General features: G+C 49.3%; 51 protein-coding genes. 31 read left to right on the plus strand and 20 right to left on the minus strand.

All coding sequences use genetic code 11. The annotated features are described in order from the left end of the window. The coding region (locus NXS08_RS00005) for an LPXTG cell wall anchor domain-containing protein (protein ID WP_259135983.1) at positions 1 to 785 on the plus strand (785 nt) is incomplete at its 5' end. A 159-nt stretch (positions 786 to 944) separates the two neighbouring features. On the opposite strand, the gene NXS08_RS00010 is transcribed toward NXS08_RS00005, so the two are convergent. Then, a complete protein-coding gene (locus NXS08_RS00010; protein WP_259135984.1) occupies positions 945 to 1,616 on the minus strand; it encodes a TrkA family potassium uptake protein in 672 nt (223 codons plus the stop codon). Between the two features lie 39 nt (positions 1,617 to 1,655). Continuing rightward, positions 1,656 to 3,095 (minus strand): TrkH family potassium uptake protein, encoded by a 1,440-nt coding sequence (locus tag NXS08_RS00015; RefSeq protein ID WP_259135985.1) that lies wholly within the window; start codon positions 3,093 to 3,095, stop codon positions 1,656 to 1,658. Positions 3,096 to 3,350: 255 nt separating this feature from the next. Between NXS08_RS00015 and NXS08_RS00020 the strand changes: the two genes are divergently transcribed. Beyond that, positions 3,351 to 3,449 carry a 30S ribosomal protein bS22 gene (locus NXS08_RS00020; protein ID WP_003792170.1) on the plus strand — a complete coding sequence of 33 codons (99 nt, stop codon included), beginning with the start codon at positions 3,351 to 3,353 and terminating at the stop codon, positions 3,447 to 3,449. A gap of 82 nt (positions 3,450 to 3,531) precedes the next feature. Here NXS08_RS00020 and NXS08_RS00025 read toward each other — a convergent pair whose 3' ends face one another. Genes NXS08_RS00025 through NXS08_RS00040 form a run of 4 tightly spaced genes read right to left on the minus strand, consistent with a single transcriptional unit; the run spans position 3,532 to position 6,928 of the window. Then, positions 3,532 to 4,197, minus strand: coding sequence for a histidine phosphatase family protein (locus tag NXS08_RS00025; RefSeq protein WP_259135986.1), 666 nt, complete (start codon positions 4,195 to 4,197; stop codon positions 3,532 to 3,534). Continuing rightward, positions 4,163 to 4,669 (minus strand): PLD nuclease N-terminal domain-containing protein, encoded by a 507-nt coding sequence (locus NXS08_RS00030; RefSeq protein WP_259135988.1) that lies wholly within the window; start codon positions 4,667 to 4,669, stop codon positions 4,163 to 4,165. The genes NXS08_RS00025 and NXS08_RS00030 overlap by 35 nt, the downstream gene beginning before the upstream one ends. 40 nt (positions 4,670 to 4,709) lie before the next feature. Beyond that, a complete protein-coding gene (locus NXS08_RS00035; RefSeq protein ID WP_259135989.1) occupies positions 4,710 to 5,618 on the minus strand; it encodes a 1,4-dihydroxy-2-naphthoate polyprenyltransferase in 909 nt (302 codons plus the stop codon). Then, complete coding sequence (locus NXS08_RS00040; protein ID WP_259135991.1) at positions 5,615 to 6,928, minus strand: AMP-binding protein; 1,314 nt, start codon at positions 6,926 to 6,928, stop codon at positions 5,615 to 5,617. The genes NXS08_RS00035 and NXS08_RS00040 overlap by 4 nt, the downstream gene beginning before the upstream one ends. Positions 6,929 to 7,218: 290 nt before the next feature. Between NXS08_RS00040 and NXS08_RS00045 the strand changes: the two genes are divergently transcribed. Both NXS08_RS00045 and NXS08_RS00050 read left to right on the plus strand, forming a co-directional pair. Further along, entirely contained in the window at positions 7,219 to 8,715 is a 1,497-nt protein-coding gene (locus NXS08_RS00045; protein WP_259135992.1) for a L,D-transpeptidase family protein, read from the plus strand. Between the two features lie 49 nt (positions 8,716 to 8,764). Continuing rightward, entirely contained in the window at positions 8,765 to 9,745 is a 981-nt protein-coding gene (locus NXS08_RS00050) for a 1,4-dihydroxy-2-naphthoyl-CoA synthase (RefSeq protein ID WP_259135993.1), read from the plus strand. Positions 9,746 to 9,822: 77 nt separating this feature from the next. Here the strand turns inward: NXS08_RS00050 and NXS08_RS00055 are convergent, their stop codons facing one another. Then, a complete protein-coding gene (locus NXS08_RS00055; RefSeq protein ID WP_259135994.1) occupies positions 9,823 to 10,593 on the minus strand; it encodes an MIP/aquaporin family protein in 771 nt (256 codons plus the stop codon). A gap of 318 nt (positions 10,594 to 10,911) precedes the next feature. Here NXS08_RS00055 and NXS08_RS00060 point away from each other — a divergent pair, with 318 nt between their 5' ends. Continuing rightward, positions 10,912 to 13,155, plus strand: a complete 2,244-nt coding sequence (locus NXS08_RS00060; RefSeq protein WP_259135996.1) for a beta-galactosidase — start codon at positions 10,912 to 10,914, stop codon at positions 13,153 to 13,155. Here the strand turns inward: NXS08_RS00060 and NXS08_RS00065 are convergent. Further along, positions 13,102 to 13,452, minus strand: a complete 351-nt coding sequence (locus NXS08_RS00065) for a hypothetical protein (protein WP_259135997.1) — start codon at positions 13,450 to 13,452, stop codon at positions 13,102 to 13,104. The genes NXS08_RS00060 and NXS08_RS00065 overlap by 54 nt on opposite strands. A gap of 40 nt (positions 13,453 to 13,492) precedes the next feature. On the opposite strand from NXS08_RS00065, the gene NXS08_RS00070 reads away from it, so the two are divergent. From NXS08_RS00070 to NXS08_RS00080, 3 genes are all read left to right on the plus strand, one after another. Beyond that, positions 13,493 to 14,548 carry an o-succinylbenzoate synthase gene (locus NXS08_RS00070; protein ID WP_259135998.1) on the plus strand — a complete coding sequence of 352 codons (1,056 nt, stop codon included), beginning with the start codon at positions 13,493 to 13,495 and terminating at the stop codon, positions 14,546 to 14,548. 22 nt (positions 14,549 to 14,570) lie between these two features. After that, a complete protein-coding gene (gene menD, locus NXS08_RS00075) occupies positions 14,571 to 16,427 on the plus strand; it encodes a 2-succinyl-5-enolpyruvyl-6-hydroxy-3-cyclohexene-1-carboxylic-acid synthase (protein WP_259136000.1) in 1,857 nt (618 codons plus the stop codon). Positions 16,428 to 16,530: 103 nt separating this feature from the next. Next, the gene (locus NXS08_RS00080; protein ID WP_259136002.1) at positions 16,531 to 17,841 is read left to right on the plus strand and encodes a S1C family serine protease; all 1,311 of its coding nucleotides are present in this window, start codon (positions 16,531 to 16,533) and stop codon (positions 17,839 to 17,841) included. Positions 17,842 to 17,974: 133 nt separating this feature from the next. Here NXS08_RS00080 and NXS08_RS00085 read toward each other — a convergent pair whose 3' ends face one another. Next, positions 17,975 to 19,330, minus strand: a complete 1,356-nt coding sequence (locus NXS08_RS00085) for a nicotinate phosphoribosyltransferase (RefSeq protein WP_259136004.1) — start codon at positions 19,328 to 19,330, stop codon at positions 17,975 to 17,977. 70 nt (positions 19,331 to 19,400) lie between these two features. Here NXS08_RS00085 and clpS point away from each other — a divergent pair, with 70 nt between their 5' ends. The 4 genes from clpS to NXS08_RS00105 are packed head-to-tail and all read left to right on the plus strand — an operon-like array spanning position 19,401 to position 21,971. Next, positions 19,401 to 19,691, plus strand: coding sequence for an ATP-dependent Clp protease adapter ClpS (gene clpS / locus NXS08_RS00090; protein ID WP_259137318.1), 291 nt, complete (start codon positions 19,401 to 19,403; stop codon positions 19,689 to 19,691). Positions 19,692 to 19,710: 19 nt separating this feature from the next. Further along, a complete protein-coding gene (locus NXS08_RS00095; RefSeq protein WP_259136005.1) occupies positions 19,711 to 20,340 on the plus strand; it encodes a DUF2017 domain-containing protein in 630 nt (209 codons plus the stop codon). 18 nt (positions 20,341 to 20,358) lie between these two features. Further along, entirely contained in the window at positions 20,359 to 21,177 is an 819-nt protein-coding gene (gene murI, locus NXS08_RS00100; protein WP_259136007.1) for a glutamate racemase, read from the plus strand. Continuing rightward, positions 21,174 to 21,971: an MBL fold metallo-hydrolase gene (locus NXS08_RS00105; protein WP_259136008.1), complete on the plus strand. Its 798-nt coding sequence runs from the start codon at positions 21,174 to 21,176 to the stop codon at positions 21,969 to 21,971. Before murI ends, NXS08_RS00105 begins: the two co-directional genes overlap by 4 nt. A 134-nt stretch (positions 21,972 to 22,105) precedes the next feature. On the opposite strand, the gene NXS08_RS00110 is transcribed toward NXS08_RS00105, so the two are convergent. Genes NXS08_RS00110 through rph form a run of 3 tightly spaced genes read right to left on the minus strand, consistent with a single transcriptional unit; the run spans position 22,106 to position 24,696 of the window. Next, positions 22,106 to 23,272: an NADH:flavin oxidoreductase/NADH oxidase gene (locus NXS08_RS00110; protein ID WP_259136009.1), complete on the minus strand. Its 1,167-nt coding sequence runs from the start codon at positions 23,270 to 23,272 to the stop codon at positions 22,106 to 22,108. A 59-nt stretch (positions 23,273 to 23,331) separates the two neighbouring features. Beyond that, a complete protein-coding gene (rdgB, locus tag NXS08_RS00115; protein WP_259136010.1) occupies positions 23,332 to 23,949 on the minus strand; it encodes an RdgB/HAM1 family non-canonical purine NTP pyrophosphatase in 618 nt (205 codons plus the stop codon). A 6-nt stretch (positions 23,950 to 23,955) separates the two neighbouring features. Continuing rightward, positions 23,956 to 24,696, minus strand: coding sequence for a ribonuclease PH (rph, locus tag NXS08_RS00120; protein WP_259136011.1), 741 nt, complete (start codon positions 24,694 to 24,696; stop codon positions 23,956 to 23,958). A gap of 46 nt (positions 24,697 to 24,742) precedes the next feature. On the opposite strand from rph, the gene nudC reads away from it, so the two are divergent. Both nudC and NXS08_RS00130 read left to right on the plus strand, forming a co-directional pair. Then, positions 24,743 to 25,654 carry an NAD(+) diphosphatase gene (gene nudC / locus NXS08_RS00125; protein WP_259136012.1) on the plus strand — a complete coding sequence of 304 codons (912 nt, stop codon included), beginning with the start codon at positions 24,743 to 24,745 and terminating at the stop codon, positions 25,652 to 25,654. Between the two features lie 102 nt (positions 25,655 to 25,756). Then, positions 25,757 to 27,820 (plus strand): ATP-dependent DNA helicase UvrD2, encoded by a 2,064-nt coding sequence (locus NXS08_RS00130; protein WP_259136013.1) that lies wholly within the window; start codon positions 25,757 to 25,759, stop codon positions 27,818 to 27,820. 7 nt (positions 27,821 to 27,827) lie between these two features. Here NXS08_RS00130 and NXS08_RS00135 read toward each other — a convergent pair whose 3' ends face one another. Both NXS08_RS00135 and NXS08_RS00140 read right to left on the minus strand, forming a co-directional pair. Then, positions 27,828 to 28,799, minus strand: coding sequence for a hypothetical protein (locus tag NXS08_RS00135; protein ID WP_259136014.1), 972 nt, complete (start codon positions 28,797 to 28,799; stop codon positions 27,828 to 27,830). A 130-nt stretch (positions 28,800 to 28,929) separates the two neighbouring features. Then, on the minus strand, positions 28,930 to 30,414 hold the full coding sequence (locus NXS08_RS00140) for a zinc-dependent metalloprotease (protein WP_259136015.1): 1,485 nt from the start codon (positions 30,412 to 30,414) through the stop codon (positions 28,930 to 28,932). A gap of 172 nt (positions 30,415 to 30,586) precedes the next feature. Here NXS08_RS00140 and NXS08_RS00145 point away from each other — a divergent pair, with 172 nt between their 5' ends. Next, entirely contained in the window at positions 30,587 to 32,086 is a 1,500-nt protein-coding gene (locus NXS08_RS00145) for a PDZ domain-containing protein (RefSeq protein WP_259136016.1), read from the plus strand. A gap of 92 nt (positions 32,087 to 32,178) precedes the next feature. Here the strand turns inward: NXS08_RS00145 and NXS08_RS00150 are convergent, their stop codons facing one another. After that, on the minus strand, positions 32,179 to 32,793 hold the full coding sequence (locus tag NXS08_RS00150) for a PPA1309 family protein (RefSeq protein WP_259136017.1): 615 nt from the start codon (positions 32,791 to 32,793) through the stop codon (positions 32,179 to 32,181). 279 nt (positions 32,794 to 33,072) lie between these two features. Between NXS08_RS00150 and NXS08_RS00155 the strand changes: the two genes are divergently transcribed. From NXS08_RS00155 to NXS08_RS00165, 3 genes are all read left to right on the plus strand, one after another. After that, positions 33,073 to 36,060 carry a UPF0182 family protein gene (locus NXS08_RS00155; protein ID WP_396232237.1) on the plus strand — a complete coding sequence of 996 codons (2,988 nt, stop codon included), beginning with the start codon at positions 33,073 to 33,075 and terminating at the stop codon, positions 36,058 to 36,060. Positions 36,061 to 36,270: 210 nt separating this feature from the next. Further along, positions 36,271 to 36,735: a TM2 domain-containing protein gene (locus NXS08_RS00160; RefSeq protein ID WP_259136024.1), complete on the plus strand. Its 465-nt coding sequence runs from the start codon at positions 36,271 to 36,273 to the stop codon at positions 36,733 to 36,735. Continuing rightward, on the plus strand, positions 36,732 to 37,502 hold the full coding sequence (locus NXS08_RS00165; RefSeq protein ID WP_259136026.1) for a hypothetical protein: 771 nt from the start codon (positions 36,732 to 36,734) through the stop codon (positions 37,500 to 37,502). Before NXS08_RS00160 ends, NXS08_RS00165 begins: the two co-directional genes overlap by 4 nt. 31 nt (positions 37,503 to 37,533) lie before the next feature. Here the strand turns inward: NXS08_RS00165 and NXS08_RS00170 are convergent, their stop codons facing one another. Further along, positions 37,534 to 38,394, minus strand: coding sequence for an HAD family hydrolase (locus NXS08_RS00170; RefSeq protein ID WP_259136028.1), 861 nt, complete (start codon positions 38,392 to 38,394; stop codon positions 37,534 to 37,536). A 140-nt stretch (positions 38,395 to 38,534) separates the two neighbouring features. On the opposite strand from NXS08_RS00170, the gene tsaD reads away from it, so the two are divergent. Continuing rightward, complete coding sequence (tsaD, locus tag NXS08_RS00175; protein ID WP_259136029.1) at positions 38,535 to 39,599, plus strand: tRNA (adenosine(37)-N6)-threonylcarbamoyltransferase complex transferase subunit TsaD; 1,065 nt, start codon at positions 38,535 to 38,537, stop codon at positions 39,597 to 39,599. A 20-nt stretch (positions 39,600 to 39,619) separates the two neighbouring features. Here tsaD and NXS08_RS00180 read toward each other — a convergent pair whose 3' ends face one another. Continuing rightward, complete coding sequence (locus tag NXS08_RS00180; RefSeq protein ID WP_259136031.1) at positions 39,620 to 40,900, minus strand: THUMP-like domain-containing protein; 1,281 nt, start codon at positions 40,898 to 40,900, stop codon at positions 39,620 to 39,622. Between the two features lie 177 nt (positions 40,901 to 41,077). Between NXS08_RS00180 and groES the strand changes: the two genes are divergently transcribed. Next, a complete protein-coding gene (groES, locus tag NXS08_RS00185) occupies positions 41,078 to 41,374 on the plus strand; it encodes a co-chaperone GroES (protein ID WP_259136033.1) in 297 nt (98 codons plus the stop codon). 224 nt (positions 41,375 to 41,598) lie between these two features. Here the strand turns inward: groES and NXS08_RS00190 are convergent, their stop codons facing one another. Next, entirely contained in the window at positions 41,599 to 41,901 is a 303-nt protein-coding gene (locus NXS08_RS00190) for a WhiB family transcriptional regulator (protein WP_259136035.1), read from the minus strand. Between the two features lie 238 nt (positions 41,902 to 42,139). Between NXS08_RS00190 and NXS08_RS00195 the strand changes: the two genes are divergently transcribed. From NXS08_RS00195 to guaB, 3 genes are all read left to right on the plus strand, one after another. Further along, entirely contained in the window at positions 42,140 to 43,057 is a 918-nt protein-coding gene (locus NXS08_RS00195; protein ID WP_259136036.1) for a MerR family transcriptional regulator, read from the plus strand. Positions 43,058 to 43,323: 266 nt separating this feature from the next. Beyond that, positions 43,324 to 44,814 (plus strand): AGE family epimerase/isomerase, encoded by a 1,491-nt coding sequence (locus NXS08_RS00200; protein WP_259136037.1) that lies wholly within the window; start codon positions 43,324 to 43,326, stop codon positions 44,812 to 44,814. Between the two features lie 134 nt (positions 44,815 to 44,948). Continuing rightward, positions 44,949 to 46,463: an IMP dehydrogenase gene (gene guaB / locus NXS08_RS00205; RefSeq protein ID WP_259136039.1), complete on the plus strand. Its 1,515-nt coding sequence runs from the start codon at positions 44,949 to 44,951 to the stop codon at positions 46,461 to 46,463. Positions 46,464 to 46,767: 304 nt separating this feature from the next. Here guaB and NXS08_RS00210 read toward each other — a convergent pair whose 3' ends face one another. Then, positions 46,768 to 47,703, minus strand: coding sequence for an endonuclease domain-containing protein (locus tag NXS08_RS00210; RefSeq protein ID WP_259136040.1), 936 nt, complete (start codon positions 47,701 to 47,703; stop codon positions 46,768 to 46,770). 159 nt (positions 47,704 to 47,862) lie between these two features. On the opposite strand from NXS08_RS00210, the gene NXS08_RS00215 reads away from it, so the two are divergent. Then, a complete protein-coding gene (locus tag NXS08_RS00215; RefSeq protein ID WP_259136041.1) occupies positions 47,863 to 48,561 on the plus strand; it encodes an exonuclease domain-containing protein in 699 nt (232 codons plus the stop codon). Positions 48,562 to 48,594: 33 nt separating this feature from the next. Here NXS08_RS00215 and NXS08_RS00220 read toward each other — a convergent pair whose 3' ends face one another. Further along, on the minus strand, positions 48,595 to 49,083 hold the full coding sequence (locus NXS08_RS00220; protein WP_259136042.1) for a DUF456 domain-containing protein: 489 nt from the start codon (positions 49,081 to 49,083) through the stop codon (positions 48,595 to 48,597). Between the two features lie 34 nt (positions 49,084 to 49,117). Here NXS08_RS00220 and NXS08_RS00225 point away from each other — a divergent pair, with 34 nt between their 5' ends. The 7 genes from NXS08_RS00225 (at position 49,118) to rbsK (ending at position 57,582) form a co-directional block, all read left to right on the plus strand. After that, the gene (locus NXS08_RS00225) at positions 49,118 to 50,242 is read left to right on the plus strand and encodes a GuaB3 family IMP dehydrogenase-related protein (RefSeq protein WP_259136043.1); all 1,125 of its coding nucleotides are present in this window, start codon (positions 49,118 to 49,120) and stop codon (positions 50,240 to 50,242) included. A gap of 59 nt (positions 50,243 to 50,301) precedes the next feature. Continuing rightward, on the plus strand, positions 50,302 to 51,567 hold the full coding sequence (locus NXS08_RS00230) for a pentapeptide repeat-containing protein (RefSeq protein WP_259136044.1): 1,266 nt from the start codon (positions 50,302 to 50,304) through the stop codon (positions 51,565 to 51,567). Between the two features lie 20 nt (positions 51,568 to 51,587). Beyond that, positions 51,588 to 52,565, plus strand: coding sequence for a TIGR01777 family oxidoreductase (locus NXS08_RS00235; protein ID WP_259136045.1), 978 nt, complete (start codon positions 51,588 to 51,590; stop codon positions 52,563 to 52,565). Positions 52,566 to 52,884: 319 nt separating this feature from the next. Continuing rightward, positions 52,885 to 53,850 carry a sugar-binding transcriptional regulator gene (locus tag NXS08_RS00240; RefSeq protein ID WP_259136047.1) on the plus strand — a complete coding sequence of 322 codons (966 nt, stop codon included), beginning with the start codon at positions 52,885 to 52,887 and terminating at the stop codon, positions 53,848 to 53,850. A 419-nt stretch (positions 53,851 to 54,269) separates the two neighbouring features. Then, positions 54,270 to 55,631, plus strand: a complete 1,362-nt coding sequence (gene fucP, locus NXS08_RS00245) for an L-fucose:H+ symporter permease (protein ID WP_259136048.1) — start codon at positions 54,270 to 54,272, stop codon at positions 55,629 to 55,631. Positions 55,632 to 55,636: 5 nt separating this feature from the next. Next, entirely contained in the window at positions 55,637 to 56,656 is a 1,020-nt protein-coding gene (locus tag NXS08_RS00250; RefSeq protein WP_259136050.1) for an aldose 1-epimerase family protein, read from the plus strand. A gap of 5 nt (positions 56,657 to 56,661) precedes the next feature. After that, a complete protein-coding gene (gene rbsK / locus NXS08_RS00255; RefSeq protein ID WP_259136052.1) occupies positions 56,662 to 57,582 on the plus strand; it encodes a ribokinase in 921 nt (306 codons plus the stop codon). The last annotated feature ends 89 nt before the right edge of the window (positions 57,583 to 57,671 follow it).

Below are 57,671 nucleotides of genomic sequence, written 5' to 3' on the forward strand. Positions count from 1 at the left end.
CGGAGAATGCTTATGCTCCGGCTTTGTATGATACTGCGTTGAAGTTGGCTGTTGGTAAGTCTGATCGGTTTATTAAGATTGGTGATCCTAAGAAGATTACTTTAGTTGATAAAGCGACTTTAGATTGTGATCCTCGGATTGCGACTGCTCCTGTGGTGGAAGCGAAGTTTGATTTGGTTCCTGCGCAGTGTGTTAATAAGGTGGCTGAGGATAATCAGTTGAAGGTTACTGGTAAGGTTGCTGCTAATGTTCGTTTTGTAGCTACTGTTGATGGTCAGTCGATTTCTTTGAAGCAGGAATTGCGGGAGAAGTTGAGTGCTGCTGGTACTTTGACGCTTGCTGATTTGCAGGCTGCTTATCCTAACTATGCTGTTCCTTATGGTAAGGAACTGCAGGTGCAGATGTATTACTTTGATGCGGAGAATGCTTATGCTCCGGCTTTGTATGATACTGCGTTGAAGTTGGCTGTTGGTAAGTCTGATCGGTTTATTAAGATTGGTGATCCTAAGAAGATTACTTTAGTTGATAAAGCGACTTTAGATTGCAAGGTAACTGATCCAGTTGCACCGGAACAGCCAAAGGTAACTGATCCAGTTGCTCCTGAACAGCCAAAAGTTAAAGAGCCTAATAAGGAACAACCTGGTAAGAGCGCGATTGCAGTGAAGCCAGGAAAGAAAGCTACTCTGCCGCAAACAGGTAGTTCAGCAGGCTTGTTGGCAATCTTTAGCATTCTGACTCTATTCGCTGGAATTACGCTAATGCGTACCCAGCGTAAAGAGAGCTGAATCTAAAAATACTTAACAAAGCAATAATCGGCGTGATGAAACATTTGATATTTCATCACGCCGATTATTAATTAAATCACCTAGTAGAATCTGAAACCCAAGACTGCAATAGCAGAAACCTCAGTCCACTAAAAAATAGTTAGACGGCAATAAAGAATGTTACGGACGATTTGCAAAGTACTCTAATAGAGCGCCGTCACCGGAAACGATAATAATATCTTCCTTATCAATACGCGTATCTGCCGAAGCATAAGCAAAACCCAACCCAGGTTTCAAAACCCCGAGCACATTCACCCCGTAGCGAGCGCGAATATCCGACTGGGCTAACGTAAAGCCCTGGAATTCTTTTGGTGGACGCATTTTCATAATCGCAAATCCTTGCTTATCCATTTCGATATAGTCCAACATGCGACCTGAAACTAAATGGGCAGTACGCTGTCCCGCATCAAACTCTGGATAAACCACGTGATGAGCGCCAATCCGACGCAAAATCCGCCCATGCTCTCTGGAAGTTGCTTTAGCCCAAATAGACGGCATACCAATATCCACTAAGTTCGCGGTAATCAACACAGAGGCTTCTAAAGAAGACCCCACCGAAACCACAGCTGCAGAAAAGTCTCTGGCACCAAGCTGCTCCAACGCTTCCGCATTCGAAGCGTCCGCTTCAACCAGCGGAATCCGCCCCGTGAACTGTTGGATTTTAGCGGGATTCTTTTCTACCGCTAAAGTCTCTCTACCCAGTCGATCTAAAGTAGAGGCCACAGCAGAACCAAACCGACCTAAACCGATCACCAGCGTACCGGACGATGACTGCCAATCCGACTCAGCCATTAGGAAGCCCCCTTAAAAACATGAATAACTAGAATGATTCTACCCAACAATTGGTGATTCTTCTGGAAGACGTATCACTCTACGCCGAGAACGCAAAGCCAAAGCAGCTGCGAAAGTCATTGTCCCCACTCTGCCTAAGAACATCAGCAACGTCAGCAAATATTTAGCACCATCCGGAAGCAACGGCGTAATTCCGGTAGATAACCCGACTGTGGCAAATGCTGAAATAGTTTCAAAAAGCGCCTGATCTAAAGAAAAAGGCGTAATAAGTAACATCACCAAAGTTGCAGCCGCAACAATAAAAGAACCAATCAAGGTAACTGCAATGGCAACTCTCACCGTGGAAGGAGGAATACGGCGTCCAAACACTTCAATATCACGATCCCCACGCGCTTCAGCTAAAACAGCCAAAGCTAAAATTGCGAAAGTAGTTACCTTCATACCCCCAGCAGTAGACGCAGAACCACCCCCAATAAACATGAAAATGTCTTGGATAAACCAAGTTCCGCGAGTCATCTCACTCATATCAACAATAGAAATACCGGAAGTACGAGAATTCGCACCAGCCAATAAACTATGCATGACCCGATCCAGAACCGAAAGTTTCCCGAAAGTCGCTTCATTTTGCCATTCGGAAGCTCCCACTAAAATCACGTTCACAATATAGAGAGCAAAATACACCACCAAAGTTAGTTTGGTATGTAACGAAAGCCGTTTCGGTGTCCGCCAATTTGCTGAAAGATCACGCATCACGGGGAAGCCAATAGCCCCCAGGAAAGTTCCCAAAATAATCGGGGTAATCATCCAAATATCAGAAGTAAACGGAGCTAAACCACCAGGCAGAATAATGAAACCAGCATTGTTGAAAATCGAAATCGCCGTAAATAAGGCGTACCACACAGAATGCGCAAAATCATTTTCTAAAGTGAGGAACCTGGGCAAAAGCACCAAAAAGAGAAGAAAATCTACTGTCAAAGCCGTGACCACCACGGCTTTCAAAAGTGAACCCAACTGCCCTAAAGAAGAAGTTTTCGTTTCAGAAGCAGCCAAAAGACGCTGCGTTAAACCCAAATGATGAGAAACTGCCAGACCTAAAGCAGAAGCTAAAGTCATCACCCCTAAACCACCGATAGAAATCGCGATAGCAAGAACTACCTGCCCAAACGGAGACCAGTAGCTGGCCGTATCAACAGTTACTAAACCAGTGACACAAACAGCAGAAGTTGCCGTGAAAAGGGCATCAGCAAACGGGGCGCGCTGCCCGCTGGTAGTGGCAATCGGTAGGCTCAGCAACCCGGTTACAATCGCGATAATAGTTGCGAAAATTCCCACCGCAACACGCGCCGGATAAGTGCGCGCATAGTAGTCAGCAGCTTGGCGGAGGCGGGCAATTAGAGTATTTTCCGTCCGAGGGCGACTGCTGGGGGTAACAGATTGTTCAGTGGCTTTTAAAGGAGGAAGCCTATCAGGACGAAACACAACGTTCTTGTTGCGTGAAAAGGGAAGAGGGAACTTCACAATCTGTCCTTTAACTGAACTGTTTTAAGATACTAAGGTTACTTATATTATGTTACTTACTAAAGGTCGTTCCCAGCTACCTTTAATCAGCTTTTTTGAGTTAAACTAGTTTTTGGCGCAGGTTAAACTGCATAAGTTTGACAAATCATGCACTTACTCTATAAAGTGCATATTTGGCTGGTAAATGTCCAGGAAACATCGTTAAGGAGGGGCAAAATGGGCTCCGTTATTAAGAAACGTCGCAAGCGTATGGCGAAGAAGAAGCACCGCAAGTTGCTTCGTAAGACTCGTCACCAGCGTCGTAACAAGAAGTGATTAAAAGCCCCGCAATGCGGGGCTTTTAACGTTTACAGTTACTTACCTTAAATGAGAGACAAAACCTCTCATCTAAAACAAGCTACTGCAAATTCTGCGCTTCTGAAGTTCCCGGAACTAAATCTGCCGCATGCTTAAGTAAATGCCCAGCAGGTTCCCAATAGTAACAACCCACCAGCGTGTAGTCGTCAAAAACTAAAGAAGTAATTGACGCTAAAGAACATTCACGCTGGTACGGCAAATGTGCCAACGGCCAGCCCTCAACCCAAGAACGCACCACCCAAATGGGAAGCTGATGGGAAACCAAAAGAGCTTCCCTCCCATAAGCAACCTCTAGAGTGTCAGCGATGACAGAGCGCATCCGCGCCAAAATCTGCACATAAGGTTCACCCCAAGAAGGCCTAAAAGGATTCAGAAACTGGCTCCAATGTTCTGGGCGTAATGCTTGTTTCCAATTAGAGGCAATATCTGCGCCCTCGAAATGATTCCATGCTTCTACCAGGCGAGCATCCGCCGTAACCGGTAAATCATACTCTAAAGCAGCAGGCAAAGCTGTTTGCTGCGTGCGCAGCAGGGGAGAAGCCGCAATTAAAGCCAAATCAGCTTCCTCTTTACGCAAACCCTGCGCAGAAGCAAAAGCCATTTTATGCCCTAAAGCAGAAAGCTCGAACCCCGGCAACCGCCCGTAAAGAACCCGCTCAGGATTAGCAACCTCACCGTGCCGCATCAGATGAATCGTCGTCTGCATGCCCTTCCCCCTTATCTTTAGATTTACTGTCCTGCTCATCAGAGTTACTGTCCTGCGAATCTAATTTTGGAATCTGCAATTCACCGCTAGCAGCAGCATCCGTCTGCTCCGACGCAGCCCGAGCTTCCTTCCGCCGCTTATACAGTTCCTTTTCCAACTTCCACAAAAACTCTGGATCATCATCAGGAGCAACCGGGTCACCATGAGACGCAGAACGTGAAGCACGTTTTTTACCTTGGAAAATCTCCCCTAAAGAAAACCCATTCTCATCAGCCAACTGGACACGAGAAATCACCAGCCACGCTAAACCACCAAAAGGAGGAAGAATTATTGAAAATAAAATCCAATAAGCCTTCGGAATACCTCCGGGAAACTGGCCAGAAGGAAAACGATCAGGACGGGTTGAAGCAATCTCAGCCACCGCAAAAATGGTAATAGCTACCGAAAAAATCAAAAACAAAACTCGTGGCACAAAACCTCCTCAAAGCTATAAGAACCAGACTAACAGCAAGCTAGCTGAGGAAATACCCTAAACTGATGACAAAACCGAAAAGCAACGTAGTTACCCCCAAATTACGAAGCGCAGGAAGTAAACCAGCTCCCACTATAGAAGGCAGCGTATTTTGCACCAGCAAAATAAAAACAGAGCCAAAAAGCAAGAAACTCACCCAATAAAAAGCCAACGGTAAGGAAAGCGGTAAAGAAAGTAGACCTAATAAAAGCCCCGCCCCAATCAGACCCTGACAAACTAAACGAGAAACACGATCACCTAAACGAACCGCGACAGTACGTTTACCTACCTGCGAATCAGTTGGAATATCACGAATATTGTTAATGAATAACAGGGCGACCGATAAGAAACCCACCCCAGAAGCTGCCAGCCACAACCAAAGTGGTGCTTGCTGCACCTGCACCCAGGTAGTGCCAACTGTAGCCATTAAACCAAAAAAGACGAACACGAAAAGCTCAGATAAGCCAACCCCCGCATACCCGTAAGGAGTTTTACCGCCAGTGTAAAACCAAGCCGCAACTACCGCTAAAACCCCCGGTAGTAAAAGAACCCACTGACCAGAAATAAATAAAATTACTAAACCGGTTAAACCGGCAAAAGCAAAACAAGCTAAGGCCACAAATAAAACAGTTTTTGGACTCACCAAACCAGATGCCGTTAAACGCAGTGGCCCAGAACGCGCATCGTCAGTACCGCGAATACCATCAGAGTAGTCATTGGAAAAATTAACACCAATCTGCAACGCTAAAGCCACTAACAACGCTAAAACAGACAGTCCCCAATGCAACCCACCTAACCGATCGGCAGCCCCAATCCCAATTAAAACCGGAGCCACTGCCGCTGGAAGTGTCCGTAAACGAGCACCCTCTAACCAATCTTGCAAAGACACCTGTCTGTTTAACTCGCTCACAGTTCCTCCTTAACAACTGGCTTCACCCAAAAATTCGCGCTTCGTTGAGCCACTGGTAACCCCAACTGTTCCTTAACTAACTCCACTAAAACACTCCGGTTCGGTTTCCCCAAATCCGTGAGCGGCAATGCTGCAACCGCTAAAAATGCTTGCGGAGCAAACTCACGCCCCAAAACTTCACCCACTAAGTCCCGCCACTTCGAAGCAGAACTAACCCCAGGTGCAACAACTACAGCTGCAACCAACTGCCCCCAAGTATCATCAGCCACCCCAACGACCGCAACTTCAGTTAGCTCAGTTACATCTAAAAGAGCGTCAGCGACAACTGCCGGAGAAATATTCAAACCGCCTGAAATAATAACGTCATCGGCTCTACCAAGTACCTGAACAATTCCGCCCTCGGAAATAATCTGATCCGCAGTGCGTAAGAATTTTTTCTCACCTTGCCAAATGAAATCCGCTCCCGCTTCACCATCTAAATAATCAACCAGTAAAGACGGGGAATGGATTAATGCACACCCGTTTTCCGCGGCAATAACCTCAACCCCTGGCAGCGGCACCCCATCGTAAACTACTCCACCAGAAGTTTCAGTCATGCCATAACTGGTGTGTACCCGCAAACCAGCTTCGCGAGCAACCTGCAACAGTTGGCGAGGAACCTGCGTGCCCCCAACCAAAATCGCGTCCAAACGACGCAAATAATCCAACAGCTCACCGCCCGCATCCAACGCGGCAGCTAACTGCTTAGGCACTATCGCCAGGTAAGCGCGCAAATCAGAACGCACCCCACCACCAGAAAACATTGACCGGCACGCTCGCGTTAAAGCATCAGCATCAAAACCCGCATCCAACTCAGCAATAATCGGAGAAGCCTCTGCCACACAGCACCGCACCAAAGTCATTAAACCCGCAATATGATGAACCGGCAAAGCCACAATCCACCGGCCGGGGCCTCCCAAAGCCTCATGGGTGGCACGGGCTGAAGCAACTAAAGCACCATAAGACAACCCCACTAACCGCGGCTGGCCGGTAGTAGAACCAGAAGTCTCCACAATCACGTCTACTTCAGCGGGTAGGCGGCGCAAACGTTGCTCTAACTCTGCGGTACTTTGCGCGATTACCGGCGGATAACACTCCGCTACTGGCCGGGGCGCAACCACAATCCACCGACCGCGTTTTTGACCTGTCTTTTCTTCTCTTTCAAAAAACTCCCAGAGTTTATGAATAGCAGAATAAGTACGAGTAATAGCTAAAGCTGAAGTTCCCCCCGGAACTAGCATTAACTCTGGGGCTAAAGCAGGAACGGTCACAAATGACTCCTTAAAATAGGTACATTCTTCATTTTATATGTCTTTAATAAATAGTGTGGGGGACAGGGGCGTGACCGCGTAATCGTGCAAATAGAAATAAAACTGCTGAGAAGTTTAAAAACGAGTAAAAGAAGTTAGAAATTTGAGCAAAAGCACAACCAGAGTATCTGCCTCTTTTAAGCTAATTCACATATAATTAGGAAGAATATAGAAGCCAGGTCTAAGCCAATCGAAAATTTCACCGAATTTTCAGGGGAAAATACCTGGACGGTGAACCTAAAAGGGAAAGCATGGACACAGTAGACGATCTTACAAATGCAACAGAGAATGTAAGCGCAGCGCCAGAAAAGAAACGTTTCAAACGTGGAATGAAAGTAGCTGTGGGTGTTGCAGCTGTTTTAGGGCTAACTTTGGGTAGCTCCATGGTTGCGTACGGAGTTTACTATGAGGATCGTGTACTTCCTGCAGTAACCCTCCAAGGAAAAGATATTTCAGGGATGAAGCAGGCAGAAGTTGAAAAATTAATCGCTGACACTTCTGCAGGTAAAGAACTGGTCTTTGAAGTTGGTAGCGAAAAAATTCAAGCCAAATACGAAGAACTGGGCATTACTACTGACGTAGCTGCCACAGTTGATAGTGTTTTTTCTGCGAACCAAACTCTTTGGAATCGTTTTATCGCCTACTTTGCTCCCCGCGATCTGATGATCGTGAAAAAAGTTGATGAAGCTAAACTGAATCAATTTGCAGACGGATTAGAAGAAAAACTAGCTAAACCACGGCAAAACGCAAAATTAGAATATGACGCTGAAGTCGGCGAATTTAAAGCTATCCCAGGTGTTACCGGCGAAGTAGTAGATAAAGCTGATCTGCTGACTCAGGTGAAAGCCAAACTGGCTACTCTTGACGAAGCCCCAGTTAAAGCGAAAATCGTTTCTCAAGAACCAGATGTTACTGATGAACAGGTAAACGCCTACAAAACTAAAGCTGTAGAACTGGCTAATCTGAAACTTGCTTTCTTTGAAGGTAACTATGACATTGAAGTTCCCGTGGCGAAAAAAGCCACTTTGCTTAGCTTCACTGACGCAGACGGAAAAACTGTAGAACCCCACTATGACGAAGCTAAAGTGCATAAGTACGTAATGGACTTGTCAGTGGAAACTAACTCCCTCCCAGAACCAGCTTTGCACAATGTCAATAGCAAGGGTGCAGTGGTACAGGTAGCTACCGAAGGAAAACCCGGGTGGAACGTAAACAACGCTGAAGCAGTTGCTAATCAAACTGTTGAAGCTCTAAAAGCAGGGAAAGAATTCCGCGGAGAATTCACCTACGATAAAGTTCCCCAACCGGTGGAAACCCGTTTAATCGCTGACGGGGCAGAAGGCTTAGCCTACCAGGCAGCCCCCGGGGAACGTTGGATCGACATTAACCTCTCTAACTTAACAATGACCGCCTATGAGGGTTCAACACCGGTTTACCATACAAACCAGATTGTTCCGGGCGCGCCAGAAACCCCCACGATAACTGGTAAGTTCGCCGTTTACTTGAAATACAATGTGCAGGATATGCGCGGCACCAACATCGACGGGTCACCTTACTTAACTAAAGGCGTACCTTGGGTGACTTACTTCCACGGTGGCTACGCGATTCACGGGGCACCTTGGCGCGCTTACTTTGGTTTAGGGCACTCAGCAGGTGGTTCACACGGCTGTGTGAATACCCCCAGCGTACACGCGAAGTTCATCTACGACTGGTCACAGATGGGTGACCCGGTAGTGGTTCACTACTGATCCTTAAGACAATAACAGTAATACGCTCATAACTACTAGAATGGTAGGTATGAGCGTATTACCTTTTGTATCCGATACTTTTGACGCTTCCCGCTGGCGGGAAGTTTCCGGTTTTTCTTTAACTGACATTACCTACCACCGGGGGATCTCACGCGGAAAAGACATAGATGGTAAAGCAGTTGGGGAAGATCTGCCGGTAGTTCGAATTGCTTTTGACCGTCCGATTTTACGAAATGCTTTCCGCCCGCACACAGTTGATGAACTGTACCGTTGTTTAGATCATGCGCGGATGACACCAGATGTAGCTGCGGTGATTATTACCGGGAATGGGCCTTCTCCAAAAGATGGAGGCTACGGTTTTTGTTCCGGTGGTGATCAGCGGATCCGCGGTAAAGACGGTTACCGTTACGAAGATACTGATTTAGGTGAGGACGCAGCAGCTTCAGCGCGTCGAGAAACCATTGATCCTGCCCGGGCAGGCCGGTTACATATTCTTGAAGTCCAACGTCTGATCCGCACCATGCCGAAAGTAGTAATCGCAGCGGTATCTGGCTGGGCAGCAGGTGGGGGACATTCCTTGAACGTGGTGTGTGACCTGTCAGTTGCTTCTATAGAGCACGCGCGTTTTATGCAAACTGACGCTAATGTGGGTTCTTTTGACGCCGGCTATGGTTCAGCACTTTTGGCACGCCAAGTGGGGGATAAGCGGGCGCGAGAGATTTTCTTTTTAGCCAGAGAATATTCTGCAGCTGACGCCCAGCAGTGGGGAGTGGTAAATGAGGCAGTTCCACACGCTCAGCTGGAAGAAACGGCTTTAGAATACGCTAGGATTGTGGCTACTAAATCACCGCAGGCAATCCGAATGTTGAAGTTTGCTTTCAACTTAGCTGACGATGGTTTAGCTGGGCAGCAGGTATTTGCGGGAGAAGCAACCCGTTTAGCCTATATGACGGAAGAAGCCCAAGAAGGTAGAGATGCGTTTGTTGAAAGAAGAAAACCAGACTGGTCATCTTTCCCTTACTATTTCTAAAGAAATAATAGTTCCATAAAATATGGGGTGTGGAGATTTCTCCACACCCCATATAGGTTGTTTTAGTTATGGGAGGCTTAGAATGCGCCTACCATAAGTCCGCCGGCAAGGGCGCCGAGGACGCCACCAACCAGTGGGCCAACTACTGGAACCCAAGAGTAACCCCAGTCAGAGCCACCCTTACCCTTGATAGGTAGAACCGCGTGAGCAATACGAGGTGCCAAGTCACGAGCTGGGTTGATTGCGTAGCCGGTTGGGCCACCGAGGGAAGCACCGATCCCAACGATCAGGAAGGCAACGCCCATTGGAGCGAGCCAGCCAAGAACTGGGTTGGAAACTTCTGGGTTGCCACCAATTAGGCCAGCGGTAACGATTACGAACAGAAGTACGAAAGTGCCGATGGCTTCAGTGATCATGTTCCAGAAGTAGTCGCGATCTTCTGGGCCAGTTGAGAATACACCGAGTTTTGCACCCTGGTTGTCGGATAGGTCGAACTGCTTGCGGTAGGCCAGCCAAGTCAGTACTGCACCGAGGAATGCGCCAGCGAATTGAGCTAGGATTGCAACCATAATCTGAGCAAAGTTAACGCTTTCGCCTGCTACGAGCATTTTCGCTACTAACCCAAGAGTAACCGCTGGGTTCAGGTGTCCGCCGGTCTTGAAAGCAACAATGACACCCATCCAAACTGCAATACCCCAGCCGAAGTTTACGTGCAGGAAGCCGGTTCCGTTACCTTTGTTCTTTGGCAGGATGTTGTTAGCAACAACGCCTCCACCGAGAAGTAGTAGCATTGCGGTTCCCGCAAATTCAGCCAGGAAAATCTGGCCCATTGTTAGATCAGCCCACATAAGAGGACTCCTTTTCATTGATTAACGCTTATGCGTACATTAGATTGCAGATTCGCTACACTGTGAATCTGAGACGGGACACACTTCATTATGTAATGAATACAATTGTATTCGGTGTTTTCCCCGTTAGGATTTATTGTATAGGAAAAACAATTAATTTCCTGCAAATGTTCAACTAACTGGGATTAAATTCGTTTTAAACCCACGTAAATGAAAAAATGTGCGTGCGTGTGTAACGGAATTCCAAACTGGTGAAACCCCAAATATCAACTAAAATTAATCTCAAATCTCCCCAACAAAGCCGCTAAAGGACTCTACATGACTTGGTCAGAGAAATTTCCCTCCCACTCATTCTTCCGTGAAAACACCCTTGCCTACGGTGGGGACTGGAATCCCGAACAGTGGACACCCGAAACTCTCACTGAAGATTTCCAACTCATGCAAGAACTTAAAGTAAACCTCATGTCCGTAGGCATTTTCAGCTGGGCAAAACTAGAACCAAGTAGCGGAAACTATGACTTTGCTTGGCTAAGAGAAATCTTAGACGAATGCCACCAAAAAGGAATTCAAGTAGACCTGGCAACTCCCACTGCTGCAGCCCCCGCCTGGTTATTCAACACTGATCCAACCGCAACTGCAGTGACTAAAAGCGGAGTGAGACTAACTTTTGGAAGCCGGCAAGAACACTGTCCCACCAACCCCACCTACCGCCAGGCAGCTAAAAAACTAGTCGAAAAACTCGCCGAAACTTTCGGTAATCACCCGGCCGTCACCATGTGGCACGTCAATAATGAATACGCTTGCCACACCTTGCGATGCTACTGCGACAACTGCGCTATAAACTTCCAAAAATGGTTACGCGAACAATACGAAACTATCGAAAACTTAAACTCTGCCTGGGTGGGCGCATTTTGGTCAAACACTTACACGGACTTCACCCAAATCCTACCTCCGCGCACTACCGCAACTTTCACTAACCCCGCCCATGAACTGGACTACTACCGGTTCGCTGACGAACAGCTTTTAAGAAACTTCCTCACCGAAGCTGAAATAATCCGTCGCCACAGTCCAAACCGTCCGATCACCACAAACTTTATGGGCGAATTCCCCGCCCTGGACTATGCAAAATGGGCAGAACATCTAGACCTAATTAGTGACGACGACTACCCAGACCCAGCAAACCCAGCAGCAGGACATCAGGTTGCTTTCAACTCCGCCCTTATGCGCGGATATGCCGGTGATCAACCTTTTATCCTAATGGAACAAACCACCGCAGCCGTCCAATGGCGCAAAAAGAATACTCCTAAACGCCCTGGACAACACCTCTTATGGTCACTTTCCCGGGTTGCCCACGGCGCCAACGGAATCCTCCAATTCCAATGGAGACAAAGCCCCGGAGGAGCAGAAACTTTCCATTCAGCGATGGTAAATCACAGCGGGAAAAGCTCCTTCTTCTGGGAGGAAACAGCCCTAACCGGACAGGTACTTCAGCAGCTAAATGCAGTGAGTGAAGAATTTACATCTCACTCAATTGCTGTACTTACTGACGCAGATAGTGCTCGGGCACGCCACCTAAGCGTTGGCCCAAAAGAAACTCCGTTAAACTATGCGGCGGCGCGCGCGTGGCATAAAGCCCTGTGGGAAAAGAACCTCCCTGCGGACGTAGTGGCCGTGCGACAACTGCTAAAACAAAACCCGAACCGTTACCAAGTAATCATCGTTCCAGATATTTTCATCGACTACCCCGAACTGGCCCAGCATTTAGAAAAAGCAGCCGCAGCGGGCGCGCAGATTATCGTTACAAAAGAAACTGGGGTAGTGGACTGCACGCTTAAAGCCATTCTGGGTGGCTACTTGGGGTCGCTGAAAAATCTCTTAGGCGTAAAAGTTACTGATCATCGTATAAACGCCAGTGAGTATTCCCAGCTCTCCTCAGAAAACGGCGTTAGTCTTCCCTATCCAAAACCCGATCCGCGGGTAAATCACATTTCCAGCGCGGTTGGTATACCGGGAGCGGACAGGCAAATCTACCTGGATACTGATTTTGCGCCTTTGCAACGCGCCCTCGAAAAAATTGGTAAACCGACGCCGCGGATAACCGGCTTTGAGTGGGGGGAATACGTGGTAGCCACCCAACCTGCTTCTGAAACTACCTTGCCGACTTGGCTAAATGATGAAGTTGAAGTAATCGCCCAATTCAGTGGGCAGGGCGGAAATGACCTGGCAGGGTGGCCGGCAATCACCCGCCGCCAAGTGGGGAAAGAAACTAAAGGCGCCGCCTGGTATGTGGCCACTGATTTAGACGAGGTCGGTAAAGCAGCCCTTTTGGAAGTAGTTTGTGCCTACGCGCGTATCAGCCCCACTGCGGTGGATCTTCCCGCGGGGGTAGAAGTCACCCAAAGAGGGAACGTACGCTTTTACCTAAATCACTCAGACAAATCTGTGCAGTTAGCTGGGGTAAGCGGATTTGAACTAACCACCCAAAGGGAAGCAACTGGGCATGTGATGCTACCGCCGCGCACCGCGATTGCGGTTGCGATACCAAGCAGGTTGCAGAAATAAAGGGATTTTCTTACCGAATAATCCCGCAACACAACCGCCTAATCCGACCAGTGCCAATAAGCCACCGAAAGTAGAAAGTGACCAGTAAATCCAAGGAATCTCACGGGACAGTCCGCCTATTGAAAGCAGAGCTAACCCAAGTAGAGCCATGGAAAAAGCCGGGAGAAACACGAAAGCAAACCGCGCATCGATTATTCCGTTATTAGATTCCCAAGCTCTCGCAGCAGGAGTATCCTGACGCAGATACCAAGCGGCTATTCCCGCGCCAACACTAAGTAAAAGAGCAATAATAAACATATTTACAGAGTACCTGGTTTACCAGCAGAATAGAGGAAGCATGCAGACACTATTTGCAGTTGAGAAAACTGAGCTAAGCACACCCGTCCAAGCTGCTTTAACGCAGATTGACCGCATCGCTTTTTTCACTCTGCCGTTAAAAAACAAATTCCGCAAAGTCACCCAGCGGGAGGGCCTACTATTACACGGGCCGGCAGGGTGGGCGGAAGTCTCCCCCTTTTGGGATTATGACAGTGAAGAATCCGCCCACTGGCTGGCAGCAGGGTTAGAACAGGCAACCGACACTCGCAGCCTACCCACCTACCGCAACGAAATCCCCATAAATGTAACCATTCCCGTGGTTTCACCTGATAGAGCAGCAGAAATTGTGCAAGAGTTTCTCTCTACAGTAACTGACCCGGCACAAGCGGTAACCGCAAAAGTGAAAGTCGCTGACCCCGGAGTGACTTTGGCAGAAGATGCCTCCCGTCTTGCAGCGGTAAGAGAAAACTTAGGAGGGCGCGGAAAAATCCGCATTGACGCAAATGCAGCGTGGAACGAGGCAGAAGCAGTTGAAGCAATAAACCTTTTAGGAAAAGCCGCTGGCGGTTTAGAATACGTAGAACAACCCTGCGCAACAGTTGAAGAACTTGCGCAAGTTCGGCGCCGCTGCAACGTTCCCATCGCCGCAGATGAGTCAGTGCGCCGCGCAAGCGATCCTTTAGCAGTTGCCCGCGCCCAAGCAGCTGACCTGCTGATCGTGAAACTCCAACCTATGGCAGGAATTCGCCGTGTTGTGGAAGTAGTAGAAGAAGCAGGCCTACCGGCAGTAGTTTCCTCAGCCTTAGATTCCTCAGTGGGAATTGCCAGCGGACTACGCTTAGCTGCTAGCCTACCGTCCCTGCCTTTTGCCTGCGGATTAGGTACCGCGCGAATGTTTACCTCCGACGTGGTAGAAACACCCCTAATACCCCGCGGCGGATTCCTCACCTGGGAAGAACCTCAAGTTTTATGGCAGTCAGCTCAAAATGCGGAACGCCCCAACCCCATCAATGAACGCATAACCGCGTGGAAACTACGCTTAGAACAAATGGTGAACGCGGTAAACTATTACTGAACTTTAAGGGGGAGACTATTCCATGAACACCGCCGCACCCGCGCAGACCACAGGTAACTCAGTGACGGATACACGCTACCTACTCACATTCTTAGCTACACTGGGAGTCCGCCACTTCATCTACTGTCCGGGATCTCGATGTGCCCCCTTCGCATACGCGCTGGCAGATTTAGAAACTGCCGACCCCACCGTGAAAGTCTATCCAAAAATAGATGAACGCAGCGCCGGATTCTTCGCCCTGGGAATCGCTAAAGCCACCGACCAGCCGGTAGCGGTAATTATGACATCGGGAACCGCCGTGGCCCACACTCTCCCCGCCGTAATGGAAGCACACCACACGCAAACCCCACTTTTAATTATCTCCGCCGACCGTCCCTATGAAATGCGCGGAGTAGGGGCTTCTCAAACCACCCAACAAATTGGGATTTTCAGTCACTTCGTCCGCCGCACTATAGATTTACCCGCCAAACTGGAACTGCCCACAAACCCCCAGATACCCCTAGCTTTACCAGCCCGAAAAGTTCTCAATCAACTGCGGCATTTAGCCCGCTGCTGGCAAACCGAGGGCGCCCAAAGAGGCCCCGCTCACCTCAACGTAGCCCTGAGAGAACCACTAACCCCCACAGAAACAGAAACACACGGTGAACAACTAATCCGACAGTTATTCACCGCCACCACCGCAATCCTAAACGGGGAAACTTCCCTTACCAGCAGTACGGGTGGGGAAACTTCCCCTACCAGCAGTACCGGCGGGGAACCTGCGATTAAACTGGCAAAACCAGTTCCACCTACGCCCTCGCAACCCTGCCCCCCGCACCTGCTTAATCCCCAACTCAAAACCGCCCTCATAGTCGGCGAACACCGCGCGGCAATGGGCTGGCAATGGGAAGAATACCTGGAAAAAGGCTACTTAATCCTAGCCGAACCCGGAACCACCCCGTTCTCTGCCGGGCTCAGCGCCCCCTGCCAACAGCAAATGGTCACCAAATACGCAGACCAAATCGAACAGCTTATCGTCATCGGCAGACCCACCTTATCCCGCCCCCTCACAGCGCTTATCAACCAAGATAAAATCCCCACAATTGTTGTGGCTGAACCCGCCGACTACCCGGATTTAACCGCCAACGCAAAATACGTCACCGACCGGCGTATTGAACTGCCGAAACTAAGTGAAGAAGCCACCACTTGGGCGCAAAACTGGCGGGACCAAGCAATCACCTACGTGCGGAAAATCGGTAAAGAACTGGTATTAGCCGATGGGTTGCGCGCCGCCCAAATCATTTGGGACACGCTGGGAGCAAACCCCCTTATCGCCGGAGCTTCAAACGCAATCCGCTACCTAGATTTAATTGCCGATACCTCTTCTAAACACGGAGAAATATTCGCTAACCGCGGGCAAGCTGGGATTGACGGAACTATCGCTTTCGCTCGCGGAGTACACACTTTTTGGAAAGCACAAACTGCTGAAAAAGCAGGTCGCTTGGACGCGATTCGCACAGTCGTTTTCATTGGTGATATTACCTTTTTGCATGATGCTTCCTCGCTATTAAACGGGTGGGCAGAGGACTGTCCAGAAATTGACATTGTAGTTTTAGATGACGGCGGAGGGCGTATCTTTGCCTCTTTAGAACACGGAAAAGCTGCCTCTGAGGAACTTTATGAAAAGTATTTTGCGATGGGACAAAAAGTAAACTACCAGGCATTAGCTGATGGCTACGGCTGGCAGTATCACCAAGTAGCGGGATTAAGCTCCTCCGAACAACAGGTGAAAATGCAGACGCTATTAAGTGAAACAGAAGTTAAGGGCGGAAGAATTATCCATCTAGTTTGCGACCATAGTAAGATTTCTGAGCAAATCAGGCGGCTGTTTGCTTTCTAAACTTTATTTTGGAAGCAAATAAAAGCATAGTTTCAACAAGACAAAAGAATATCCTTAGACGCAAAATAGAAAAGTATCTTTTTGCCCGTCTGATAGGAGGCTTATGTCTAACTGGAATAGTCAGCAACCAGGCGAACCTGTTCCCGCGCAACCTGCAGAGGAATTTCAACCAGCTGCGCCGATTCCGCCCAGCTACCCGCAACCAAGCCAAGCTACGGCGTATCGGCCAGTTCCGGCTCCCACTGCGCTGGTAGTAAGGCGCGGACCAGGCTGGGGAGCTCTTTTCCTTTCCATGCTACTGACCGCAATTCTCACGGTAGTTATACTGTTTCTCAGCGGAATAACTACAACCCGATTCAGTTCTCACGCGCGCTCGCAAACAAACTTACTGGAACCACAAACTGATGGGCCAATCGCGAAAGTAGTTGAAAATGTTGGGGAAGCTCCCGACTGGGAAGCAGTTGCAAATGCGGTGCGTCCCGCAACGGTATCTTTAACCGTTAGCACCGCCGGTGGAGGTTCAACTGGCTCTGGAGTGATTTGGGATAATCAAGGACATATTGTTACCAACTATCACGTAATTGACGGGGCAGAAGGCGAACATTCGATTAACGTAGTGCTCTCAGATGGTAGGCTCTACCACGCTGAAGTTATTGGCTCTGATAAAAGCACTGACTTGGCAGTTATTAAACTTAAATCTCCTCCAGCTGACTTGGTCTCTGGAAACCTGGGAAGTTCTCATGACCTACAAATTGGGCAACCAGTAATGGCAGTAGGCTCTCCACTGGGACTATCTGATACTGTCACCACGGGAATTATCTCTGCGTTAAACCGTCCCGTGGCAGTTGCCGGTGTAAATCCTGGCGCACCCGGGTTTGGTGACCAACCTCAGGATCAAAAAACAGTTGCTGAACCAATCATTACTAACGCGATTCAAGTAGATGCTTCAATCAACCCTGGAAATTCCGGTGGCCCTCTCTTTGATTCCACTGGCCGAGTGATTGGAATTAACTCCTCTATTGCTTCAAATCGAAGCCGCGGTGAAGAAGCTGGTTCGATTGGACTGGGGTTTGCTATTCCCATTGACCTGGTACGGAACGTAGTAACTCAGATTATCGAAACCGGTACCGTTGCCCACGCGCAACTGGGTGTATCTATCACTAACGGGGTAGGAACTACCGCTTCAGAAAGCCGTTTCGGAGCTGAAATTAAACAGATTGTGCCTGGCTCTGCAGCTGAAATAGCTGGTCTAAAAGTTGGTGACGTAATCATCTATGTAGACGGTAATCAAGTAACTTCCGGCAGATCACTTACCGGATATGTCAGACGCTACCGTCCCGGGGACGAAGTTACCCTAAAACTGGTCCGCAGCGGAGAGGAAACTGAAGTTAAAGTTAAACTTGGCCAGAAATAGTCAAAGAAATCATTAAATTCAGATAAATATAAGTTTTGCTGGGAAGAAAGATCTTTCTTCCCAGCAAAACTTAATTTTCAAGGCAGTCTTACCTGGATTGCTGCAGCATTTACCCGGGCTGCTGTCACAGTATTTACTTGGATTGCTGCTGCATATCCAAGTAACGAGTAGGTACAGCCGCATCTCCTTCAGAAAGACGCCACGCCTGATAAGGCAACTCATTACGCGCCTTCACATGGTGAGCAGCCGCAGTTTGCACAATCTCAGCCCCCACAAACTTCGGATCAATCACCCCGTTAGAGACGTAAGAAATCTGGAGCGGACGCGCATTATGAGCCGCTAAGACTTCTTTAGCTTCCGCCGCAGAACAGTTCACAACCAGCAGTTCTTCCAGAGCATAACCAGACTCGCCTAAGACCCGTCCAGCATATTTTTCGCCCCCAACAGTGGACTTAGAAGCAGACTTTTTCGCAACGTCAATCCAATTGCCATTGGTATCTTCACGTTCGACCATCTTATACACTAAAGCCGCCGTAGGAACACCTGAACCAGTGACTAAACGCGTCCCCACACCATAGGAATCTACCGGCGCCGCCCCCAAAGCAGCAATCGCGTATTCATCCAGATCAGACGTAACAGTGATCTTTGTGCCAGTTGCTCCCAATGCGTCTAACTGTCCGCGAACCTTGAAAGCCTGGGCAACTAAATCGCCAGAATCAAGGCGAACAGCGCCTAACTCACCACCGGCTTTACGAGCAATCTGCACGGCTCGGGCAACGCCCTCGGAAATATCGTAAGTATCAACCAGCAAGGTAGTGGAAGTGCCTAAAGCATCAACCTGCACACGGAACGCATCTGCTTCACTGTCGTGAAGTAAAGTGAATGCGTGAGCGGAAGTCCCAATCGTAGGAATATCGTAACGAATCCCCGCTTCTAAATCAGAAGTCCCCACAAACCCGCCGATCACCGCAGAACGAGCCGCTGACACGGCAGCTCTTTCGTGAGTGCGGCGCGCTCCCATATCCAGGCAGGGGCGTCCGTGAGCTGCAATCGTCATTCGGGAAGCAGCAGAAGCTACCGCACAGTCATGATTAAGAATCGACAGAGCTAAAGTTTCAATTAAAACTGTTTCTGCGAAAGTTCCCTTAACCGTTAAAATCGGAGAGCCTGCGAAGTAACATTCCCCCTCAGCGTAGCCAGAAATGTCACCCTTAAACTCAAAGTTTTCTAAATATTTGATAGTTGGCGCAGAAACAATTTTCTTATCACTTAACCAACGGAGCTGTTCGGAAGAAAAATGAAAACGCTGTAAGGCTTCTAAAAAACGGCCGGTGCCAGCAACTACCCCGAAACGGCGGGTCGCTGGTAAACGGCGTCCGAAAAGTTCAAAAACAGTTTTTCGGTGAGCAGTGCCCGCTTTTAAAGCGGCATCAACCATAGTCAGTTCATACATATCCGTCAGGAATGCGGTTGAATTTGAAGAAATCATAATATGAGGATACTTCAAAACACTCCATCCAACGAGATTTTCTCATAACCTTATAAGTATGAAAGTTGCGATGCAAGAAGCGCAGAAAGTTGAAAGCTCCTTAGAAACCAACCGGTTTTCCGCTCCGAACTGGGCAACAATTGTGTGGAACGACCCAATTAACACCATGCAATATGTAGAAACCGTGTTCATGCGTCACTTTGGGTATTCGCAGGCAAATGCGCACGCGCTGATGATGCGCGTACACGTAGAAGGAAGCGCTCAAGTTTCCCAAGGAGCTAAAGAAAGAATGGAAGCCGATGTGCTTGCCATGCACGGCTTCGGATTGCGAGCAACTATTGAACCAGTAGAAAACGCGTAGCAGCCTAAGGAGGTGAAAATTGCACTTTGAATTTGAAATAGACAGCACTTTGGAAACTCAAGAACCCTATCTGCTAACGGTGCGGCAAGATTTTTCTGAACTTATCATTCACTTCACTTCCTCTTTGATTCTTACCTTAGATCCTCCCGTCGGAGGAATGGATATTCTAGCTTCCCTCTGTAGTAATACTTTGATTGAACAGCCTCCCACAGACCCGGTACTGCGTCACCTACTTCCCGATATGAGTATCGACCCGGATGAAGCTATTGAACTGCGGAGTTTAACCGAAGAAACTCTCCGCTATGAAAAAGCCCAGCGGCTAATGAAAGTTAGGCAAAAACTAGCTGAGACATTATCTCAAAACGATTTTGCGCCAGAAATAGAGATCCCCTACGGGCAGGTATGGGAATGGTTAAGTGCCTTTAACGATCTGCGGTTATTCTTAGCAGTTCGTCTTTGCGAACTGGGAGGAAATCCTGAGCTGGTGGAATTAGATGAAGTATATTTAGTTGAACAAGCCAGTCTGATTATGGATGAAGACTCCACTTTAAATGCGGAAAATGCGTTGGAATCGGTACTGTCCTTAGCTTACCTGGTAGTGTCTTGGTGGCAAGATTCACTATTAGAGAAGGTTAATTCCACCCTCTAATGCGGTTAGGCTTGAAGTATGTCAAACCAGCCAATTGGGATTTTCGATTCGGGCTTAGGCGGATTAACTGTAGCGCGCGCAATCATTGACAAACTCCCACAAGAAGAAATCCTTTACGTTGGGGATACCGCCAATACTCCCTACGGAAATAAACCTATCGCGACGGTGCGAGAAATGGTCCTCGGGGTGATGGATGAGCTGGCTTCGCGCGACGTGAAAATGCTGGTAATCGCCTGTAACACTGCTTCAGCTGCCGTCCTCAGAGACGCAAGAGAAAGATACGAAGTAGACGCGGGAATACCGGTTGTGGAAGTTATCCAACCAGCTTCTAAAGCTGCGGTAGTGGCAACTCGAAACCGGCGGATCGGCGTGATCGCCACCCAGGCAACAGTTACTTCCGGAGCCTATAAAGACGCTTTCGCAGTAGTTCCTGACCTGACCGTGGTACAGCAAGCATGCCCCAGATTCGTTGAATTCGTAGAAAAAGGGATTACTACCGGAGATGAGCTAAATGAAGTAGCCGAAGAATATTTAGCGCCAATTAAAGCAGCTCAAGTAGATACCCTGGTACTTGGTTGCACCCACTATCCGCTACTGACCGGCCTCATTTCGCAGCATATGGGAGATGAAGTAACTTTGATTTCTTCTTCTGAGTCCGCAGCAAATGAAGTTTATCAGCGTCTAGTGAGAGAAAATATCGCTGCTTCCGGAGTGGATTTAGGGAACGTACAACACAGGTTCTATGGAACTGGCACTTTGGATGCTTTTGCTCCGTTGGCACGGCGTTTTCTGGGGCCAATAGTTGGAGACGTGCACCAGATGGAGATTTCAAGATGAAACTTACCGTAGTTGGTTGCACCGGCTCAATGTCCGGCCCCTATTCAGCAGCTTCTTGCTACCTGGTGCAAGGACGCGGAATCTGCCCAGAAACTGGTGAAGACCGAGAATTTAACGTTGTTTTCGATTTAGGCCCCGGCTCTTTTGGACAGTTGTGGCGTTACGTTGATCCGCGGAAAATAGATGCCGTGGTATTTTCTCACCTGCACGCCGACCATATGGCTGACGTGATTTCCCTACACGTTTACCGGCGGTGGCATCCTGAAGGTGGCCTGGGGCCAGTTCTATTGGGCGGCCCATCTAACCTAATGGAAAGAGTCCGCGGGATAGACGGCGCAGACGAAACAGAAAACTATGAGACAGAGTTTAAACCCCTGATTTTGCAGGCGGGAGAAACCTTTGAAATCGGGCCGCTGCGGATCACTCCATACGAGGGGTGGCATACCGTGGAATCTTTCGGTTTCAGAGTAGAAGGCCCCTCTGAAGGAGACGCTTCCCATCGAGTGACTTTAGCGTACACCGGGGACACAGACTACTGTGAGAGCATGGAACAAATGGCTACGGGGGTAGAGCTGCTCCTTAGCGAAGCGGGGTTCACGAAAACTGATAAAGTCCGCGGAGTTCATTTAACGGGGGCGCGCGCCGCTGAGCTGGCTAAAAATGCGGGAGCACAGGCGATGGTGCTTACCCATATTCAACCGTGGACAGATACGGAAGTTGTCCTCAGAGAAGCTCGGCAGGTGTGGGCGGGTGCAATTTCAGTTGCCTACGCGGGCGCTACCTACACAATTTAATTCCGCGGGCGCTACCTACACGATTTAATTCCGAGGGCGCTACCTACGCAATTTAATTCCGAGGGCGCTGCCTACCCCGATGAGATGGGCATTCGCCAAAACTACGTTTACCAAACGCCCTCGGGAAGCTAATTTCAGTCACCCAGATGCCGGACGGTAGTTGCCCACGCATACTGTGGGCGCAAAAATGGGGCAAGCCCTAACTTCACAAAAGCACGATTTGGCCAAGTCGGGTCAGCCAGGAGTTGCCGACCCACTAAAACAGCATCCAACTGCTGGGCAGAAACCAAAGAACCAGCCCAAAGCGGATCAGTTATCCTACCAACACCAGCTACACAAGCGCCGGTAGCTTCTTTAATGCGGATCGCTTTTTCAATCTGATAGCTGCGGCTATTATCCATCGTAATCGGAATCAACCCGCCGGTGGAACAGTCAATCAAATCCACTCCCAGGGAAGTTACCACCCGCACTAAATCAATAGTTTGCGAAACAGTCCAAGACTCAGCTGCTTCAAGCTCGGCAGGCAGCTGCGCCCCGGCAAATTCATTTCTTTGATTTTCTTCCACCCAGTCAGTGGCAGAAAGACGCAAAAATAGGGGAATATCTTTACCAATCGCCTGCCGAATAGAGGTAACTACCTCAGTGAGTAACCGGATCCGGTTTTCAAAACAACCCCCGTATTCATCAGTACGCTGATTAGTAAGCGGAGAGAGGAACTCGTGGAGCAAATAGCCGTGCGCCGCATGGATTTCAATCACTTCAAAACCGGCTTGGACGGCGCGCACTGCCGCGGAAGTAAAATCGGCAACTATGCTACCAATCCCAGCTTTATCTAACTCTTGCGGGGTTACTAACCCGGGAAAAGCAATCGGCGAGGGCGCCACCGGCACCCACTTTAGAGAAGCAAGTTCTGCCGCCCGGCTTTCTTCGGTTTCTTCCGAGTGTTTCCAAGGGCGGTTAGTTCCCGCTTTTCGTCCAGCGTGGGCTAACTGGATTGCCGGAACTGCGCCGTGAGCTTTAATCGCGGTAGTAAGGCGACTAAACGCAGGGATTTGCTGGTCATCCCAAAGACCTAAATCCCAAGGGGTAATCCGCCCGTCAGGGCAAACACCGGTAGCTTCAACAATTAGCAGTCCCGCCCCACCGGCTGCGCGCGCACTGTAATGGGCAAGATGAAAATCATTCGGTTTACCCCGGTCACTACCGGTTGCTACCGCCGAATACATACACATAGGAGGCATCCAAATGCGGTTGGGGATAACCAGGTTACGAAGTTTAAGAGAATCATTTAAAGCTGGCATTTTTACCCTCTAATCGGTACGAAACAAATGTTTAGGTAATGAAGTTTAGGGGGCTGACTTTAAGCTAACACTTTAAGCAGCTGGGGAGCTAACGCAGTGAAAGCTACCGCCCGATGGGAAATAGAGTTCTTCACCTGCGGATCCAACTCTGCGGTAGTTTGTGAAAAACCGTGCGGAACAAAAATTGGATCGTAGCCGAACCCATTTTCTCCCCGCGGCTTATCCGTTAAAACCCCATTTAGTTTGCCAACCTCAACGGCTTCCAAACCACTTACCGGATCAACTAAAGCCGCTGCACACACGAAAGCTGCCTGCCGGTGAGCGGGTTTCACGTCAGCTAACTGGGCTAAAAGCAAATCCAAATTTGCCTGGTCATCCCCATGCTTACCCGCCCAACGGGCAGAGAAAATTCCCGGTGCCCCACCTAAAACCTCAACTGCAAGCCCCGAATCGTCAGCCACACAAGGAAGCCCCGTTTGCGCAGCCAAAGCCCGGGCTTTCAATAACGCGTTTCCAGCGAAAGTTACTTCATCTTCCACCGGAGGAGTCACCCTAAAATCACTTAAAGTAGCAATCTCCTCACGCGCTAACTGCGGAAGTAACGGGCTTAAAATTGCGAATAACTCATCTACCTTATGCGCGTTACCGGTCGCCAGAATCAAACGAAAATCAGTCATCCGAAGTCACTCACTTAAAGCAGCCTGCTGTAAGACAGCAAGTTCTTGGCAACCGCCCTCGGCTAATTCTAAAAGGGAAAGCAACTCTGCCCGCGAAAAAGGAGCGTGCTCAGCAGTGCCTTGAATTTCAATGAACTCGCCCGAGCCGGTAACAACCACATTCATGTCAGTTTCTGCTCGCACATCTTCTTCATAGGGTAAATCTAAACGCGGCTGCCCATCGATAATCCCCACAGAAATGGCCGCAACCGTATCTTGGAGCACCTTCTGGTTCGCCTTATCAGGAGCAATCCACCCCTGTTTTTGTCCCCACGCAATCGCGTCAGCTAACGCCACAAAAGCCCCGGTAATTGCCGCGGTGCGAGTCCCCCCATCAGCTTGCAACACGTCGCAGTCTAAAACGATAGTGTTTTCACCCAGGGCTTTAGTATCCACCACGGCTCGCAGTGAACGGCCAATCAGACGGGAAATCTCATGGGTGCGCCCACCAATCTTGCCTTTAACTGACTCACGTTGGGATCGTTGCGCCGTGGCACGCGGAAGCATAGAGTATTCTGCGGTCACCCAGCCTTCCCCAGAGCCGGCACGCCACCGAGGCACGCCCTCAGTTAAAGAAGCGACACAAAGAACGCGGGTTCCTCCAAATTCGATGAGGCAAGAGCCTTCGGCGTTGCTGATCCAGTTACGGGTGATTTTTACGGGGCGCAGCTGGTTATTAGCCCGCCCATCTGCTCGATTACTTGTCATATTTCAACACTACCTTGTTATGGGGCTAATAGCGTAGTTTATAAGTATGCAGATTATTCCTCCGCTTGGGGCAGGGCACTGGGAACAAAACCTGAGCCACGCAACTATCGACTGGCAACAGCTTTTTTCACAACCAAATCAGTGGCAGGCTGAACATTACGCCAGTTTTTTCGTGGTGGACGGGCGCGGAAACTACTGGCTTCCCTCTGCATCTGAGGTCACGCCCAGGTTCGCGGCGGGAGAGTACCGCGCAGTTTATTTAGGGTCGGTAGAAACCACTGTTTCACAAGCAACTAGAATGCTTCCGCAAGTAGTGGTCTTTGGGAGGCAAATCGCACAGATTAAACTCCCGTGGACACCGATTCGCGACGGAAAACAACTCACCCCCACCCAGGCGCAGCTTTACTCAGCTGGCAATGGGCTGGCAGCTTTTCACCTGGAGTACCGCTTCTGTCATCTTTGCGGTGGGAAGTTAGCTATTTCCGAGGGCGGTTGGTCACGGACTTGCCAGCAGTGTCACCTAACTGTTTACCCACGCCAAGACCCAGCGGTTATCACCGCAATTTTAGATGACACAGGCCGGATGCTACTGGCCCATAATGTGGCTTGGCCAGCGGGCAGAGTCTCTCTAATCGCCGGGTACGTGAATATGGGAGAAGCCGCTGAACAGACGGTAGCTAGAGAAATCTATGAAGAAGTTGGGCTAATTGTTAAACCCACTGAAATAAGCTACTTAACCACTCAGACATGGCCTTTCCCCCGTTCTTTAATGCTTGCTTATAAAGTAGTTTTAACTAACCCACCCGACCCGCAGGCGGATGGGTTAGAGATCAGCTGGGCACGCTGGTATTCACCAGAAGAATATATTGAGGCGATTACCACTAAAGAAATCAGCGGGCCAGTGAACCGCTCAGTAGCTGCCGCGCTTGTAAAAGCCTGGTTAGAAGGTAGTTTGTAAGACGCTTAACAGTGGATAAACTATCGTGACGCGATTATGTCAGGGGAAGTCGTTAAACTTTATTTGAGACTTACGACTTTTAAAACCGGGGGGAGAGAATAAATGCCCAGTGGAGCGCACTTACTAGAGGCGTTAGATCCCGAACAGCGTGCGGTAGCTACCCAAGTTACCGGGCCGCTCGCGGTTTTAGCTGGGGCGGGTACGGGGAAAACTCGGGCGATTACCTACCGGTTAGCCTATGGGATTGCGCAGGGGGCGTTTTCGCAGAACTCAGTTTTGGCAGTGACTTTTACTGCGCGGGCTGCGGGGGAGATGCGTCATCGGTTAAGAGCCTTGGGGGTGCCCGCCATTCAGGCACGCACTTTTCACGCGGCAGCTTTGCGGCAACTTGGTTATTTTTGGCCCCAAGCCATTGGCGGAGATGTCCCGCAAATTGTGAAGCATAAAGCCAGTCTCTTAACCGCAGCCTGTGCGCATTTAGGTTTAGGAGTTGATAAGCAGCTCATTAGAGACTTGGCTGCGGAAGTAGAGTGGGCAAAAGTATCTATGCTTGACTCGGCTGATTACCTGCGGGTAGTTGGTGAACAAAATCGGCTTATTCCCGGGGATTTAGATGCCAGTACTGTGGCTGATTTACTGCGCGTATATGAGTCTTTAAAAACTGAAGCTGGCAAGATAGATTTCGAGGACGTGCTGCTTTTAATGGTTGGGATTATGCAGGAAAATGAGCCAATTGCTCGGCAGATCCGCAGTCAGTACCGGCACTTTGTTGTGGACGAATTTCAAGACGTTTCCCCCTTGCAGTATGAACTGTTAAATCAATGGTTGGGGGGAAGACACGATATTTGTGTAGTTGGCGACGTGGCACAAACTATCTACTCGTTTACTGGGGCTAGCCATAAGTATTTAGTTAATTTTGAAAAAGACCATCCGGGGGCAAGGCGGATTGAGCTTAACCGCAACTACCGTTCCACACCGCAGATTGTTTCTTTTGCTAACCAGGTGTTAGCTACCAGCGCTAACGGCAGGCTCGGAACTGAAATGCCTGTGGGGTCAGTGAAATTAGTTTCCCAAAAAGAAACGGGCCCGGCGGTAGCTTTTAATGTTTTTGAACACGATGAGGCTGAAGCTACCGCAGTTGCTTCGATTGTTAAAAATTTGCAAACGCAGGGAACTAAGTTAGAGGACGTGGCGGTATTATTCCGCACTAACGCGCAGTCAGAAGCCTTTGAAAATGCTTTCGCTGCCGCGGGAATTCCTTTTTTGGTGCGCGGCGGAGAAAGATTCTTTGCCCGCCCAGAAATTAAACAAGCGCTGTTAGAAATTCGCCGTGCAGCTGCCGTAGCTTCTCGAATAGAAGCTGGGGAAACTGGGGAACTGGTGGAAACTGTACAGAACTTAGTCACGCCTTTAGGGTGGTCAAAAGACATGCCAAAAACTGGGGGAGCGGTACGTGAACGCTGGGAAGGGTTAGATGCTTTAGTTAATCTGGCGTACCAAAAGCAGCAGCTTTCCCTTATTGAGTTTAACTCTGAACTCATGGAAAGAGTTGAAGCTCAGTTAGCCCCCGAAATAGCGGGAGTTACTTTATCTAGCCTCCACGCAGCTAAAGGTTTGGAATGGGAAAACGTTATTTTAGCCGGTGCCAGTGAAGGATTACTGCCAATTTCTTTAGCGGAAACACCAGCGGAGATTGAAGAAGAAAAACGGTTACTCTACGTGGGAGTCACCCGAGCGAAACAGCGTCTTTTCATCACCTACGCGAAAGCTCGGGGCGAAGGACGCGCCCAGAAACGTCGAGTATCCAGATTCCTCAGCGCAACTTGGCCGCGTGAAGACTTAACAGTTAGTGGCGTTGGAAAACCAAAAACTGGGGCAATCAGTCAGCGAGCTAAAAAGCAAGCGCTTTTAGATGAACTAAACCCGTTAGAAACAGAATTATTTAATGCGTTAAAAACGTGGCGCAAAAATGAAGCTGAAGAACGCTCAGTCCCTCCCTTCGTGATTTTTGGAGACGCTACCTTAGTTGAAATCGCAAAATCGCAACCGCGTAACCTCACGCATTTAAGAATCGTTAGAGGGGTAGGGGCAGTGAAATTAGAAGAGTTTGGTACGGCAGTTCTGCGGATTGTGAAAAAAACTGTAGCTGACGCCCAGAACCTTTAGGTAGTTTTTAACTAACTGACGGTAACGCCGGTAGGTGATTGTCACACTCAGGGTTAAAGGGCCACAGAGTCCGTTCTAATAAAAGATCCTCATCAAGGTAACGCACTTCACCTGGAAGTAAACTCTGCGCTTTGGAAAGGTGCTCACAAGCTAAAGCCACGTGGGCGGCGCCGGCAACCAGTAAAGGGGGAGCCAAAAACGGAAAACCTTTTTGCTGTGACGCAACCGAAGCAGCGAACTGCTGCGGAAAGTTCCGGCGGTAAAAAAGCTCTAAACATTTTAGACACGGAGCGCCGGCAGGTTTAACTAACGGGCCAATCTGCATTGAATCTTCCGTTAAAACAACGGGTAGAAACGGAACCCCCGCAGACTGCGCCGCTAACATGGCATTAAGATCCGGTAAATCAGCACAAATATGAAGAAGTAAATCGGGTACTTCAACGCTAGAAAGCCGGTTAGTAGTATAAACTGCCTGTAGTTTTTCTGGCAGCTCTGCCACCGGATAATCACCTTCATAGGTGAACTTAACTGAGTTAAGCGGAGCAACTAAAAGTAAATCAATCAGAGTGCTAATAAAAGGAAAGAGCCTTTCAGTTAAAGACTGGTAGGCAAAGTCCACGTCTGGGGAAGTTCTTATTTGCGCTGATAGATTTGGCACGGCGATTAGTATTTCTAAAGCCGAAGGGATCACCGGGTCAGTAACTGTTGTTTTAGCGTCATAAAAATCTGCTGAAAACTGGCAGAGAAAATCATGTTTTTGCAGGATCTGTAAGAGATTATGGGAAGCCTCAGCACCGACCCCCAGATTAACTGCTAAAGCCTGAAATACCTCTATTTGCAAAGGAGCTTGCAGTAATTTAAGCAGCTCTATCTCACCGTAACTTATATGCGGTAAGTGCAAGAATCTTCCGGCGTTTTCTAAACTCACCGCTGATTTACCAGTCACACTAATTTCTGTAAAAGGGCGAAGCTGTAACATTGCAAAACCTCACAGTAGAATCGGATATTTCTACTTTCGCAAGGAACGCACGGTTACAGCCACCCACCAACTTCACCTGTGGATAACTGGCGTTTAGTGGTTGAACCTAAAGCGGGGTTTCAGCGGGAACTTAGATTTGCCGATCGCCCTCGGAATCATCTTCGGGACTTAACCCCTCTGCCCAGCCTAACGTGCCATCTAAAAGGGAAGATAACTCGTCGTCAATGGAAGTCTCTACCGCAGCTTGTAACTGCCGGTTTTCCAAAAACTCAAGTGGCTTATCCAACTCAGCTGCCGTTGGCGCCACATCTGGGTGCCGCCAATAAGCATCGCGTTCAGCTTTCCCACCAGCGCCTAAAAGCTCCCAAAGTTCCGCTGCGTTACGGGCTTTAACTGGGCGCATACGCAGCCCGATCAACTGCGCTAAAACCTGCTCGGCTGGGGAACCATCGATTCGTCGGCGCCGCATAATCTCATGGAGCTGAGAAGCGTTTGGCAAATATGTGCGGGCAGCTTCAAAGGTAACTGTCTCTACCCAACCTTCAATCAAAGCCAGGAGCCACTCTAATTTGGCAAGCTGTTTTAGTTGCGCTTCCGACGGTTCCGGTTTGAAAAGACGCCCAGTTAAGGCAACTTGTAAGGCTTCTTCGTCCATCGCATTAACTTCACTCATCGCTTCACGAATCGCGTCAGTGTCAATCGAGATTGCGGCAGCATAAGCGCGGATAGCTGCTAAAAACTCAGCTTTTAGCCAGGGGACGGAAGCAAATAAACGAGCGTGCGCACACTCTCTTAAAGCTAAGAACTGGCGGACTTCATCCACTGGAATCTCAAACCCAGCGGCAAAAGCGTCTACGTTCGGTAAAACCAGAGCAGTGACTGGATCTTTACCGCTGGGGATCCCCACGTCAGTAGAGCCCAGGGAAGCAGTAGAAAGTTCCCCTAACGCCCGGCCAATGTGCATACTGAAAATCGCAGAACTTAACTGCGCCATTAAAGATTCGCTTTGGGAAAGAAGCGATTTGAGGCCGTCTACTCCCTGCATACCGGGAAGCTGTTTAAGCATTTCAAACTGCGGTTGGGAAGTTAAGTGTTCTAAATCTACTTCATCTAAAGACTCAAAATGTTTAGCTTGCTGCGCCATAGTTTCTTTAAAAGCGCGTTGCACATTTTCTGCAATAGGTTCAATAATGATTTTCCAGATTTCTAAAGTTTCATCAGCCCAGTCAGAGCGGCGCCAAACTTTTCGTTCGGAAGCAACCGGGGCAATTTCAGTTACTGCGTCTAACCACAAATCAGCAATTTGTAGATTCTGTCGAGCTTGGGCGGCTTGCGCAGCAGATAGTTGTGGGTCGCCATCTCCCCACGCTTTTTGCCGCACCAGCTGTTGTACCAGTTGCCAGTTAATGGATTGGTCAGAAGCATTCATAATGAAACTTGCTTGTTGCATCATCTGTTGGAAAGCCTGAGGAGATAAATTCTCTACTCCGCCGGGTACCACAGTATTGGGATCGATTCCCATTTCACGTAGGAATTGCGCCAGTTGTTTCGGATCGAAACTATTTGGGTCAAAAGGCATGCCCCCGAATGGGAACGGAGAATTAAAGTCACTCATAAAACCAAAATACTAGGTTTGGAACAGTTTTGCCGGATAAAAGTAAAGTTAGTAAAGAGATTACGCTGAATGTGAAATATGCAGGTTTTAGAAAGTCTAGGCAGGAAGTAGCTGATTAGGCAGGTTAAGCTAACAGTAGGATTTTCAATATTTGTGGGTAAGAAAGAGCATTATGAAAGACGAAGAATTGCCAACCTACGGCAGCGGGGAACAGCCTGGCCAGCACCCAACCCAGCCGGGCCAGTACCCAACTCAACCGGGCCAGTACCCAGCTCAACCGGGCCAGTACCCAGCTCAACCTGCGCAGTACCCAACTCAACCAGCGCAGGCTGGCGGACAGTATCCACCCCAGCCGGGCCAGTACCCAACCCAGCCGGGCCAATACCCAACTCAACCTGCGCAGTACCCAGGCTACCCAGCACAGGCTGGCGGACAGTATCCACCCCAGCCGGGCCAATACCCAACCCAGCCGGGCCAATACCCAACCCAGCCGGGCCAGCACCCAACTCAACCAGCGCAGCCTAACTATCAGCAAGTTCCTGGAGCATATTACTCACCGATCCAAACTCCCAGAGAGCAAAAACGCCCCTGGAAAAAATACGCAAAAGTATTAGTACCATTTGCCGCAGCTGCCGCTATCTTTGGAGTCGCTTTAATGCCACTTCCATACGTGGTTGCCTCACCTGGACCAACTGTAGACGTATTTCAAAAAGACGGAAACACACCGTTGGTGGAAGTACTCGATCCCGGAGCAGATAACAATCCGCAAGGAGAGTTGCGGATGGTAACTGTACGCCAATACGGAGATCCCGATAACTGGATTTCCGGTTGGCAATGGCTCCAAGCCAAACTAACTCCCGGATATGACCTGATTCCGATGGAGAAAATATTCCCTCCTAACGTCACTGCAGAAGAATTGGATAGACACAATAAACAGGCGATGGTGTCTTCCCAATCTACGGCTGCGGCAGCGGCTTTTAACTACCTGGATATGAAAATACCGGCAAAAGTAACGCTTTTAGGAGCAACCGAGGATTCGCCTTTAGCAAATAAAATAGAAGAAGGCGATATTCTGCAAGCCGTGACCATAAACGGCACTACTCACCAGATTGACACGGCGGATAGTATTTTCGCCCTCACCAGAGAAATTCCTGCGGGCACAGCAATTGAGCTGGAAGTTTTACGTGCCGGGAATATCGTAAAGATTCCTACTGAAACTTATCGTCCGGAACAATTAACTAAGTTTGATAGAGGCTCTCGGCTGGGAGTTTACTTAGATGTAGATTTCAAACTTCCAATCGATGTGAAGATCCACTTAGAGCGTATCGGCGGCCCTTCAGCGGGCATGATTTTCTCACTGGCGATTATCGATAAATTAACTGATGGTTCTCTGATCGGAGATAACGTAGTGGCCGGCACCGGTTCAATTTCCTACGATGGGGAAGTTCAACCCATCGGGGGGATTGTTCAGAAGATGCACGGAGCAAAAAGAGATGGCGCAAAATACTTCCTCGCTCCGATCCAAAACTGCGATGAAGTGGTAGGAAATGTACCTTCCGGTATAGAAGTTTACTCGGTGCAGACTTTAGATGACGCTGTAAGAGTTCTGCAGGGGATTAAAAATAAAGATACTGCCGGGTTAGAAACTTGTGAGCAAGTTATGAATCGCTAAGTTGGCAAATGAAAAGAACGCAAGTAGTTTCTGCTTGCGTTCTTTTCATTATTTTTCCGAGGGCGTTCACATCCGCCCTCGGGAATAAAATCCTATTCTTTACATGAGCAATCTGTGCAACCGTCAGCAGAGTCTGAATTATCCGCATTGTCTGAGCAGATGAGGAAAGTGGCTTGTAAGGCGTCCACCAATCCGGGCACCAGGTTTGAGCCTTCCCCAACCTGATCGTCAAAATCGTGGGAACGCGCGCGCACTGCACACCAGGCTTCACCGCTTCGCATCACAGCAGCAACTAAACGAACTTCATCCCGATCAGGGTGGTTCGCAAAGTACTCTAAGGCTTCTAAAGGATCTTCGGGCGCAGAGGCTTGGGCTTGAGGGGGAACCATCACTCTTTCAGTACAAACTGCTGCTCCGGCTACCGAATCAGGCCATGCTAGTTGAGCTAAAGTTTCTTCTAAATCCGCGCCGGGTAAGTCCTCTTGAATAATCGCTGTTAAAGCGGCGGGATTTCCATTCCAAGAAGACTCTAACTCCTGCCGCATTTCAGCGGGTAACTCTGGGATTGCCAGCAGATCTTTAGTGAAAACTAAAGCGTAAACAGTTGCCGGGCGATCCCACCCTAAAGCGGAGGCGCCGCGTTCAATTTCGTAAACAGCTTGGGTTAGCGCCAGTTCAATTTCAGTGGGAAAATGTGCTTCACTCATAGCAATATTGTGCTCCAAGTGCCCTTACACATTCCAGTCGGTACACTGGTTAAGAGTGTAATTGCCCAAAGAGGAGCGAAAGAAAGGTAACCCGTGTTTAACTTTCCCCCCCAAAATAATGATGAGAATAGTTCTGGCGACGCTAGAAATAGTGCCTCTCGCGGAGCAAATAATCGCGGGAATGGCGGCGGACGAGGCGGCTACAACAACTTCGGATCTGGCGGAAGTGGCAGAGCTGGCGGAAGTGGCGGTTCTGGAGCGAATAGTTGGGAAAGCTTCATGTCTGGCTTTGGCGGATTCTCCGGAGGTTCCGGTAACGGAGGTGGCTCTGGGAAGGGACGTTCTTCCGGTGGGCAAAGAGAACCCATTAACTTACGAGAACTCTTTACTCCGCTGCGGATTACCATATTCAGCCTGTTCCTCTTAGGCGGTATCTTTTTCCTTTTAAGCGATTTCATCACTGAAGTTCTGTGGTACAACCAGGTCGGTGCCCAGGAAGTATTTTGGACTCGTTGGATTCTGATAGTAGTACTTGTTCTTTTTGGAACTATTATTAACGGTTCAGTTGTTGCCTTAGTAATGCAGTTGGCTTACCGGGCGCGTCCCAGCGTAAATTCCGCTCAGTTTAATCCCCAAATGCGTGAGTATCAAAAGCAAATTGAGCCTTTGCGAAAAGTGATTTTTCTGGCGGTACCTCTTTTTATTGGGTTTACTACCGGAACTGCGTTGGCAAGTGACTGGTCTCAGCTTTTAGCGTGGTGGTATGCAACCCCATTTGGCAATGTGGACGCTCAGTGGGGGCTGGATATTTCTTTCTACGTCTTTACTGTGCCGGTGTTGGAACTTTTTGTTGCTCTGTTAATGCGAGTAATTGGTTTTAGCTTACTAGCTGCGATTGTAGTGAACTATCTTTACAGTGGGATTTCGCTTTTCCCCCGCTTTAGTGTTTCGGCGGCGGCTCGCCGACAGATTGGTATCTTAGCTGCTCTGCTTTCTTTGGTGGTGGCTGCCCGTTACTGGCTGGTACGTTATCAGCTTCTTTCCACCCAGGGGGAGCGCTTTGATGGGGCTCTTTACACGCAAATTAATGCGCAGATTCCCGCACAAACTATCCTAACCGCTATTTCCATTTTGGTGGCTCTTCTTTTCGTAGTAGCTGCTTTTAGAGGGTCTTGGCAGATTCCTGCTGCGGGGGTAGCTGTTACGGTTGTTTCGGCTTTAGTAGTTGGTTTAGCCTACCCAACATTAGTGCAAGAATTCCAAGTGAAGCCTAATGAAAGAGCTATGGAAAGTCCTTATATCCAAAGAAATATTGACGCTACTTTGGAGGCCTTTGGGATTGCCGATGTTGAAATGCAAACCTATTCGGCTAAGACAGAGACAACTCCGGGCCAGTTACGTGATGACGCTGCTTCTACCCAGCAGATTCGTTTGATTGACCCTGACGTTATTTCTCCCACTGTCCGGCAGTTAAAGCAGTCTCGTTCTTACTACACTTTCCCCAGCCAACTTTCCGTTGACCGCTATGAAATTAACGGAGTTAAACGCGACACGGTGATTGCTGTGCGCGAACTTAACTTAGAAGGTTTGGACGAAAACGAACGTAACTGGGTGAATGAACATACTATTTTCACTCACGGTTATGGGGTTGTTGCCGCTTACGGAAATAAAGTTGATTCTAAAGGTGAGCCGTCTTGGTGGGAAGAAGGGATTCCTTCTAAAGGCGATATTGGTGAGTACGAACAGCGCGTCTACTTCTCTCCTTCTTCTCCCGAATACTCCATTGTGGGTGCTCCCGAGGGCGCAAAACCATTAGAACTGGACTATCCGGACGAATCTGCAGACGGGCAGGTGCCAACAACCTTTACTGGTAACGGCGGGCCATACGTAGGTAGCTTTGTGAATAAGCTCTTATACGCGATTAAGTTCAAATCAACGAATATTTTCTTCGCGTCTCAGATTAACGAAAAGTCACAGATTTTATATGACAGGGACCCCTCTTTAAGAGTCCGTAAGGTAGCTCCCTACCTGGAGTTAGATCAGAACCCATATCCGGCGGTAGTGGATATGGACGGTGATCCTGCCACGCCGAAACGCCTAGTGTGGATTATTGACGCTTACACCACTACCAACAATTACCCGTATGCTCAAACTATGAACCTGTGGGTAGATACAGCCGACTCTAAAACTGGGCGGGAACGCGCCTATAGTTCCATTAACGACTTGAACTATATGCGTAACTCAGTCAAAGCAGTGGTAGATGCCTATGATGGTTCAGTGAAACTCTATCAGTGGGATAAGACGGATCCGATTATCAATACGTGGATGAAGATTTTCCCGCAGCAAGTTCTTCCGCTGGAAGAAATTTCTGGTGACCTGATGGCACATATGCGTTATCCGCAGGATCTTTTTAAGCTACAGCGGAACCTGTTAGCTGCCTACCACGTGAATAAAGCAGATAACTTCTATACCGGTGGTGACCGGTGGCGTCTATCTGAAGATCCCACCAGCAAGAAATCTTCTACGCAAGCACCAGTTCAACCTCCCTATTACTTAACGATGCAGATGCCCGGACAAGAAACTGCTGAATTCTCTTTGACTTCAGTATTTGTCCCCGGCGGTAAATCTGATCGTGAACCAATGGCAGGATTCTTGGCGGTAGATTCGGAAACCGGATCAGAACCAGGGAAGATCAGAGAAGGCTACGGGAAACTTCGCCTCTTAGCTCTCCCTTCTTCCACCACAGTTCCCGGCCCGGGGCAGGTACAGAACAACTTTAACGCCAACTCAGAAATTGGGCGGGAACTTAACCTCTTAGACCAACAGGGATCAGAGCTAATCTTAGGTAACTTATTAACTTTGCCTGTTGGTGGAGGGTTACTCTACGTGCAGCCGGTTTACTTACAAGGTACCGGCAGCACAAAGTATCCGGTTTTACGAAAAGTTCTTACCGCATTCGGAGATTCCGTAGGTTTTGCCGATACTTTGGAAGCATCTTTAGATCAGACCTTTAAAGGTAATTCAGCGGCGCAACTGGCTGAGGGGGAAGCTGGAAAAGAAACTGGAGGCACTGATAAACCGCAAACTGAAGGGGAAACTAAACCTTCAGAGTCTGTGCAAGTAAATAAACTACTCCAAGAAGCCCGGCAAGCCATGTTGGACTCTGAAAAAGCTCTGCAGTCAGGAGACTGGGGAACTTACGGGGAAAAGCAGAAGTTACTGAAACAAAAACTGGAGGAAGCTATTAAATTAGATTCCGGTAACTAAGTGAAACGACTTGCTGTGGGGCTGGGTGAGGAAGTCCTCACCCAGCCCCACAAACTATAAGTTACTTAAGTGACTTGAGTTATCTAATGGGGTTAGGGGAAGTAAGTCCCCTGATAATACCCTGAATCTACCCTGAAAAGCGGGTCCTAAACTGGGTTTTTATAGGGGAGTGTTTTAGACTTAATAAGTAGAATCAATGAAAGGTTTATCATGAATCAAGATCCATCCGCACCACAAATTCCAAATGGCGATCCAGGCAATCAGCCTAACACTGGGCCACAAAATCCAGGTGTACCACCACAGGCTCCTTTCCAACCACCAGTTTCTCCCTACGCGCAAGGAGCGCAGGCGGGTGCTTCCTACGCGCAGCCAGCAAATGGGGGAGTTCCTTACCCACCAGTACAGGGCGCAGGATACTACGCAAACGGGCATATTGAACAGCGTTCAGCAATCGTTGCAGGCATTTTGGGTATCTTGCTGGGAGTTTTCGGAGCTCACAACTTTTACATTGGCCGCACCTCAGTTGGGGTAGCGCAGTTACTGATCACAGTTCTTAGCTTCGGTATTCTCTCTTTTGTTTCCGCACTTTGGGGTCTGGTTGAAGGAATCTTATTCCTAGTCTCTGACGATCCAAAATGGCGGTATGACGCAAGAGGAATTCTTCTGAAACGATGAGTTTAAAGCGCAAGCTACTCAGTCTGAAAGTTTGGCGCCTCGGCGGTTGGGGGTTATCCGTTTTTATAGCGGTAGCAACAACTATCCAACTGCTTGGGGTGCTTCTTTCAGCTGTCCCCACCGGACTGCTGGTAACTAACACTAACCTGTTCATATCCGGTTTGGAACAATCTATCGAATTTCCAAGAACCGCGGGGAACCTTATAGTCCTAATCCTAACTGACCTGCTTTTGGGCTTACTTACTTTAATGGTCTGGTGGTTCACCTACCGCGCCTATGAGTCACTGCCGTATTTTGGGCAGACAATCACTGAGAAAAAACGGCGCCGCATGGTCACCCAATGGCATGAAGCAAGCATAGTGCTACTGTTGATCGGCTCAGTTGGAACCTTCGCGAATCTGATTCAACGCCTCTGGTTGTGGTATCAAGTAATCGCCCCGCACCTTAAGGAAGAATCGATTGAGTACCCACCAATTGGTGTTTTCGCAGTACTCTTTAACGACTGGGGACTACTATTTAGCGCTCCCACAGTGATGATTTTAAGTGGCCTGGCAATCTTCGTATTTTTTGAGAAGTTAGAATCGCCAGAATCTATCGTCAAATATGAAAGAGAAGTCTACGGCGCAGAAGAACCCCCACTAACTACCGGGATTATTGCGCTGCAAGCCCTGCCAGACAGTATGAAGCAAATGCCGAAAGATTTACGGGCACTTCCGTGGCGTTTATGGCAGCGCGCCGTTAATTTCTTCCAAAGCACTCGGCGTTAAAACACTCAGCTTCAAATAAAACATGTAGGGGCTAAATCAAACCGCAATGCGCAAAAGCCTGCGACAAACCGCCCTCGGAAATATCTAAAGTAACCCAGTCAGCAGCTTGCTTTGCTTCGGGCGTGCCATTGCCCATCGCCACCCCAAAACCAGCGACTTTCAGCATTTCTACGTCATTGGCAGAGTCACCCACCGCAATCGTATCGGCCAGCGGAAACCACAGGGAAGAAGCCACTTCCTGCACGGCAGAACCCTTGGTAATCCCCGCTAAAGTAACCTCAACTGCCAGCGTTTTGGAGTTAATGGAAGACGGTAGCACACAAAAACGCGAACCAACCGCTTTGCGGAAATCTTCTAAACTAACCCCCGTCCAAGATGGAAGCATAGCCACCAACTTTGAAGCTACCGGAGGAGTTTCAATCCGCACGTGCGGAGTCACCTGATCCACATACGCCTGCCACGGAGTAGGCGGATCGCCAGGTTTCGCGGGGCGGAATGCGCGCATAAATGACTCGGTAGTGAAAATTTCATTCGGAGTAGACCACCAGGGAAGCCCCCCAATTTCGGACAGATAGTTTTCCAAAAACGCTACTTCAGCAGCTTCAATCCGATGATCAAAAATCATGTTCTCAGGAGCTTCGCCCACTGTTTTACCACCCAAACGGTCAGCGTCAGTGAGCATCTGGGCGTAAGAACCATTCGCCCCCACAATGCCTTGGAACCCGTACTCTAAAAGCCACGGGTAGATTTCACAGTTCGCCCGCCCAGAAGCAATCCACAGGCGGTGTCCGTTTTTCACGGCAGCACGCAACGCATCTTCCGCGTCTGCAGGCACCTGCTGGTGGTGCGTTAATAATGTGCCATCTAAATCCAAGAAAACTAAGCGTCCCATAACTTTAACTTTGCCACCCTTTCTGCGCTTCTGCCAGTTTTTCTATGAAAATCGGGCAAATGTAGCCGGTTATTGCAGCGAATTTGTGGAATTGGACGATGAGATGGAACTTCCCGCTTCAGCAGATTAAAATAAGGCTCGTGACTAACAGCGAAACTAAAACAAAAGACCCACTCATTTTAGGGATTGAATCTACCTGTGATGAAACCGGGGTAGCTTTGGTGCGCGGCGGCACTCTTTTAGCTGACCGCACCGCCACTTCCATGGACCAGTACGCGCGGTACGGAGGGATTATCCCTGAGATTGCTTCCCGCGCACACCTGGAGTCATTCCTCCCCACCTTGGATGCGGCTTTAGAAGAAGCTGGAGTAACTTTAGATGAAGTTGAAGCAATCGCTGTTTCAGCTGGCCCAGGATTAGTGGGTTCTTTAACTGTTGGTATTTGCGCGGCAAAAGCCCTGGCAATTTCGCTGGGAGTGCCTATCTACGGGGTAAATCACGTCCTCGGACACCTGGCAGTTGATGAACTGGTGGACGGGCCGTTACCAGAAAGATTCATTGGGCTAGTAGTTTCTGGCGGGCATTCTAACTTGCTGTTAGTGAATGATTTAGCAACTGACGTAGTGGAACTGGGGGGAACTTTAGACGACGCTGCTGGGGAAGCTTTCGACAAGGTAGGGCGCTTACTGGACTTACCTTATCCGGGAGGCCCTCACGTAGACCGCCTTTCCCAAGCTGGAAATCCTGAAGCAATCCGATTCCCCAGGGGTCTTTCCGCTGGGAAAGATAAAGAACGCTACAAGTATGATTTCTCTTTCTCAGGTTTAAAAACCGCGGTTTCTCGCTACGTGCAGGGCGTTCAGTCACGCGGAGAAGAATTACACCCAGCAGATATTTGCGCCGGTTTTTCCGAAGCCATCAATGATTCTTTAACGGCAAAAGCAGTGCAGGCTTGTTTAGATCACGGGATTGACACGATTATCGTGGGCGGAGGTTTCTCTGCAAACAGCCGGATTCGGAGCCTATTGAAAGAACGCGCTGAAAAACATGGGATTACCGTGCGGATCCCGCCCCTGCGTTTTTGTACTGATAATGGTGCGCAGATCGCAGCTATGGGTTCTACTTTGGCGCGCGCTGGGGTGGCCCCATCTGACTTGGAATTTTCTCCAGATTCGGGAATGAGCTTGCAGCAGATGAGCATGTAGCAGCGGAATGTTCCGCCGGACTACTTTATCCGCCGCGTAATCACCGCCAGGTGGCTTCCCTTAAATCGAGTTCCCACTACGGTAAGCGGATTGTCTGCACTGGTTTTCTTTAGTTTCAAGGACTTTAAGAGTTCCTTTTGCCAGTTGGCAGGATCAATTTCGGCTCCCCGTTTTTTAACTTCCACATTCGTAGCTGCAAGTTTTTTCAGTTCTGCTGCCACGGCTTTGGGTTTTAGTTTTGTACTTCCCAGTACCTCGTAAACGGTAACAGCCGGAGCCCATTTTGCAGGCGGGGGAGCATCAGCCAGCAGGTAGGCGATTTGTTTAGAGATTACTTCCGCCCCAGTTTCTTCAGCTAGCAGGTGTAGTAACCCGCCGCGGATAATCGCCGAGTCGGCTTCCCACAGGTAGGGTTTTAGTTCACTGGTTTCACTAACTTCTGGAGCGGCAAGTCCGGGGTTTCCTGGGCAGAAATAGTCGTATTGGTTTTCGCCTTGGAAAATGGTGGCGCGCCTTCCGGGGCCTGGTTCTTCCTCATTAGCAGTTGGCAGCGTGCAGGCTGGTGACCAGAGGGAGGCTTCTAAGAGGTTTCCGGCGACGCTTATCCACTGTGCTTCCATATCTGCGGGCAGGTAGTGGTGTTCTATCCCGGGGGCGAGTTTTACTCCTAGCCGTTCGGTATCGCAGTGTTTTTGGAGTTCTTCTCTCCAGGAAAACACCTGGGGGAGGGAGGGTGACCAGTTTTCTGGCGAGGCTACCCGCTGGTTTCCTTTGCCTGCTCCGGTGCGTCGTGCGGGGTCAGCGAAAATAGCGTCAATTCCTTGGGCGGTGAGTTCAGGGATATTTAGTTGCGTTACGTCACCTTGATAGACTGTGCAGTTTGGGTAGTTAAGTAAGTTAAGCGACGCAGCGGCATGTGAGATTTCGTCGATTTCCCAAGCGCTTACTGTCATTTTGGCAGCGGCAAAAGCGCGTGCATCTACTCCGTTACCGCAACCCAGGTCGGCAATGTGCGTGGCGTTTGCGTTAAGAAAACGTGTGGCGTGAAGTTGCGCAATCTGCTGGCGAGTAGCTTGTTCCATTCCGTCGCGTGTGAAGAACATTTTCAGCGCTTGTGATCCCAGTTTATTGACGGCTTGGTGGCGTAGTTGCACTTGAGTGAGTAGGGAGGCGCGCACATTCTGGTCAAGTTGGTATTTTTGGATTCGTTGGCTAGCTTTTTCAATCCCGAGGGCGGTGAGTTCAGCACATAATTCTCGCATTTGCGGATCAGTGAAAATACTCAGCGGGTTGAAATTCATGAAACCTATTCTTCCGGAAGTGAGGTAAGTAAAGTGCTTACTTTAGTTTACTGGATTATAGATTTCCCTATAGTTTCTATCGGATAGGTTTGGCACTTGGGTTGCAAGAGTGCTAAACGGGTCTTACCCTAGAGAATGTAGATTAACTATCCCTCCCTTAGAAAAAGGAAGTTTCTTATGGCAATCGCAATTAAGCCTCTGGCAGATCGTATTGTAGTTAAGCAGCTGGAAGCTGAACAGACCACCGCATCCGGTTTGGTGATTCCTGGCGCAGCAAAGGAAAAACCACAAGAAGGTGAAGTTGTTGCAGTTGGCCCAGGACGTGTAGATGACAATGGCAACCGGATTGCTGTTGATGTACAGGTAGGCGACACCGTGATTTTCTCTAAGTTCGGAGGAACTGAAGTTAAGTACCTGGGTGAAGAATACCTGATCCTGGAACTGCGTGACGTTTTAGCAGTTTTGGAACGCTGAATTTATAGGTAACTTTAAGCCTAGAGGTAACGCTGAGTTTATAAATGTAGATTAGTTTATAAATAACGCTGGGTTTACTAATGGTGGTGGTTCCGATGTTAAACATCGGAACCACCACCATTTAGTTTTGAATATTCTGTTTTTACAGGTAATAAATCTTAAGTTAAGTTACGGTTCGCGCTTTGCGCTGGGTTTAATCCTGTCCACGCTTCGCGTTGGATTATTTACGCTGTTCGCGCTTTGCGCTGGGCCACTAAATATTCGCGGCGTTCTTCTTCGCTCATTCCGCCCCAGATGCCGTAAGGCTCTTGAATAGAAAGCGCGTATTCACGGCACTGTTCTATCACTGGGCAGGTAGCGCAAATTGCTTTAGCGTTTTCAGCACGGCGACGACGAGTGGAACCGCGTTCACCTTCAGGGTGGAAAAACAATTCAGTGTCCATGTCGCGGCAAGCGCCGGCTTCTTGCCAGTTACGCGGATCGATTGAATTCGATACTGCGATAGGCAGTTTAGTTAGATTAGACATATGTTTCTCCTTTCTTATGTAAAGCTCTAACTCTTACCTGAGTAGGAGTGAAAGCTCACTTAATCAATAATATCAAGTTGTTCAATAGTTATTCAAGGATGTTTCAGTGTGTGCTCAATAACTAACTTTTGGTTAAGCGAATTTTGCTTTCGAATAGCGCAAAACCTATTTTCAGGTAACAATATAGTTGTAGTTTATAAATCTTAAAGTTTGCTGAGAGAAAGTTAAGGACAGACTTATGCCTCGCCCAGACCTCACCACAAACCTCTCTCCAGCACCCCTAACTCTCACCGCAGTCTCCCAAAAACTAGGTGTCTCAGCCTCCACCCTGCGCACCTGGGAGCGCCGCTACGGCCTCGGCCCAGAAAGAGAAATAGGCGCCCACCGACGCTACTCAGTATCCGAATTTGAACTTATCCAGACAGTAGTGGAATTAGTCCGCTCAGGAATCTCCCCGGCAGATGCCTGCCAAAGCGTTCGCAACGCCGCAGAACTCTACAAAGCCACCCACCAAACCGTCGGCCTGGAATGTCTAATCCGGCATACCGAGGACGGAAACTACACGGCACTTCACGCAGACCTAGACATTCTTATCACCAGAGACGGAATCCTCCGCACCTGGACAGACTTCATACAACCCGCCCTCGTGAAATTCCAAACTGACCCAGACGGAGAAACCCCAGGAATCTCACCGCGCGCCCTGCTGGCACAAGTAACCCTGCAAGTCGTCCGCGAAATAGCTGAAAGAGCCGAAAATAAGCGCGCGATAGAAGCCAAACTATCAGGACAAGCCGTAGTCGTCGTAAGTGACGAACCGCGCTCGCTCTTAGCCCACATAATCGGAGTTTCCCTCACCTGGGAAGGGATAAACGCGCGCCTCCTGCCCGCCCTGCTTCCCGTCACACAACTGCATCCAGACGTGCCAAATATGGTCGAACGAACCCGGAAACTTGCAAATAAGATCAAAGCTCAAATAGCCGTTATCGTGGGATCTTCAATCCACAACGCAGAATACCTAAAAGAACTAGAAAACACCGAGTTGCAACTAGTTCTGGTTGGCCCCACCAAAGTAAGCTACCTCCCCGCAAACGCCACCCAAATGCGCTCAGCCGGAGCCTGCGTAGACGAAATAATCGCCCACTTCCGCGGATACTAAAGTAAGCAAAACACTCGTCACAAATCAGACGTGAATTGCGTCAGGCAGAGGTAAGCTACCCAAACCCTGGGAAACTATTTAAGCCGCAGGTAAGCTACCTAAACTTGGGGAAACTATTTAAGCCGCAGGTAACCTACCCAAACTTGGGAAAATCTACCCGGCGAAAGAAGAAAACAACACCAGTTACCCCCCAACACACATAGTTACCACTTATACTGGATAAGGCTGAAACTGCTAAGCAAAAACAATCTCAAAGAGGAGAGACAATGGGCATCATCAACGCCTTAGCAAAAAACTTCACACCCCAAGCCAGAAGCGAACAATGGGACAACCTACTGGAATTCGCCAAAAACGCAAAAGTAGAAACCGGATTCGGCTACCTACTTGATGACGCCACCGTCTCAACAGAAAAACCAGTCGAGCTTTGGATCACCTGCCGCATGGTACACGTCTTTTCCCTCGCCGCCCTAAAAGAAAAGAAACAACCCACCCCAGACGAAACCAAAATCACCACCTGGGAAAACCTCGCCACCCACGGAATCTACTGCCTCAACAACTACTTCCACGACCACGAACACGGCGGCTGGTACTCGGCAATTTCCCCACAAACCAACAAAGAAAAAACCTCAGCAAAAACAGACAAAACAGCCCAAACAATTACCGTCGTAGATGAAACTAAAGCAGCCTACGCACACGCATTTGTAGTTTTAGCAGCGTCCTCGGCAACCATCGCCGGAATCGCCGGAGCAAGCCAACTGCTCGACCACGCCCTCGAAACCCAAGAAACCCGCTGGTGGGACGAAAAACACCAAAAAGTAAAAGAATCCTACAACCGCGATTTCAGCAAAACAGAAGCCTACCGCGGAGTAAACGCAAATATGCACACCGTGGAATGCTACCTGGCCGCCTTTGACGCAACCGCAGAACGTAAATGGTTAAACCGCGCCCTGCAAATCCTCAAATGGGTACTAGATGAAGAAGCCCGCGCAAACAACTGGCGGATAACCGAACACTACGACGAAAACTGGCAAGCCCTGCCAGAATACAACATCGACCGCCCCACCGACCCGTTCCGCCCCTACGGCCACACCCCAGGACACGGCTTAGAATGGGGGCGCCTGGCCCTACACGCCGGAGCCGAACTGGAACGCCTAAACGAACCAGCTCCAAAATGGATCCTCGAATGCGCCGACCAAGTGATCGAACGCGCAATCACCGACGGATGGCACGCAGACGGCGAACCCGGATTTGTCTACACCACCAGCGAAACCGGAGAACCAGTCGCCAAAGAAAGAATGCACTGGGTGCTTTGTGAAGCAATCGGCGCAGCCACCACCTTGGCAGAAGCTATTGTAGAAAAACAGGCTCGTGAGCTAGCTGGCGTCGAAAGAGAAAAGGGAGAACTCGAGGGCGTGATGGGGGGTTCAGATCTGGACTTGGGCGCTTCCAATCTTGAGTCGGACGTTTCAGATCTGGACTCGGGCGCTTCCAATCTGCCAATGGAAAAGACCCGGGCGCGCAGTAGCCTCTCACAGGCGCGGATTAACCTCTTAGTAGAAAGAATCGACAACTGGTGGGCGTACGCAGAGAAATACCTGATTGCCACCCCCGGGCAGTGGCGCCATGAACTGGACGCAAAAAACCAGCCGAGCGCCGTCACCTGGGGAGGAAAACCAGACGCCTACCACGTGGCGCAAATGCTACTACTACCAGACCTAAAACTGGCACCCACATTCGCGTTAGGAATCCTCTCCTAAAACCGAAATCCAGTGTATTAGATGCTGAACCAGTTGGAAAGTGCCACTAGACTTCTCTTGTGACCCTAGTTGCATGACGTATTAGATGCTGAACCAGTTGGAAAGTGCCCTTAAAAATGGGGTATTATCCAAAAATGACGGAGTTGAAATCTGACGCTTTTGCGCTAACTGGCTTAACCTATGACGATGTTCTCTTACTTCCCGAACTAACTGATGTAGTTCCCTCAGAAGTAAATACCACCACTCGACTGACTCGAAATATCAACCTACGGGTCCCGCTAATCTCAGCAGCGATGGATACCGTAACTGAAGCTCGCATGGCAATCGCCATGGCCCGCCAAGGTGGGATTGGTATTTTGCACCGCAATCTTTCGATTGAAGATCAGGCCGAACAAGTGCGTTTAGTGAAACGTTCAGAATCCGGCATGGTAAATGATCCTGTTACCATTCACGCTGAAGCCACAATCGAGGAGCTAGATCTACTCTGCGGACGCTACCGCGTATCCGGGCTTCCCGTAGTAGATGAAGACGAAAAACTCCTGGGAATTATCACTAACCGTGATCTGCGTTTTGTACCTGCAAACGAGTGGAATAAACGTCGAGTTGCAGACTGCATGACTCCCATGCCACTGATCACTGGACAAGTTGGGATCTCCCGCGAAGAAGCAAAAGCTCTGCTGGCAGAACACCGGATTGAAAAACTCCCTATCGTTGATGAAAACGGGCGCTTAGCAGGTCTAATCACTGTTAAAGATTTTGTGAAAACTGAGCAGTACCCGAACGCTTCCAAAGATAAAGAAGGCCGCCTGATTGTAGGCGCTGCAATCGGCTACTGGGGAGACTCCTGGGAACGAGCAGTTGCCCTGGCAGAAGCTGGCGTTGATGTGCTGGTAGTAGATACCGCAAACGGCGGCGCAAAACTGGCGTTGGAAATGATTTCAAAAATTAAAGCCGACCCGCAGTTCGCTGGCATTGACATTATCGGTGGCAACGTAGCAACTACCGAGGGCGCCCAAGCACTAATCGACGCAGGTGTGGACGCAGTTAAAGTAGGCGTAGGCCCCGGCTCGATTTGCACCACCCGCGTAGTAGCTGGCGTAGGCGTACCTCAACTAACTGCGATACATTTGGCAGCTCAAGCGTGTACCCCGGCAGGAGTGCCTCTGATTGCTGACGGTGGTTTGCAGTACTCAGGTGATATTGCCAAAGCTCTGGTTGCCGGAGCTGACACCGTTATGGTCGGTTCAATGCTGGCTGGCTGTGAAGAATCCCCGGGCGAGCTGGTATTTACTAACGGTAAACAATTCAAACGCTACCGCGGAATGGGATCCTTAGGTGCCATGTCCTCCCGTGGCCGGAAGTCTTATTCAAAAGACCGTTACTTCCAAGCAGATGTTTCTTCGGACGATAAGATTGTGCCCGAAGGTATTGAAGGGCAAGTACCTTATTCGGGTTCTTTAGCTTCAGTTATCTACCAGCTGGTAGGCGGTTTACATCAATCAATGTTCTACCTGGGGGCTCCAACTATTGCGCAGTTAAAGCAAAACGGACGTTTTGTGCGGATTACTCCGGCTGGCTTGCGTGAGTCGCACCCTCATGACGTAGCAATGACGGTAGAAGCACCGAACTATCACTCATCTAAGAACTGATTTTAGGTTTAGGGTACTTTCGGGCGGTTTACGAGTCAGACAGGGCATTTAGACTCGTAAACCGCCCTTAAATTTTCTGTTTTTGGAGGAAATACGAGTCTGCCGGGGTGCGCTGACTCGTAAATCGCCCCAGGCGCACCCCAGCGCCCACACCTAGACCAGCGCACCCAGGTACCCGCACCTAAACCGGCGCACCCCAGCGCCCACACCTAAACCGGCGCACCCCAGCACCCACACCTAGACCAGCGCACCCCAGGCGCACCCCAGCCTCTACCCAAAACCCGCACCCAACTCCCTCCAACTCTTACAGTGTCGCCGGGCGCTTTCGAAATGGGAGGTGTAACTTCCCTGCTAAAATCGCCAGTGCTTCGGGTGAGGTGAGTTCGCGCCAGTGCATTCGTACTACGCGGTAACCGGCGGTATTTAAGTTAATTTCGCGTTCTTTTTCTGCTTGGTATGCGCTGGCGTCGGCGTATTTCATTGCGCCGTCTGCTTCGCATATTGTGTGTAGGGCGGGAATGTAAATGTCTCCGTAGTAGAATCCGCCGCGTGGGTTGGGGACTTGGTGCTGGCTTTGGAGGGATTCTTGGCGTAACTGTAGGAGCATGATTCGCAGGGCGCTTTCTGCGGGGGATTCTGAGTAGGGATCTAAAAGGGGGATTCGTCGGCGGACTCTTTTGGTGAACTTGCCAAGGTTTTCTGGGGTGGCAAGGCGCAGTAGTGCTTGTTTGGCTTGGTGTATTTCTGCGTGCCGGTATTTGATCATTTTGCGGTCTGTGTTTGTTATTTGTCTGAGGATGGCGTCGGCGCTTACGAATGCGGTTATGGGGTTGGGGAGTCGGAGTATTTCTAGGATTAGGTATTCGGGGGAGAGGGTGGGGATGTCGCTGATTTGGGTGTAGGCTTCGGGTGGGTAGGTGCGGCGGACTCGTTTTATTTGGTATTTGGTGGTGGCTATTTTTGAGGTGTGGAATTTTGCGGGGGCTGTGCTGATTAGTTCTATGGTGTGGGTGGTGTGCCATAGGGGGATGTTTCTGATTTGTGCGGCGGTGAGTCCGCTGGCGTATTGGGCGTGGTGGCTTTTGTGGTTGCTGTCGCGGACTAGGGTGATGATTTGGGCGCGTTGTATTTCCCAGTGGGGTGTTTCGGGGGTGTGGATGAGGGTGGTGGTTCGGTTTAGTTGGGTTTGGGTGAGGGGGTGGCGGGTTGGGGTGATTTGGTTGATTGGTATGTTTTGCATGGGTTGAGTGTGGCATGGGTTGGGGTGTGGGTGGGTTGGGGGGTAGTTTTTTCTGTGGATATTTTTTGGTGGGGTGTGGTTGTGTACACGGGGTTGGGCAGAGGGGATTATGTCGGTGGTGCGCGTTAAGCTGGTAGTAAGGATTGGAAAGGAGTTCTGATGAGTTGGCTTGATGGGGTTTTGTTGGGCTTTGATGTGGAGTCTACGGGGGTGGATCCGTTGTGTGATCGGATTGTGACGGCTTCTTGGGAGTTGCGGCGTGGGGAGGAGGTTTTGTTGCAGGAGACGCTTTTGTTTGATCCTGGGGTGGAGATTCCGCAGGTGGCGATTGATGTGCATGGGATTACGAATGAGCGGGCGCGGGCTGAGGGGTTGCAGCCGGTGGTTGGTTTGGAGTTGTTGGCGGGGAAGTTGGTTTCTTTTCTTTCCGAGGGCGTTCCGCTGGTGGGTTTTAATGTGCAGTTTGATGTAACTATGTTGGAGGCTGAGTTGAGGCGTTATAGTCTTCCGACTGTGGCGGAGCGTTTAGGGGGTAGGTTTGCTCCGGTGATTGATCCGTTGATTCTTGATCGTGAGTTTGATCGTTGGCGTAGGGGGAAGCGTAAGTTGGTTGATTTGTTGGGGGTTTATGGGTTGGATGTTAATCCTTTGGATTTGCATCAGTCGGATGTGGATGTTTCGGCGACTTTGAGTTTGTTGCAGGCGATGGGGCGGAGGTTTCCGCAGCTTGGTGCGATGGGGTTGTTGGAGTTACATGATTTTCAGAGGGCTGCGTATCGGCGGTGGGCGGTTGATTTTTCTAACTGGTTGCAGTCGAAAGGGAGAGAGCCTTTGGCTTCGGTTGATTGGTTAGATTAATTGGGTTTGTAGGGTGGTTTAATTTTGTTTGTTTTAGGGTGTGCTGATGAGTAGTGAGGTCACTGCCCAGCTGGTGACTATTAGGAATGAGATGCTGAATTCGATGAGGACGGATATTCCGGTTGCTTTGAGTGTTTTGAGGAGGGATTTTTTGGCTTCTTGGGGATTTTTTAGGCGCTGATATTCTGCTAGTCCTATGCCTAGGATGAAGCCGGCGGGTAGTCCGATTATGGGGATGATGAAGAATCCGAGGATTGCTCCGGCGCCTCCAAGTAGGAGTGTGGAGGTGGGGATTCCTGCTTTCTTTAGTTGTTTTCCGGGGATTAGGATTTTTAGGATCTGCGCTAGGAGTAGCAGTATGGTGGAGAGTGTGAAGAATGTCCAGGCGGTGTATCCGCCCAGGTAGAGTGCCCAGATTAGGATTCCGGTGAGGATGAATGGGGTGGATGGCCAGATTTGCACTAGTGCGCCGGTTAATCCAAATGCGAGTAGAAGCGCGACGCTTATGTACATAATTGTCATGGTTTTAGTTTACGTGAGCAGATAGACTGGTGCTATGACTTATGAGATTGAGATTGGGCGCGGGAAACGTGCTCGGCGTGCTTTTACGTTAGATGATATTGCTTTGGTTCCGTCGAAGCGGACGAGGGATCCTGAGGATGTGAATATTTCGTGGCAGATTGATGCTTATCATGTGGATACGCCGATTTTTGGTGCGCCTATGGACTCGACGATGAGTCCTGAGACTGCTATTAAGTTGGGGCAGTTAGGTGGTATTGGGGTGTTGGATTTGGAGGGTTTGTGGACTCGGTATGAGGATCCTTCGCCGATTTTTGAGGAGATTTGTAGTCTTCCGCGGGATGCTTCTAATCTTAGGTTGCAGCAGATTTATTCTGAGCCGATTAAGCGTGATTTGATTCGTGAGCGTTTGCAGCAGATTCGTGATGCTGGGGTGGTGGTGGCTGGTAAGCTTAGCCCGCAGCGGACGTTGGAGTTTTGTGATGATGTGGTGGATGCGGGCGTTGATATTTTTGTGATTCGTGGGACTACTGTGTCTGCGGAGCATGTTTCGTCTAAGGTGCAGCCTTTGAATTTGAAGCGTTTTATTTATGAGTTGGATGTGCCGGTGATTGTGGGGGGTGTGTCTACTTATACGGCGGCTTTGCATTTGATGCGTACGGGTGCTGCTGGGGTGTTGGTTGGTTTTGGTGGTACGGCGGCGTATTCGACTCGGCAGTTGTTGGGGATTCATACGCCGATGGCTACTGCTATTGCGGATGTGGCGGCGGCGCGTCGGGATTATTTGGATGAGTCTGGGGGCCGTTATGTGCATGTGATTGCGGATGGTTCGATTGGGCGTACGGGTGATTTGCCGAAGGCGATTGGTTGTGGTGCTGATGCGGTTATGTTGGGGGCGGCGTTGGCTCGGGCTGAGGATGTTCCTGGTGGCGGTTGGCATTGGGGTTCAGAGGCGTATCATCCGGAGTTGCCGCGTGGTTTGCGGGTTCGTGTGGGGACTGTGGGGACGATGGAGGAGATTTTGCATGGCCCGTCTTCACGTGCGGATGGGACGGTTAATTTTTTGGGTTCTTTGCGTCGTACTATGGCGGCGGCTGGTTATTTGGAGTTGAAGGATTTGCAGCGGGTGGATTTGGTTGTGAGTCCGTATGATCCGGCGTAGTTTTCCGAGGGCGGTGTGTTTCCGCGTTTTCCTGTGTGCGTAGAAAGTGGTGTGTGTAGGTGGAGCGGTCTGATAAGCGTATGCCTTTGTTACTGACTATTTTTATTTGGGTGATGTTCTCAGTTTCGCTTGTTTGGTCAGTGTTTGTTTTTTTGTGGTTTCTTTCCTCTATTGATAAAGATACGGGAGCTAAGCCTTTAGTGGGGATTGTTACTGCTTCGCTTACTTCTGTTGGTGGTATTGGTGCGGTAGCTTATTTGGTGATGAAGTACCGTGAGCGGCTGGATAAAGAAGTTGAGTTGGAGCATTCGCGGATCGCTGAGGCTGACCGTAAGTTGAAAGAAGCTGTGGGTCAGTTGGGGAGCGAGTCCCCGCAGGTGAGGTTAGCGGGAGTTTATGGTTTAGCTGATGTTGCTGATAATTATTTGGGTCGTTATAAGCAGCGGGTGGTTGATATTTTATGTGGGTATTTGCGTACTGATCGTTCTGAGTTGGTTGTTGATGGGAAGTTTAAGGATGCGGCGGTTGAGTCTGCGATTATTAAGGTAATTGGGGAGCGGCTACGCAAAAATAGGGTTCTTGTTGAGGATATTGAAGTTGTGCAGACGGTAGGTGATGAGCAGCTTTGGTGTGATTGTAGTTTTGATTTTACGGGAGCAACTTTTCATGAAACTGTTTCATGGGAAAGAACTCTTTGGGATAAAGCTGTAGTATTCACGGATACAACGTTTAAATCAGACGTAGTTTTTGAGATGGCGAGTTTTGCCGGTGACGCTCGGTTTGATCGGGTGATTTTTACCGGTGGCGCATGGTTTAATTGGGCGAGTTTTACTGCTTACGCTTGGTTTAGTGGGGCGAGTTTTGCCGGTGACTTTGAGTTTTATGGGGTGAGGTTTGCCGGTGTAGCTGTGTTTGATGGGGTGAGGTTTGCCGGTGAAGCTCGGTTTGTTGGGGCGAGGTTTGCCGGTAACGCTTGGTTTGAAGAAACTACATTTTTCGATGGATTGAATATTGAAAATACTGTTTTTGAATATGCGCCAGAGACAAAGAAGATCCTGCTTCCCAACCCAAATCTTCTCAACGTATTAAATTCTGAAGAATGGACGATGATCGAAGACAAGGACTACTGGACGATCGACGATCACAACAAGCATTGGACACTTGAAAGACAAAAGGAACGTATCGAAAACGTTTACAAAGATCTTGAAGAAGCATTAAAAGACCACCCTAGGGAAAAAGAAAAACTAAAGGTAATCAGAGAAACCATCGGAAACAATTTCCCCAAAGTTCAGGTAGATTTCGATAGTCTGGATACAGAAGCGTAACTTAACTTTCCAGGAAGATCATGGCTGTTAAAGAAACTATCCTAGTTGCGGGGGCCTCCGGTTTTATTGGGTCGGCTCTGCTTAAAACACTGTCTGAAAAAGACTATACAGTGCTTCAACTGGTGCGCCACCAGCACGAACATGAGACTGCTAACGTTAAACAAATCTACTGGGATCCTGAAAAAGAATACCTGGAGCCAGCCGCCCTCGGGAATCTGGAAGAAACCCCTTTAAAAGCCGTGATCTGCCTGTCTGGCGCGGGAATTGCAGATAAAATCTGGACGCAAAAACGTAAAGAAACCCTGGAAAGCTCGCGCTTAAAACCCCTCCAAACCCTCATCAAAACCCTGGAAACTCTGCCACCACAGCACCGCCCCTCGAAACTAATCACTGCCTCAGCCGTGGGATACTACGGGGCAAACGCGTCACAAAACCACTCAGAAATCACCGAAACCAGCCCCGCCGGAACCGATTTCCTGGCACAACTATGCCAAAAATGGGAAACCGCCGGAGCCGCCGCCGAAAACCTAAACATCCCAGTCGCACACCTGCGCACCGGCCTGGTCATGCACCCCAGCGGCGGCCTGCTGAAAACCTTTGACAAACTCTACCGCTACGGGCTGGGCGCGCAACTGGGAACCGGCGAAAACTGGATGCCACTTATCACCCTCCGCGACCACGTGCGCGCCATCTGCCACGTGCTGGAAACCCCCGAGCTCACCGGCCCCGTAAACTTGGTTGGCCCAAACCCCGTCCCAGCGCGAGATTTCCACCAATTCATGGCAGAGCGGACGCGCCGACCAAAATGGATAAAAATCCCGAGGGCGCTGCTGCACCTAGCTCCAGAACAAATCCAACTACTCGCACTGGCGAACCAACGAGTCCTCCCCAAACGCCTGGAAGAAACCGGGTTCGTGTTTAAAGACGCTGACGTGCTTAAAGCGATTGAAGAAGAAAGCTGGTATCACGGGGCGCGGATCGTGGCGCCAGGGAAATAAGTCAGCCACGCAACCAGGAAAATAAGTCAGCCACGCAACCAGGGAAATAAGTCAGCCACGCAACCAGGGAAATAAGTCGGCACTGGCACCCAGTCAATAAAGGCGCCCGGCCAATAAAGGTGCCCAGTCAATAAAAGTACCCGGTGACTAAAAGCATCCTGTGAATAAAGAGACGCGAGGCGAAGCGTGGCGTAACCGACCCACTACCTCACCTAATTGCCTACCGCTGTTTTACAAATGTGCCTAAGTTTGTGATACTGAATTTACTGGTGTCTGCCCATCAACTTCAGGCAGTCAGATAAGGTAAGGATTTAGCAAAGTGGAAAACGCTGTTAATATGCTCGCCAATCTGCAACTAAGCAATAAAGACATTCAAGCAATCGACGCAGCGAAGCTCTATTACTCTGGAATGTCCCAACAAGAAGTTGCAAACGCTCTGCATTTATCGCGCCCAACTATCTCGAAACTACTCTCTCACGCGCAGGAAAGAGGTTTCGTGCGGATTAGCGTTCATGACCCGCGCACAGAAGATCTCGCTATCCAAGAGCGCCTGATGGAACGCTACGGTTTAAGCGATGTGAAAGTAGTATTCCCCGGGGTAGCCAGTAAAGAAAAAACTAACGAAATCCTTGGCAAAGCGGCTGCGGATCTGCTGGGATCTTTAGTTGCCGAGGGCGATATTATCGGTGTGAGTTGGTCCCGCACGATTGAGGCAATGAGCCGAGCATTAGTGAAAACTCCTCGCCGAAATGTGAAAGTAGTGCAAATCCGCGGGGGTGTGGGTACTGCCGAAAGTGGTTTTTCTGAAATCTCAACTATTAATCGGTTTGCTGAGGCTTTTGATGCGCAAGCGCATTTCCTGGCTTTGCCAATGGTTTTTGAGACTGTGCAGGTAAAAACTGCGGTAGAAAAAGAACGGCAAGTTGTTGAAGTGCTTGAGTTAGCGCGTCAGGCGCGTTTCGCAGTTTTCACGGTTAGTGAAATGGCAGCTGAGTCTTATTTGATGAAAGTTCCTGCGCTTAGTGAGTCAGAGAAAAAGGTTTTATTGGAAACCTCAGTTGGGGATATTTGTTCGCGTTTTGTAGATGAGAATGGGCGGATTTGTTTGCCTGATCTGAACTCTCGGACGATGTCTATTTCTTTACCGCATTTGCGTAAGATTCCGCAGAAAATCATGGTGGTAGCGGGCGTGGAAAAAGCGTCGATTACTAAAGTGGCTTTAGAAAATGGTTACGTTAGTCATTTGGTGATTGATGCGGATACGGCTTTAGAGATTCTGCGTTAAGTTTAGCCAGGGTATTCGGTGCCCTTTTGCCGGAATTTACTCAGCTATTTTGCGGGTATTGCTTAGCCCTTTTGCCGGATTTTCCTCAGGAGTTTTGCCGGGTTCTTTTAGGGTTTTTCTTCCCACCCTCAAAATTGGCACAAATGTGCCTAAAAAAGATTGACAGATGTGTGTGCGGGGGAGTAGTTTATGAGTATCGCGCTAAACCCAAGACGCTTTAGGCGATTACCTATCCTTTTCAACAAGCACAAATGTAAAAATCCGAAACGGGACTTCACCAGACACAGACGTCTATCCCTGAAGCCACCGCGCAAATAGAAATATTCACGTAGCCTGACGCCCTCGCCAGACTACCAGCAATAACTGGCACAACGCACAGGAGCGTCAGCCACCCAACCCTATTTGGAAGGAAACCTACAATGAGCACCACCAAAGAAGCCGGTGCACCGGTCACAAACCAATCATTTGGCATAATTAAAGACCCCACCATCCAACAAAAAGACGGTTACTTGGACCGCACCCCGTGGTTCCAATACATCATCTTATCCATCTGCTTCCCCATGTGGGGTGTGGCAGCTTCCCTAAACGACATTCTCATCACCCAATTCAAAGCGATTTTCACACTATCAGACTTCGCTTCTGCCTTTGTCCAGTCAGCTTTCTACGGCGGATACTTCCTCATCGCCATCCCCGCGTCCCGAGTCATCCGCCACTCCACCTATAAAACTGGTTTGCTGATCGGTTTAACTTTCTACATCATCGGCTGTTCCATGTTCTTCCCCGCCAGCCACATGGCAACCTACTCGGTTTTCTTAGCGTCCCTTTTCGCCATTGCCGTGGGCCTTTCATTCTTGGAAACCTCAGCTAACACTTATTCGTCGATGATCGGGCCAAAAGATAAAGCTACTTTGCGGCTGAACGTGTCCCAAACCTTCTACCCTCTGGGTTCAATTGCCGGGATTTTGTTAGGCAAGTACCTGATTTTCACCGAGGGCGATGCGCTGCACGTTCAGTTAGGTGATTTAGAAGGCGAAGCTAAAACCCAGTTCGCTCAAGAAATGCTCCAACGCACACTCCAGCCTTACATGGTGATTATCGCGATCCTAGTTGTGCTCTTACTAATCATTGCAATTACGCAGTTCCCTCACTGTAAGCCACTGCGTGAGGGAGCTAAAGAAGCTCAGGCGTCAATCGGGGAAACCCTCCGTTACCTGGCTGCAAACGCGCCGTTCCGCAAAGGCATTTTCGCTCAGTTCATGTACGTGGGTATGCAGACCGCGGTTTGGTCTTTCACAATTCGTTTAGCACTGACTTTGGACACTTCTCTAAACGAACGAGCCGCCTCTAACTTCATGATCGGGGCTTTTGCTGCTTTCTTCGCCGGCAAGTTCATCGCGAACCTACTGATTGCCCGTTTCGATACGGATAAAGTTCTACTGTGGTACTCGATTTTGGGAATGGCTTCAGTTATTTACACTGTTTTCGTCCCCAATATGTCAGCTGTTTACATGGCGATTGTTACTTCCGGTTTATTTGGCCCCTGTTGGGCAACTATCTACGCACGCACTTTGGACACGATTGAAGATAAACGCCATCAAGAAACCGGTGGGGCAGTGATCGTCATGTCCATTATTGGTGGCGCGGTTATTCCTGTTATCCAAGGGCTGGTTTCTGATGCGACTGGTTCTTTACAGTTCTCTTTCATTGTTAACCTAGTTTGTTTCGCGGTGGTTGGCTGGTACTTCTTGACCATGCTGCACGCTGGAAAGAAAGTTGCGTGATTAACGTGAGCGTTAAAATTTTCTTAGATCGTGCTCAGTTTTCTGCTGAACCGAAAGTGATTGCAGAAACTGCAGAGTTTACCGTTTCCATTTTCAAATACGGTACGGGTATTGAGTCGTTAATCTTGGAAAACTCGCGTGGCTATGTTGAGTTGCTTCCTTACATGGGGCAGATTCTTTGGGCTGCCGAGTTTGACGGGGTGGATTTGCGGATGACAAATATGTTTTCCCAGCCGCAACCGGCTAAGCAGATTGTGGACAATTACGGTTGTTTTAGTTTCCATTCTGGTTTACTTTCGGGTGGGTGCCCGTCCTCGGAAGATACGCACCCGCTGCATGGCGAGTTTCCGTGTGCGGATATGCAAGAAGCCTGGGTAGAGATTTCCGAGGGCGCAGTCACCGCCTATTCTCTTTATGAGTATGTACAGGGGTTTGGCCACCACTATGAGGCGGTGCCTTCGGTGAAGCTTAACGCGGGGTCTGCCCTGTTTGAGATTGATATGCGGGTTTCTAATCTGTCGAATTATCAGCCGATGCCGCTGCAGTATATGTGCCATATGAATTATGCGTTTGTGCCTGGTGGGCGGATGAGTTCGAATTTGCCTGATGACGCGTTTAAGCTGCGGCGTACTATTCCGGCGCATGTTAAGCCTACGCCAGAGTGGACGAAACTTAATGAGGATATTCTTTCGGGGGCTTTTAATGCGAACTCGTTAGAGGGTGCTGAAGCGTTTGATCCAGAGATTGTGTATTTTGCTGATGATTTACCGCAGTATGGTGAGAATGCTGAGTTTGAGCTTACTTCCCCTGAGGGAGTGACGTTTTATACGGCTTTTAAGACTGCTGATTTCCCGGTTGCTACCCGGTGGATTTTACATAATGAGGATCAGAAGGTGGCTGCTTTTGTGCTTCCAGGTACCAGCCGCCCTGAGGGTTATAAAGCGGCGGAAGCGTGCGGAATGTTGATTTGGCTTCCTGCCGGTGAGAGTAAGCATTTTTCTGTGACAACTGGTATTAAGGGGTGATTGTAGTGAGTATTGCAGTTATTGGTTCTAATATGGTGGATTTGATTTCTTACATTACGCGTATGCCTGAAGAGGGAGAGACGATTGAGGCTCCTGATTTTCGGCTTGGCTGTGGTGGTAAGGGAGCTAATCAAGCGATTGTGGCTGCCCGGTTGGGTTCTGAAGTTGTGATGGTGACGCGAGTTGGTGATGACTTATTCGCTGAAAACACGATTCGCAATTTCGCAGAAAATGGGATTGACACTACCCATGTTTTACGCACTGAAGGGTCTTCGGGGGTGGCTCCAATTTTTGTGGATCAGCAGTCGCATAATTCGATCATTATTGTTAAGGGCGCTAATAATCAGTTGTCTGCTGATGATATTGAGGCGGCTGCTGATCGGATTAAGGAATGTAAGCTGATTGTTTTGCAGTTGGAGATTCCGTTGGAAACTGTTTATGCGGCGGTTGCGTTTGGGAAAGAGCATGGGATTCCGGTGCTTTTGAATCCTGCTCCGGCGGCTCCGGATTTGGTGTTGGATCGGGTGAAGTCTTGTGATTTTATTGTGCCGAATGAGACTGAGTTGTCGCTTCTCACGGGGATGCCAGTTGAGTCCGAGGACGATATTCGTAATGCCGCGGCTGTGTTGTTGAACGTGGGGATTAAGAATGTGATTGTCACTTTAGGGTCGCGCGGTGTTTATTGGACTGATGGCGAGCGGGAAGAGTTTTTTGCTGCCACTAAGGTACAGGCGCGTGATACTACTGGCGCTGGCGATGCGTTTATCGGTTGTTTTTCCCATGTGTGGGTAAAGACGGGTGATATTGCGAAGTCTTTGGAGGCTGCGGGGCTTTATGCGGGTGATTCGGTGACTCGTTTGGGAACGCAGACTTCTTACGCTAATGCGCAGGAGTTTAAGGCTAAGTATCCTGAGGTTGATCTTTAATAGCGGGTCGGGTGGGGGTTGCCCCAAGATTTGGGGCAACCCCCACCCGATAGGTAATAGTTGTATACTCCGCGGCTCGTTTCAGCCGA

The organism is Gleimia sp. 6138-11-ORH1 (genome assembly GCF_024814355.1).
Lineage (GTDB): Bacteria > Actinomycetota > Actinomycetes > Actinomycetales > Actinomycetaceae > Gleimia.

Coding starts and splice junctions, on each gene's coding strand:
- NXS08_RS00200 (WP_259136037.1), top strand. CDS start 43,324: ATGGGCATCATCAACGCCTTAGCAAAAAACTTCACACCCCAAGCCAGA.
- NXS08_RS00105 (WP_259136008.1), top strand. CDS start 21,174: ATGAAACTTACCGTAGTTGGTTGCACCGGCTCAATGTCCGGCCCCTAT.
- NXS08_RS00130 (WP_259136013.1), top strand. CDS start 25,757: ATGCCCAGTGGAGCGCACTTACTAGAGGCGTTAGATCCCGAACAGCGT.
- menD (WP_259136000.1), top strand. CDS start 14,571: ATGAACACCGCCGCACCCGCGCAGACCACAGGTAACTCAGTGACGGAT.
- NXS08_RS00195 (WP_259136036.1), top strand. CDS start 42,140: ATGCCTCGCCCAGACCTCACCACAAACCTCTCTCCAGCACCCCTAACT.
- NXS08_RS00140 (WP_259136015.1), bottom strand. CDS start 30,414: ATGAGTGACTTTAATTCTCCGTTCCCATTCGGGGGCATGCCTTTTGAC.
- NXS08_RS00210 (WP_259136040.1), bottom strand. CDS start 47,703: ATGCAAAACATACCAATCAACCAAATCACCCCAACCCGCCACCCCCTC.
- NXS08_RS00160 (WP_259136024.1), top strand. CDS start 36,271: ATGAATCAAGATCCATCCGCACCACAAATTCCAAATGGCGATCCAGGC.
- NXS08_RS00180 (WP_259136031.1), bottom strand. CDS start 40,900: ATGAATTTCAACCCGCTGAGTATTTTCACTGATCCGCAAATGCGAGAA.
- guaB (WP_259136039.1), top strand. CDS start 44,949: ATGACGGAGTTGAAATCTGACGCTTTTGCGCTAACTGGCTTAACCTAT.
- NXS08_RS00220 (WP_259136042.1), bottom strand. CDS start 49,083: ATGACAATTATGTACATAAGCGTCGCGCTTCTACTCGCATTTGGATTA.
- NXS08_RS00150 (WP_259136017.1), bottom strand. CDS start 32,793: ATGAGTGAAGCACATTTTCCCACTGAAATTGAACTGGCGCTAACCCAA.
- NXS08_RS00190 (WP_259136035.1), bottom strand. CDS start 41,901: ATGTCTAATCTAACTAAACTGCCTATCGCAGTATCGAATTCAATCGAT.
- NXS08_RS00060 (WP_259135996.1), top strand. CDS start 10,912: ATGACTTGGTCAGAGAAATTTCCCTCCCACTCATTCTTCCGTGAAAAC.
- fucP (WP_259136048.1), top strand. CDS start 54,270: ATGAGCACCACCAAAGAAGCCGGTGCACCGGTCACAAACCAATCATTT.
- NXS08_RS00050 (WP_259135993.1), top strand. CDS start 8,765: ATGAGCGTATTACCTTTTGTATCCGATACTTTTGACGCTTCCCGCTGG.
- rph (WP_259136011.1), bottom strand. CDS start 24,696: ATGACAAGTAATCGAGCAGATGGGCGGGCTAATAACCAGCTGCGCCCC.
- NXS08_RS00225 (WP_259136043.1), top strand. CDS start 49,118: ATGACTTATGAGATTGAGATTGGGCGCGGGAAACGTGCTCGGCGTGCT.
- NXS08_RS00080 (WP_259136002.1), top strand. CDS start 16,531: ATGTCTAACTGGAATAGTCAGCAACCAGGCGAACCTGTTCCCGCGCAA.
- NXS08_RS00145 (WP_259136016.1), top strand. CDS start 30,587: ATGAAAGACGAAGAATTGCCAACCTACGGCAGCGGGGAACAGCCTGGC.
- murI (WP_259136007.1), top strand. CDS start 20,359: ATGTCAAACCAGCCAATTGGGATTTTCGATTCGGGCTTAGGCGGATTA.
- NXS08_RS00135 (WP_259136014.1), bottom strand. CDS start 28,799: ATGTTACAGCTTCGCCCTTTTACAGAAATTAGTGTGACTGGTAAATCA.
- NXS08_RS00055 (WP_259135994.1), bottom strand. CDS start 10,593: ATGTGGGCTGATCTAACAATGGGCCAGATTTTCCTGGCTGAATTTGCG.
- clpS (WP_259137318.1), top strand. CDS start 19,401: ATGCAAGAAGCGCAGAAAGTTGAAAGCTCCTTAGAAACCAACCGGTTT.
- rdgB (WP_259136010.1), bottom strand. CDS start 23,949: ATGACTGATTTTCGTTTGATTCTGGCGACCGGTAACGCGCATAAGGTA.
- NXS08_RS00065 (WP_259135997.1), bottom strand. CDS start 13,452: ATGTTTATTATTGCTCTTTTACTTAGTGTTGGCGCGGGAATAGCCGCT.
- NXS08_RS00085 (WP_259136004.1), bottom strand. CDS start 19,330: ATGATTTCTTCAAATTCAACCGCATTCCTGACGGATATGTATGAACTG.
- NXS08_RS00025 (WP_259135986.1), bottom strand. CDS start 4,197: ATGCAGACGACGATTCATCTGATGCGGCACGGTGAGGTTGCTAATCCT.
- NXS08_RS00215 (WP_259136041.1), top strand. CDS start 47,863: ATGAGTTGGCTTGATGGGGTTTTGTTGGGCTTTGATGTGGAGTCTACG.
- NXS08_RS00235 (WP_259136045.1), top strand. CDS start 51,588: ATGGCTGTTAAAGAAACTATCCTAGTTGCGGGGGCCTCCGGTTTTATT.
- nudC (WP_259136012.1), top strand. CDS start 24,743: ATGCAGATTATTCCTCCGCTTGGGGCAGGGCACTGGGAACAAAACCTG.
- NXS08_RS00170 (WP_259136028.1), bottom strand. CDS start 38,394: ATGGGACGCTTAGTTTTCTTGGATTTAGATGGCACATTATTAACGCAC.
- groES (WP_259136033.1), top strand. CDS start 41,078: ATGGCAATCGCAATTAAGCCTCTGGCAGATCGTATTGTAGTTAAGCAG.
- NXS08_RS00155 (WP_396232237.1), top strand. CDS start 33,073: ATGTCTGGCTTTGGCGGATTCTCCGGAGGTTCCGGTAACGGAGGTGGC.
- NXS08_RS00010 (WP_259135984.1), bottom strand. CDS start 1,616: ATGGCTGAGTCGGATTGGCAGTCATCGTCCGGTACGCTGGTGATCGGT.
- NXS08_RS00020 (WP_003792170.1), top strand. CDS start 3,351: ATGGGCTCCGTTATTAAGAAACGTCGCAAGCGTATGGCGAAGAAGAAG.
- NXS08_RS00165 (WP_259136026.1), top strand. CDS start 36,732: ATGAGTTTAAAGCGCAAGCTACTCAGTCTGAAAGTTTGGCGCCTCGGC.
- NXS08_RS00110 (WP_259136009.1), bottom strand. CDS start 23,272: ATGCCAGCTTTAAATGATTCTCTTAAACTTCGTAACCTGGTTATCCCC.
- NXS08_RS00045 (WP_259135992.1), top strand. CDS start 7,219: ATGGACACAGTAGACGATCTTACAAATGCAACAGAGAATGTAAGCGCA.
- NXS08_RS00070 (WP_259135998.1), top strand. CDS start 13,493: ATGCAGACACTATTTGCAGTTGAGAAAACTGAGCTAAGCACACCCGTC.